This is a genomic window from Nonomuraea sp. NPDC049695 (assembly GCF_040674955.1).
GTDB classification, from domain to species: domain Bacteria; phylum Actinomycetota; class Actinomycetes; order Streptosporangiales; family Streptosporangiaceae; genus Nonomuraea; species Nonomuraea helvata.
Map to the genome: position 1 here is coordinate 114,441 of NZ_JBFANV010000008.1, position 54,158 is coordinate 168,598.

Below are 54,158 nucleotides of genomic sequence, written 5' to 3' on the forward strand. Positions count from 1 at the left end.
CGGCGATGGCGAGGTGGTGTTCGAGGATGACATCGCGGAGGCTCGCGAGCATCGGGGTGTTCACGAAACCCGGACACGCCGCATTCAGCGTGACGCCGGATGCGGAGCAGGCGGGTGCGAGCGAACGTACCAATCCGACGATGGCGTGCTTGCTGGCCGAATAGACAGGGTCGAACGGATTGGGCGAGATGCCCGCAAGGCTGGAGGTGACGACGATCGCACCGCCCCCCGACGAGGTCAGCGCCGGCAGAGCGGCGCGGATGCCGAACATGGTGCCGTCGATGTTCACCGCGATGACGCGCCGGTAACGATCGATGTCGAAGTCGTCCCCCGCGCCACCGGCGCCGCCGACACCGGCGTTGAGATGCACGATGTCGAGCCCGCCGAATGCCGACACGGCGGCCTCCACCATGGAGTGGTTGTCCTGCTCCCGGCTCACGTCGGCCGGCACGAACAGGCCGCCGATCTCGGCGGCGACGGCCCGGCCCGCGCTCTCGTCCACATCCGCGATCGCCACCCGGGCGCCGGCTCGGGCGAACCGCCTTGCCACCGCGGCGCCGATGCCGCCGGCCCCGCCGGTGACCAACACACCCGTCATTTCGAAGTCTCCTGTTCCGGCTCGGTCTCCATGTCGACCAGTGCGCCCTTGCGGCGCAGGTAGACCTGGCTGCTCACCTCAAGGGCGGCGAACACCACGACATACTGCAGACCACTGATCAGCGGCACCTTGTCGATCGGCAGCGAGTACGCCAGCACGAACCGTACTCCGGCGTCCAGCACCAGGCCGACGCCCCAGATGGCGGTCGCCACCCGCAGCATGTGCCGGAAGGCCGGCGACTCACGCCACGCGGTCTCGGCGCGGTCCCGCGTGGCACCGCCGGTGAAGGCGCGGATGGCCTGGAAGTAGAACGGCGTCCTCGGCAAGGTGGCGAGAATCCAGATCCCGCCGACGGCGGTCATCCATCCGTCCTTGGCCAGGAGAAATCTCGCGCTGCCCGACAGGAACGACGCGGCGACGCTGAGCACAAGGATGGTCAGCGTGAACAGGGCGAGCGCGTCGATCCGCCGCCGCACGGCCACCGTCAGCACCGCCCGGATGCCCGGCGGCAGCACGGCCAGCGTCAACGCCAGCCACTGATTGACGCCGGCCGCGCGCAGGCCGTAGAAAACGGCGAGCGGGGCCACCACATTGACGCCGAGGTTGAGGATGACCTCGCGTCGTGGATCGGCGGTTCTGCTCTTCCTCGGCGGTTCAGGTCCGACCGCCGCTCCTGGTGCGTTCATCAGCGCCCCTTCGAGCCGTACGAATATCCGGAAGCCACGCCGAGGTCGTCACCTTCGCCCCCGTGGCGGTTGCGCCAGATCGCGAGCAGATAGCCGGCCGTGACGAGGGCGAGGACGAGAATGGCCAGCCAGGCGATCCAGCTTCCCTGTGCGACGAGTTCGTCCGTGTCGCGTGCCAGCGCGGGGTTGATCACCCGCGCCTGCCAGAACAGCCAGGCGAGCGGGACGGTGGCGGCAAGCGTGAGCACGGTGCCGGCGATCGCGGTGATGAGGTGCCGGCGACGCGTGCGCAGATTCACGACTCTGATCACGATGGCCAGCGCGATCACGGCAAGGAAACAGGGGATCCATAGATCCCAGAGCGCGGGGTTGACGATCGGCACGGGCACGCCTGCGGCAGTGGACACAGGCGAGATCACCCGCTGCGCGAACAGCGCCGCGACCAGCACCCCGGCCGTGACGAGCTCGCCGATCACGTCGCTCCACCTGGCCGGTCGAGGATCGCTGAGCACGGTCAGCCGGTCGGGCGTCCACGCGTCGGTGCTCTCGGCCGCCTCGGGGCGGGTACTCGACAGGCGGTCGGCAATGGCGAACAGCACGGTCACGCCGACAACGAGGTACATCGCCACGGTCAGCGTGATCCCGATCGGACGGAAGACCGCCGACCACGCGCTTTCCCTGTGGGCGCGCAGCGCCAGGGCCAGCACGACATAGACGATCGGCAGCACGGTGCAGCACGACACGAGGAGTGCGTGGACATAGCCGGGATAGGTTTCGGGACCGATGAGCGCGACGGCGCGGTGTCCGTAGCCGGCGGCCAGGCGCGCGGGGTCACCAAGCTCATCCAGCACGGCGTACTCTGCCTTTTCCCGCGGATCGCCAAGTGCGACGCGGGCATCGACGCCGTCGGCGATCGCCGCGCGCAACTCCCGCTCGATCTCACGACGGTGCTTGGCGGGCGAACGCCGTGCGACGGCTAAGACATACCGGTCGGTCAACGTGGCGGCCACAGGTGCTGTCCTTCCGCGTCGGGGTCCAGGGCCGCGACACCCGCGTCGGAGTCCAGGCGCGTGAGTGTCGCGTCCGGGTCCAGTCGCGTGACGGCCGCGTCGATCGCCCGCCACTCCCGCCACAGGGCCCGCGCGAGACGCATGCCGTCATGGCTCGTGCGGTAGAACTTGCGCGGACGAGCCTCGCTGGTGTCCCACTCGCTCGTCAGCAGGCCCTGGCTCTCCAGCCGACGCAGCAGCGGGTAGAGGGTGTTGCCCGCGACCGGCATACCCGCGCGCTCGAGCTCTTCCAGCAAGCCGTAGCCATATCCCGGCTTCTGGAGCGCCAGCAGACTCGCGAGCACCACAGAGCCACGACGCAGTTCCTGCCGATGCGCATCTAGCAGTTCGGATTCGCTCACGTGTCGCACTATAGTGTGTGACACACATCGTCGTTCAATGCCATCATTGTGCGAAGCGTCAAAAGGATGCCGAGTGCGCCGGGGACCGGCCAAGTAGACGTGGCGGTGCATCGGTCCAGTCGCCGAACCATGGCCGGGTCCTGCCCCCGGGTCGTCGAGCACGGGCCCTCGCCCTGGGGCTTGAAGGGGGGTGCCGCAGATGCCGTGACCGCCCTCAGGGAGGGTCAGCCGAGAACTTGTCGGTCGATTTCGACAATGGGGCGCCGGTCAGGACACTGATGGCGCACGGTGGTCAGAGCCGGCTGATCGCCTCCTTGATCGTGGCCAGATCGCCGAGGACGACCTCGGTGCGGTCGCGATCCGTGTGGAGGCGCCAGTGGGTCTCGGCCACCGCTTCCGGGGAAGCCGGAGAGCCGGGGGCGACAGCGGCGGATATGGGCACATGGCCGACGTGGATGCCCTTGCCGGCGAGCGCCTCGGACAGGGACAGGGCGTAGTTGCGCAGGGCCGAGGCCGCCAGCCCCACGTTGCCCAGGAACGGCAGCGGGTGGACGGCCGAGATGCCCGAGGTGAAGAGCAGGGTGCCGGAGCCGCGCGCCAGCATGGGTGGCAGGACCGCGCGGACCGCCGTCACCGCGCCCAGAACCCCGCCGTCAAAGGCGTCCTGGGCGCTCTCTCTGGTGATCTCCAGCACCGGCGTGAGGGCTTTGACCGCGCCCACGCCGTTGTAGAGCAGGACGTCCACCGGGCCGATGCCGGCCAGGGCGGCGGCCAGCGAGGTCTCGTCCGTCATGTCGGCCTCATGCGTGGAGACCCGGACGTCGTCCAGTTGTGCGGCAAGCGCCGCGAGGTTGGCCTGGCTCCGGGACACGAGCGAGACCTCGAAGCCCTCCTTGCCGAAGCGGCGGGCGACCGCGAGGCCGATGCCGGGGCCCGCGCCGATGATCGCGATCTTCATATGGCACTCCTTAAGTCGAGGGTGGCCCTCACGTTAACACAAGCGGAGACACACCCTCGACTTCACTAGAATGGATGCATGATCCGCCGTGATGCGCAGCGCAACCGTGACGCTCTCGTGGCGGCGGCGCGGGCGGTCCTGGCCGAGCGGGGTGTCGGTGCGCCCCTGGAGGCCGTGGCCAAGCGGGCCGGGGTCGCGATCGGCACGCTCTACCGGCACTTTCCCGAGCGGGGCGAGCTCATCGACGCGATCCTCGATGAGCAGCTGGCCGGCTGGGCCGAGCTGGCCAGGCAGGCGGTGGCAGCCGCCGACGCCTGGGAGGGGCTCGTGGGGTTCCTCGAGCGCACCTGCGAGCTGCAGGCCAGGGACAGGGCCTTCACCGAGCTGGTGTGCCAGGAGCACCAGAGCGACCGGTCCGAGGTCAACCGGCTGATCGGCCAGCTGATCGAGCGGGCCCAGCGGGCCGGTGCGCTGCGGCTGGACGTCGGGCCGATCGATCTGGCGTTCTTCATGATGGCCTGCTCCCGGGTGGCCGAGCAGGATCCGGAGCGCTGGCGCCGCCACTTCACCCTCATGCTCGACGCGCTGCGGACGGGATGACGCCCCGCTGACTGTCCGGGCACGGCACGGGTCGCCGCTCGCTCATGATGCTGCGGGCGCTCGTGGCGGTGCGGGCCTCATGCGGCCGCGGGCATCGTGGCGGTGCAGCGGTCGCGGCGGTGCCAGCGGTGAGAGCAGTGCGCCGGCGGTCGCAGCAGTATCAGCGGGCTCCGTCGCGCGGGTGCTCGTCGCGGTGCGGGCATGGTCCACGCGGCAGGGGTACGGTGTGGAATGACACCAACACCCGAAAACCGGTGGCCACGCGGGTGCAGAACGTGAAACGGTCGCTTCCCATGATCCATTGGACCGAGGCGGGGCAGGAACGGTCGGCGGTCTGGCGTTCCGCGCTGGGCGCGCCGCCACCGAGGCGCGTGATCACGGCCGACGACCGGATGACGGCCGACGCCGCGTACCGGCTGGCCTGTGAGGGCACCGCGCTGCTGTGGCAGGGCGACTTCCAGAACGCCCGCCAGCTGCTGGCGGCCATGGGACGCCGGTGCAAGCCCGCCGCCCCCGGCGCCGACTTCCACCGCTACCGCCAGGCCCGGTCACAGCGCGCCCGCACGCTGGGCATGCTGCTCATCCCGTTCGCCGAGGACCACGTGGTGCCGCTGCGCAGGGCGCCCGACGTGCGGGCGGCGTGCGCCGAGGTGTACGGCCCCGAGGCGCCTCCCGCCGTGGGCCAGCTACGCGAGCTGCTCGGCCTGATCGGGGCCCACGAGTGGCGGCGCAAAGGCGTGTACGTCCCCGCGCTCGGCGCCCGCATCCACCCGCACCACGGCGTGTTCTCGCCGATCAGAGGCGAGTACATCGACCTCGTCGCACAGGCGCCGCTGCCGGACGACCGGCTGGCGTTCGACATCGGCACGGGCACGGGGGTGCTGGCCGCCGTTCTGGCCAGGCGGGGCGTACGGCACGTCGTGGCCACCGACATGGACCAGCGGGCCGTGGACTGCGCCGGCGAGAACGTCGCCCGCCTGGGCCTGGCCGACCGGGTGGAGATCGTACGCGCCGACCTGTTCCCGCCCGGGGAGGCGCCGCTGATCGTGTGCAATCCGCCGTGGCTTCCCGGCAAGCCGGTCTCGCCCCTCGACCAGGCGGTCTACGACCCTGAAGGGCGGATGCTGCGCGGCTTCCTCGACGGCCTCGCCGCGCATCTGGAGCCGGGTGGCGAGGGCTGGCTCATCCTGTCGGACCTCGCCGAACACCTCGGCCTGCGTACCCGGGCCGACCTGCTGGCCGCGTTCGAGCGGGCGGGGCTGCGCGTGGCCGGACGCCTGGACGCGCGGCCCCAGCACAACCGGCCGCAGGACGAGCAGGACGCGCTGCACGCCGCCCGCGCCGCCGAGGTGACCTCACTCTGGAGGCTCGCACGCCGCTGAACTCTGGAGGCTCGCACGCCGCTGGGCCGATGGCATGACTCTGACGGCTCGCGCACCGGGGGCCGATGGCTCTGAGGGCCCCGCACACCGCTGAGCCGACGGCCTCGGCCGACGGCTCTGGAGGCTCGCGCGCCGGGGGCCGATGTTAGCCGCGGCCTCTCAGCGGCAGGAGAGATGCATGCACATCTCGGGAGTACAGTGTGTTCTGCCTGATCACCGCTACACGCAGGCGGAGATCACCGAAGCGTTCTCCCGGCTGACCGATTGCGACGAGGACCTGCTGAGACGCTTCCACACGGCCACCGGTGTGGAAGGCCGCAACCTCGCACTCCCGCTGGCCGACTACGCCAAGCTCGACTCCTTCGAGCGCGCGAACGACATGTACCTCGAGGTCGCCCTCGATCTCGCCGAGCAGGCTCTGAGAGGCGCGCTGCGCAAGGCGGGCATCCGCCCCGAGAAGGTCGACCACCTGCTGTTCTGCTCCACCACCGGCATCGCGACGCCCTCGCTGGACGCCAGGCTGGCCCAGCGGGTGGGGCTGCGGCCGGACGTCAAGCGGGTGCCGGTGTTCGGCCTGGGCTGCGCGGCGGGCGCGTCGGGGCTGTCGCGCCTGCACGACTACCTGCGCGGCTGGCCCGACCACGTCGCGGTGCTGGTGTGCGTGGAGCTGTGTTCGATGACGATCCAGCGGGACGACACCTCGATCGCGAACCTGGTGGCCAGCGGCCTGTTCGGGGACGGCGCGGCGGCCGTCGTCGCGACCGGGCGCGGCGAGGGCCCCGAGGTCGTCGCCACCCGCAGCAGGCTCTATCCCGGCACCGAGCATCTCATGGGCTGGGAGGTCGGTCAGCACGGCTTCCGCATCGTGCTGGACCCGGACCTGACCGGGTTCGTGGAGCAGGCGCTGGGCGGTGACATCAAGACGTTCCTGTCGGACTACGGCCTCACCCCCGACCAGGTCGCCACCTGGATCTGCCATCCCGGCGGCCCCAAGGTCATCGAGAAGATCGCGGAAAGCCTCGGACTGCCGCAGAAGGCGCTCGAGGTGACCTGGCGGTCGCTGCGCGAGCACGGCAACCTGTCCTCGGTCTCGGTGCTCCACGTGCTCCAGGAGACCCGGGGCCGGCCGGGCGCGCCCGCCGTGCTCCTCGCCCTGGGGCCGGGCTTCTCCGCCGAGTTGCTCATCCTGCACTGGTGAGCGCGTATCTCGTCCTCATCGGCCTGGTCGTCCTTGAGCGGCTGGCCGAGCTGACGGTGGCCCGCCGCAACCTGGCCTGGGCCAGGGCCAGGGGCGGCGTCGAGTACGGCAGGCGGCACTACCCCTGGATCGTCGTGGCCCACGCCGCGCTCCTGGCGGCGGCGCCGGCCGAGGTGTGGCTGACGGGCCGCCCCTTCGTCCCGCTGCTCGGCTGGCCGATGCTGGCGGTGGCCGTTCTCGCCCAGGGGCTGCGCTGGTGGTGCATCGGCACGCTGGGCAGGCAGTGGAACACCCGCGTCGTGGTGGTCCCGGACATGCCGCTCGTGCGCGGCGGCCCGTACCGGTGGCTGCGGCACCCCAACTACGTGGCCGTCGTCGCCGAGGGCCTCGCGCTGCCCCTGGTGCACACCGCCTGGCTCACGGCGCTGTGCTTCACCGCCGCCAACGCCATGCTGCTCACCGTACGCATAAGCGTCGAGAACGCGGCGCTCAGCGGGCGGCGGGATCCCGCCGGGAAACCGTGATCTCCTCGGGCTGCGCACAGCGCCCGTGTCTGCCTCACCGGCCCCACCCGTCACAAGCGATCACGCCTCGGTCGCGGTTTGCGCTCGCTTACGTCACCGGCTCGGCCAGCGGCAGATCAAGTTTCGTCGTACGGCTTGGAGGTGGTTGCCATGAAGATTCGCCCCTTAGCGGCGGGTGCCGGGCTCGTCGCGCTGTTGGCCCTGTCCGCGTGCGGCGGCTCCGGTGGCTCGACGAGCGGTGAGCGGGCGCCCAAGCCTGCCAACGCCAATCAGCAACCCGTACGCCCGTCCCAATCCCCCACCCAGCAGGAGAAAGCCGAGCAGGACACGACGGCGGCCCAGATCTCCACGTTCGCCCTGGACGTGGACACCGCCTCGTACGGCTACGCCCGCCGTACCCTCCAGGAGGGCCGCTGGCCCGCGCCCGCCGAGATCCGCCCCGAGGAGTGGGTAAACGCGTTCCGGCAGGACTACGCGCAGCCGCAGGACGACGGGTTCGCCGTGCACGTGGACGGCGCGAAGCTGCCGTCGCGCGACGAGGCGGTCCTGCGCGTCGGCCTGCAGACGCGCGCGTCGGACGCGGCCGGGCGGCGGCCCGCCAACCTCACGTTCGTCGTGGACGTCTCCGGCTCGATGGCCGAGACCGGCCGCCTGGACCTCGTCAAGTCGGCCCTGCTCAAGCTGCTCGACCAGCTCGCGCCCGGCGACCAGGTCTCGATCGTGTCGTTCAGCGACGAGGCCCAGGTGCTGGCGTCGATGACCCCGCTGACCGCCAGGGGCGAGCTGCGCGAGGCGGTGGACGAGCTGACCGTCAACGGCGGCACGAACCTCGAGGCCGGGCTGGTCACCGGCTACCAGGAGGCGTCCAAGGCGTTCCGCCCCGCCGCCACGAACCGGGTCATCCTGCTCTCCGACGGCCTGGCCAACCAGGGCAGCACCGAGTGGCAGGCCATCCTCGACCGGGTCAAGGAGTACGCCGGCAGGCAGGTCACGCTGCTCACCGTCGGCGTCGGCCGCGACTACGGCGACGAGCTGATGGAGCAGCTCGCCGACAACGGCGACGGCATGGCCGTGTACGTCAGCAGCCAGGAGGAGGCCGACAAGATCTTCGCCACGCAGCTCCCCGCGAACATCGAGCTGCGGGCGCGCGACGCCAAGGCGCAGGTCGTCTTCAACCCGTCGGTGGTGGAGACCTACCAGCTCATCGGGTACGACAACCGCGCGCTGGCCACCGAGGAGTTCCGCGACGACAGCCGCGACGGCGGGGAGATCGGCCCCGGCCACTCGGTCACCGCGCTCTACTCGCTGCACCTCAAGCCGGGCGCCAAGGGGCAGCTCGCCCAGGCCACCGTACGCTGGCAGGACCCCGACACCAGGAACGCCTCGGAGGCGAGCAAGGCGCTGCAGGCCGACGAGCTGGCCCCGTCGGTGTGGGACAAGGCTCCGGTCCGGCTCCAGGTGGACGTGGCGGTCGCCGCGTTCGCGGTCTACCTGCGCGACCGCAAGGCGTTCGGCATGGACCTGCCCGAGCTGGGGAAGCAGGCCACGCGGCTGGCGGCGGCGTCGGAGGACCCGATGGTGTCGGAGCTGGTCACGCTCATCGGCAGGGCCGGCGCCGTGGGCTGAGCTAGTCGTCGCCGAGTATGGGGGCGGCAGTGGCGGAACGGTAGTAGTAGTCGTACATCGCCTGGGCGAACCCGGCCTTCGACACGTGCGCGACCTTCTTGCCGCGCAGCCGTTCGTACGACTCCCGTGACGCCTCTGCCGCCACGTCGTACGCCGCCCACAGGCGCAGGTACTCGGCCCGGTCGAGCCGCTCGTCCCCGTCGGCGTCGAGCGCGTCCCAGAGGGCGTCGGTGATCGGCCAGACCACGTTGGCCACGAACTCCGTCCGGTCGCGCTCGGGGGCCAGCGCGTACTCGATGTAGGACTCCCTGCTGATGCGGCCGTGGGAGTCGGTGCCGATGTGGCGGACGGCATAACGCCAGACCCGCTCGTACGCGTTCCTGACCAGCCGGCTGCCCTCCTCGGAGAGCCCCAGCCGCTCGCAGAGGGCGGTGGCGACCACGGTCATGTCCCGGTGATCGAGGTAGCCGTCGTGGTCCATGTCGCTGGTGTCGAACGCATGTCCAGCATTTCGGGCACGTTCATCCATGACGGCCACCCTTGGTAACTGTGTATCTACCGAACGTTACTTAAATACTGACCAGACCTGACGGCCTGTGTCAACGCGGTGGACACGAATCCCTGTGTGGGACCCGGATCGACCGGCAGCACGCCCGCGTACAGCAGGTCGACCATCGGCATCGGCCGGGGGTAGCAGAACACCGACGAGCCCGTGCCGAGGATCGACGGTGTGTCGATGACGAGGGGCAGCTCGGCCAGCAGGAAGGGCAGCGCCTGCTCGGCCTGCTCGCGCGAGAGCTCCGGCACCCCGACGATGGGCCGTACCGCGTCCAGGCAGTGCTCCGCGAAGGCCGGATGGGTCGCGACAAGGCGCTCCAGGCCTGTTCGCGCCGCGCTGTAGGCCCGGTTCGAAGCCAGCTCGTTCCAGTCGGACACCGTGGCGTTCGACGGGTCGAGGGCGTCGAGCGCGCGGATCACCCGGTTGCGCGTGTTGTTGGCGGCCGACCGTGCCTTGGCCCCCGCCTTGGCGGCCGGGCACCCCCTCGCGACCAGCGTCCCGGCCAGCTCGACGCCGGGCACGAGGACGTGGACCCGCGCGAACGTCCGGGTCGCCCAGTCGAGCAGGTGCCTGATGGTCCGAGGGGTGAAGTAGCCGTTCAGGGCGCTGACGCCGACGACGGCATGCTCCCGCCCGTCGAGGATCTGGGCGCAGCGCGAGGTCAGGGGTACTGGGTCGAAGCCGATCACGGCACGGACAGTAGCAAGTTTTTACTCTCCGTATGCGAGCCTTTTAAGGTGTGCTTCGGGGGTCACGGAATCGGCTACACTCGTACACGCAGCAAGGGGCTATAGCGCAGTTGGTAGCGCGCCTCCATGGCATGGAGGAGGTCTGGGGTTCGAATCCCCATAGCTCCACCCACACGAAGCCCGGGCTCAGCGCCCGGGCTTTCTGCTTTCCGTCGGCGGCATAGGACAAATGTCATGCCGAGATCAGGATCGACGGCACCTGTCACGGCGGGGAAAGCGCCGGAAGATCGAGCCATGAGACGAATCCTCCCGGCTCTGGGGCTCGCCCTGCTCGCCCCGCTGATCGCCGAGTTCCTGCTCGGCGACTTCCCCTGACGTACCTGTACTTCCTGGTCCTGCTCGCCCCCACGTACGGCGGCGCCACGGTGGTGATCCGCGAGGTGGCCAGGAGGAAAGGGCTCACATGGCCGAGCATCGTGCTGATGGCCCTGGCCTACGGCGTGTTCGAGGAGGGCATCATGACGATGTCGCTCTTCAACCCCGACTACGCCGGACAGCGGCTGCTCGACCCCGGCTACCTCCCCGCGCTCGGCATCGGGGTGCCGTGGACGCTGTTCGTGCTGGCCCTGCACACGGTGTGGAGCGTGAGCGTGCCCATCGCGGTGATGGAGGAGATCACCGGTGAGCGGCGGACCACCCCGTGGCTCGGCAAGGTGGGCCTGGGCGTGGCGGGCACGGTGGCCGTGCTGGGGGCCGCGTCCACGACGCTCTTCTCCTACGGCAACGGGCACTTCCTGGCGTCCGTGCCGCAGCTCGTGTCGATCGTGGTGATCGTGGTCCTGCTCGTGGTCGCGGCGTTCCGGCTGCCGCGGCACAGGAGCGCCGCCGGGCGGGCGCCCTCGCCCTGCGCTGGTGCTCGGAGCGACGCTGGTGGCCGGAGCGGTGTTCGAGCTGCAGACCGTGATCGACGGGCTGCCGGTCTGGGCGACCATCGTCTTGCTCGTCGCGGCCGAGGCGGGTATGGCCTGGCTGGCGCTCACCTGGTCGGCGCGCGAGGGATGGGACGGCAGGCACCGGATGGCCCTGGCCGGTGGGGCGCTGCTGACCTACACCTGGCACGCGTTCCTGTCGAACCCGGTGGTGCCGTCCTCCCCCGTGCTCGACCTCGTGAGCCACGTCGTGTTCGGGCTGGCGGCGCTGGCTCTCCTGCTGGTGGCGGTTCAGAGGGTGAAGTCGAAGGTGTAGGAGTGGCCTCCGTCGGGTCCGATGACGATGTTCATCTCGCCCCTGAGTCCCCGCAGGTCCCCGGTGCCGGAGTCCGGGACGACCGAGACGGTCAGCGACTGCTTCCCGCGGTCGCTGACCGCGTTGTGCTGCACGACGAAGGCCCCCGAGCGGCCGTCCAGAGTGCCCTCGATGCGCTCCAGTGCCACGTACGACTTCGAGTCCTCCACCTCCGTCGCGGCCACCAGCAGATGCACGACGCTGGTGCCGGTCAGGTCCCCGTGGAAGGTCTTGGACATGGTCACGAGCCCGAGTGAGACGCCGTCACGCTCCTCGAAGGGCGGCTTGGCGTCCCAGTCGGCGGTGTCGAAGGCTCCTTTGGCGAACATGTGCTTCATCATGCCGGGCGTACCTGTCAGATCCCGTCAGGTACCGGTGAGCCGCTCCACCACCGGGGCGAACTCGTCCAGGTATTGGGCGTTCACCGACACGTACGAGATGCCGAGCCTGTCCCTGCGCCGGCGGAGCGTGTCCACCATCTCGTCCGCCGTACCCAACAGGACCCCCGTGCCGCCCGCCGGGACGGACAGCCAGGAGGGCGGCTCGGCGCCGGCGGCCGCGAGGTTCATGCTGAGCTCGAGGTCGTGGAAGCGGTCGCCGGCCAGCTCGTACAGCTCGTCCAGCTTCGCGGCCACCTGGTCCTCCGTGTAGTGCTGCGGCACGCCGAGCGCCACCGTGTCGGCCTTCTGCGCGGCCAGCCCGAGCAGCCTGGTCCCGGCGGCGGCGACGAGCACGCGCACGTCCTTGACGGCGTCGATGGTCTGGGAGAGCCGCTCGATGCGCTCGCCCGGTGTCCCGAACCTCACGCCGAGCGCCGCGGCGTCCTGCTCCGCGTGCGCTCGGCCGGCGCCCAGGCCCAGCTCGAAGCGGTCACCGGTGAGCGTGCGCAGGGTTGAGGTCTCCCAGGCCACGGCCTCGGGGGTGCGGTTGGCGACGCTCAGCACGAACGTGCCCACGCGCAGGGTCGTCGTGGCCGTCGCGGCGACGGCGGCGGCGATGAAGGGCGACAGCGTGCGGAGCGTGTCGGGCACCAGCAGCGTCGAGTAGCCGAGGCTCTCCGCCCGGCGGGCCAGGCCGGTCCACGCGTCGGCGTCGGTGGCTTGTCCGGCGACCGCGCCGAACCTGAACGGGTGAGTGGTCATGCCACCAACGATCTCCGACGCGCGGGCCTGGCACATCGTCCGCCGGGCCGGTGGCTCACTACACCCGGGGGCGCAAGCCCGCGCGGGAGGCTACTCCCCCAGCAGTATCCGCGTGAAGTCGTTGGCGAACTTGCCCTGCGGGTCGAGCCGCCGGGCCAGGGAGCGGAAGCGGTCGGGGCAGGCGGGCCACCGGGTGAACAGCTTGCCCCAGTGCGGCCGTGGCTCGAACGGCGCCAGCGTCTCCTCCACCAGCTTCAGCACCGGCAGCACCCCGGCCACGTCCCTCACCCAGGTGAAGTGGATGCCCACGCTGTCGCGGCTGTGGAACGGGCTGAGCCACAGGTCGTCGGCCGCGATCGAGCGCACTTCCGAGATGTGCAGGACGGGCCGGATCCGGTCGCCGATCGCGTACAGCTCGCGCAGCGCCTTGACCGCATGCTCCCTGGGCAGGATGAGCTCCGACTGCAACTCGTCGCCCGCGCCGCTCGGCTCGGCGTCGTGCCGGAAGTGCGGCAGCCGCTCGTGCCACGGACCCGGCACGCCGAGCTGGACCGTGCAGCTCTCGGCGGGCATGCCCGGCAGCGGGTGGCGGGGGCCGTCGGCCGGGGTGGTGCCGTACCAGTCGGAGCTGGTCAGCTCCTCCGTGCGCTTCAGCCAGACGCGGGTGTCGCGCCAGTCGGTGAAGAGGCTGACGCTGTAGCCGGCGGCCATGATCTCGTCGAAGTCGGCCAGCGCGTCCTGGGACAGGCCCTCGCGTACGTACTGGCGCACCTCGAAGGCGGGCACCAGGTCGAGGGTCACCGAGGTGACGATGCCGAGCGCGCCGAGTGCCACCACCGCGCCGGGGAAGTCGGCGTCGCCGCGGGAGAGCGTCAGCACCGAGCCGTCGGCGGTGACGAGGTCGAGCGAGGACACGGCGGCGGCCAGGCTGGGCACGGCGTCACCGGAGCCGTGCGTGCCCGTCGCGACCGAGCCCGCCACGGAGATGTGCGGCAGCGAGGCCAGGTTCGCCAGCGCGAAGCCGGCCTGGTGCACCAGCGGGGCGAGCCGCGCGTACGTCATGCGCGCGGGCACCCGCACCGTGGCCGCCGCGCTGTCGATCTCCACCGCGTCCGGCATCCGGTCGAGCACCACGAGGTCGCCGGTGGTGTCCGCGACGTCGTTGAACGAGTGACCGCTGCCCAGCGCCCGCACGCGGGAACCGGCCGCGACGAGCCGCTGGAGCTCGTCGAGCGAGCTCGGATGGTGGACATTTTGCGCCCGGAATGCGGTGTTTCCCGCCCAGTTGGTCAGCATCACGGCCATACCTTCCCATAGCGCACCTTGTCAGCCTCGCCCGGGTGCCGCTAGGTTCGAGTGCCGCTGACGGAGGTGCGCCGTGCTCTACCTGTCCGAGGCCATCAGCCTCGTCACGCTCGTGCTCTGGCTCTACTGCCTCTTCGACGTGATCACCACGCCCGACGTGCTCTGCAGGAACCTGCCGAAGATCGCCTGGGTGGTCATCGTGCTGATCTTCCCGCTGATCGGCTCCGTCGTCTGGCTGGTGGCCGGGCGCCCGGAGCGGTCGCAGTCGGTCACGCGGCCGAGCGCGTTCCCCGAGTACGACCGCCCCGGCCGCTTCGCCGCCACCAACCCCGATGACGACGAGGAGTTCCTGCGCCGCTGCCGCGAGCGCGCCGAGGAGCAGCGCAGGAACGCCCCCAAGAAGCCCTCAGAGGACCAGCAGGACTAGAAGCCCTGGGCCAGGCGGTAGTACGCCTGGTTCCAGCGCAGCTCCTTGGCGAAGCGCTCGGTCGTCGTGTCGGCGTCGATGACCACCAGCTCCACGCCGAGCATGTCGGCCAGGTCGGTCAGCTCCTCGCGGCCGACCGCCGTGGACAGCACCGTGTGGTGCGGCGCGCCCGCCGTGAGCCACGACTCCGTGGACGTGCGGAAGTTGGGCCGGGGAGTCCAGACCGCACGGGCGACCGGCAGCTTGGGCAGCGGCTGGGGCGGCGCCACGAGGTCGATCTCGTTGGCCACCAGCCGGAACCTGTCACCCATGTCGGCCAGGCCCACCACGATGCCGGGGCCGGGCTCGGCGTCGAACACCAGCCGGACCGGGTCCTCCCTGTTGCCGATGCCCAGTGGGTGGATCTCGCACGACGGCGTGCCGGAGGCGATCGAGGGGCAGACCTCGAGCATGTGCGCGCCCAGGATGAGCTCCTGGCCGGGCGTCAGGTCGTAGGTGTAGTCCTCCATGAAGGACGTGCCGCCCGGCGTCATGGCCTTGAGCGTGCGCAGCAGCACCGAGGTCTTCCAGTCGCCCTCGCCGCCGAAGCCGTACCCGTCGGCCATGAGCCGCTGCACGGCCAGGCCGGGGAGCTGGCGCAGGCCGCCGAGGTCCTCGAAGTTCGTGGTGAACGCCTTGAAGCCGCCCGCCTCGAGGAAGCCGCGCAGGCCCAGCTCGATCCTGGCCGCGTAGCGCAGCGACTCGTTGCGCTCGCCGAGCAGCTCGGGGGCGACGGTGTACTGCTCCGCGTACTCCTTGACCAGCGCCGTCACGTCCGCGTCGGACGCCGCGTCCACGGCCTCGACCAGGTCGTTCACGCCGTACGTGTTCACCGAGACACCGAAGCGGAGCTGCGCCTCGACCTTGTCGCCCTCGGTGACCGCCACGTCGCGCATGTTGTCGCCGAAGCGGGCCAGCTTCAGCGTGCGCACCTCGGCCAGGCCCTTGGCCGCGCGCTCCCAGGCCAGGATCCGCTCGCCCACCGCCGGGTCCGAGACGTGCCCGGCCACGGTCTTGCGCGGCACGCCCAGGCGGGTCTGCACGAACCCGAACTCGCGGTCGCCGTGCGCGGCCTGGTTGAGGTTCATGAAGTCCATGTCGATGGAGCTCCACGGGAGCTCCACGTTGGCCTGCGTGTGCAGGTGCAGCAGCGGCTTGCGCAGCGCGTCGAGCCCCGCGATCCACATCTTGGCCGGGGAGAACGTGTGCATCCACGCGATCACGCCGGCGCACTCGTCGTCGGCGTTGGCCTCCAGCATCACCCGCCTGATCGCCGCGGCGTCGGTGAGCACCGGCTTCCACTCCACGGCCACGGGGAGCTGCTCGGCGATCCGCTGGGACTGCTCGGCCACCTGGCGCAACGTGTCCTCGCCGTACAGCCCCTGGCTGCCGGTCAGAAACCAGATCTTCAACGCGAGCTCCTCTGTCCGTAGACGTTCTGATAGCGGTCGTACAGGCGGTCGATGTCGTCCTGCGGGATGGGCAGCGGCTCACCGAGCTGCCTGGCCACGTGGACGGTACGGGCCACGTCCTCGCACATCACGGCGGCCTTCACCGCCGACTTCGCGTCCTTGCCGATGCTGAACACGCCGTGGTTCTGCATGAGGACGGCCTTGGAGCGGTGGCCCTTGAGCGTCTCGACGATGCCCTGGCCGATCGAGTCGTCGCCGATCAGCGCGAACGGGCCGACCGGGATCTCGCCGCCGAACTCGTCCGCCATGGCGGTCAGCACGCACGGGATGGCCTCACCGCGCGCGGCCCAGGCCGAGGCGTAGGTGGAGTGGGTGTGCACGACGCCGCCGACGTCGGGCATGTTGCGGTAGACGTACGCGTGCGCGGCGGTGTCGCTGGACGGCGAGTGCTCGCCCTCCACGAGGTTGCCGTCGAGGTCGCAGACCACCATGTTCTCCGGCGTCAGCTCGTCGTAGGAGACGCCGGACGGCTTGATGACGAACAGGTCCTCGCCCGGGATCCGCCCCGAGACGTTGCCCGCCGTCCAGACGACCAGGTTGTAACGGACCAGCTCGGCATGGAGGTCGGCGACGATCTTCCTTACGCTCATGCCTGGGCCTCGTTCCTGATCGCGCGGAGGGTGTGCAGCATCTTTCCGTCTCCGAAGAAGTCGTGGAGCCTGCGGTACTCGGCGTAGAGCCGGTCGTAGGCGTCGGCCGCGGCCTCGTCGGGCACGTACGCGGCCTCGGTGCGCTTGCCCATCGCCGCCGCGGCCTCCTCGATGCCCGGGTAGGCGCCGGCGGCGACGGCCGCGTGGATGGCCGAGCCGAGCGCGGGCCCCTGGTCGGAGCCGATGACCGACAGCGGGCGGCGCAGCACGTCGGCGTAGACCTGCATGAGGAAGCGGTTCTTCAGCAGGCCGCCGGCGACCACGAACTCCTCGACCGGCACGCCCGACTGCTCGAACGTCTCCACGATCATCCGGGCGCCGAACGCCGTGGACTCGATGAGCGCCCGATAGACGTCCTCGGGCTTGGTGGCCAGGGTCTGGCCGATGATCACGCCGGAGAGGTTGTGGTCCACGAGCACCGAGCGGTTGCCGCCGAACCAGTCGAGCGCGACCAGGCCGTGCTCGCCGACGGCCTGCTTCTCGGCCAGCGCGGTCAGGCGCTCGTGGTCCAGGTCGCCACCGAAGTTGTCGACGAACCAGGCGAAGATGTCGCCGACCGCCGACTGGCCGGCCTCGTAGCCCCACAGGCCGGGCACGATGCCGTCGCGTACGACGCCGCACATCCCGGGCACCTCGGCGAGCCGGTCGCTGGGCATGATGTGGCAGGTGGAGGTGCCCATGATGGCCACCATCTGGCCGGGCCTGACGGCGTCGGCGGCGGCCGCGGTGACGTGGGCGTCCACGTTGCCAACGGCCACGGCGGCGCCCTCGGGGATGCCGGTCCACTCGGACGCCTGCGCGGTCACGCGGCCGGCGAGGCCGCCGAGCGGGGCCAGCGTCGTGCCGTTGACCTGCTCGCCGACCTGTCCGGTGGCGAGCTTGCTCGCGAAGCCGGCGAAGCCGGGGTTGAGCTCGGCGAGGTACTCCTCGGACGGGTAGCCGCCGTCCTGGAAGATCCCCTTGTAGCCGACCGTGCAGATGTTGCGGCTCTCCACGCCGGTGAGCTGCCAGATGATCCAGTCGGCCGCCTCGATCCAGCGCTCGGCCCTGGCGTACACCTCGGGGGCCTCCTCCAGGACCTGCAGGCCCTTGGCGAACTCCCACTCCGAGGAGATCTTGCCGCCGTAGCGCGGCAGCCAGCTCTCCCCCCGGCGCGCGGCCAGCTCGTTGATCCGGTCGGCGTGCGGCTGCGCGGCGTGGTGCTTCCACAGCTTCGGCCAGGCGTGCGGCTCGTCGGGCGTCTCGAAGCAGAGCGGCGTGCCATCGGCCGTGGTGGGCAGCACGGTGCAGGCGGTGAAGTCGGTGCCGACGCCGATGACGTCCTCGGGCGCGACTCCCGCGGCGGCGATCGCCTGGGGCACGGCGATCTTCAGCACGTCGATCCAGTCCTGCGGCGACTGCAGCGCCCAGTCCGGTCCCAGCCTCTTGCCGGAGCCGGGCAGGCTGTGCTCGATCACGCGGTGGGCGTACTCGTGCACCGCGCTGCCGAGCTCCGCGCCATCGCTGACGCGGACGACGACGGCACGCCCTGAGAGCGTGCCGAAGTCGACTCCGACCACGTAACTGTTAGCGTTCACATTTCACTCCCGGGGGTTACTTCCATGCCCATCATCGCCTAGCCAATCATCACCTACGAGCCGCCGCCGTGCTCGACCGCACGACGAAGCTGGGCGGCACGACCAGGCGCTCGTACGCGGTCGGGCCCACGTCGATCTGCCGCAGCAGCACCTCGATGCAGTGCCTGCCCACCACGTCGAAGTCCTGCCTGACCGTGGTGAGCGGCGGCGAGAAGAACTCCGACTCGGGGATGTCGTCGAAGCCCACCACGCTGATCTGGTCGGGCACCCGCACGCCCGCCTCGCTGAGCGCCCGCAGCACGCCGAGCGCCATCTGGTCGTTGCCCGCGAACACGGCCGTGACGCCCTCCATCGCGGCCAGGCTCTTGCCCGCCTCGTAGCCCGCGCGGGGGCTCCAGTCGCCGGCCAGCGGCTCGGGCACCGGGCGGCCCGCCTCCCTGAGGGCGGCGCGCCAGCCCTCCATCCGGCCCTCGGTCTCCAGCCAGTCGGGCGGGCCGCTGACGTGCCACACGGTCTCGTGGCCCAGCTCCAGCAAGTGGCGGGTGGCGAGTCTGGCGCCCTGGACCTGGTCGATGCAGACCACCGACACGTCGGCGCTGTGCGTGCCCTCGACCGCCACCGCCGGCATGCCCGGCGGCAGGTTCTCCAGTGCGCGCCCGGCCGAACGCTGCGGCGCGACCACCACGACCCCGTCCACGCCCTGCTCGGCCAGGTATTCGATGGCGTCGCGCACGTTCGCCGCGTCGATCGACTTCAGGCTGACGATGCTGACGAAGTAGCCCGCGGTCCTGGCCGCCTGCTCGATGCCGTAGATCGTGCTGGCCGGGCCGTACAGCGTGGTGTCGAAACTCACCACGCCGAGCGTCCGCGACCGCTTGGTGACCAGGGCGCGGGCGACCAGGTTACGTCGGTAGCCCAGCCGGGTGATCGCCTCCTCCACCCGGGCCCGGGTGTCGGGCCGGACGTTCGGATGATCGTTCAGCACCCGGGAGACCGTCTGGTGCGACACGCCCGCCTCCTTGGCCACGTCGGCCATGACCGGCAGGCGGCGCTTGGGGGTCGTCACGGTCTCTCCTTTCGCTGGGCTCAGGGGATCTTACTAACGCGCGGCACCTGCCCTACGCTTTGTCCACACATCGAACGCGACCGCCGCCAGGAGCACGGCGCCCTTGACGAGCATGACCCGCTCGCTCGGGGAGCCGATCAGGGACATGCCGTTGTTGATGACCGCCATGATCAGGCCGCCGGTGATCGCGCCGACCACCTTGCCGACGCCGCCCTGGACGGCCGCGCCGCCGATGAAGGCCGCCGCGATGGCGTCCAGCTCGAAGCTGTTGCCCGCGGTGGGACCCGCCTGGTTGAGCCGGCCGGCGAAGATGATGCCGGCGATGGCCGACAGCACGCCCATGTTCACGAAGATCCAGAAGACCACCGACTTGACCTTCACGCCGGACATGACGGCCGCCTGGAGGTTGCCGCCGATGGCGTAGATCTGCCGGCCGAAGACCGTGCGGTTGGCCATCAGCGAGTACGCCAGCACCAGGATGGCCAGCAGCACCAGCACCCACGGGAGGTTCTTGAAGCGGGCGAGCTGCACGACCAGGAAGAGGATCAGCGCGGCTCCGGCCGCCAGCTTCAGCACGAACAGCGCCATCGGCTCGACCGCCTGGCCGTAACCGCGGCGGGCGTTGCGGGTGCGCCACTGGCTGGCTGCCATGCCGGCGATGGCCACGATGCCGATCAGCAGGCTGAACAGGTCGGCGCCGCCGAGCGGGCCGAGACCGATGTTGCCGAGATAGCCGTTGGTGAAGCCGTTGGCCAGCGTGCGGACCTGGTCGGGGAACGGGCCGATGCCCTGGTTGCCCAGCACGGTCAGGGTCAGAGCCCGGAACAGCAGCATGCCCGCCAGCGTCACGATGAACGCCGGGATGCCGAAGTACGCGATCCAGTACCCCTGCCAGGCCCCGATCACCGCCCCGGCGACCAGCGTGACCAGCAGGGCCAGCGGCCACGGCCAGTGCATGTTCACCATGAGCACCGCGGCCAGCGCTCCCGTGACCGCCACCACCGAGCCGACCGACAGGTCGATGTGCCCGGCGATGATGATCAGGATCATCCCGATCGCGAGGATCAGGACGTAGGAGTTCTGGACGATGATGTTGGAGATGTTCTGCGGCTCCAGCATCGCGCCGTCGGTCAGCACCGTGAACAGCGCGATGATCAGCGCGAAGGCGATGTAGATGCCGCTGGATCGCAGGTTGAGCGACAGACCGCCGAGCGACACCCTGCCCGGCTGCCGTGGCGCTCCCCCGTCGCCCTGGGCGCCGACCTCCACATTGGTGGGCGTGATGCTACTCATTATTTCTGTCCCTTGGTCATCAAGTACATAAGGTGTTCCTGGGTGGCCTCCTGGCGCGGCACCTCACCGGTGATGCGGCCCTCGGAAAGGGTGTAGATGCGGTCGCACAGGCCGAGCAGCTCGGGCAGCTCAGAGGAGATCACGAGGACGGCCTTGCCCTGGTCGGCCAGGCGGTTGATGATCGTGTAGATCTCGTACTTCGCCCCGACGTCGATGCCTCTGGTGGGCTCGTCGAGGATGAGCACGTCAGGCTCGGTCAGGATCCACTTGGAGAGCACGACCTTCTGCTGGTTGCCGCCGCTGAGCTTGCCGACGACGCTGTTGACGCTGGGCGCCTTGATGTTCATGCTCTTGTGGAACTGCTCCGCGACCTTGTACTCCTCGTTCTCGTTGACCCAGCCGTTCTTGGACAGTCCGGCGAGGCCGGCTGCCGAGATGTTGCGCTTGATGTCCTCGATGAGGTTGAGGCCGTACCTCTTGCGATCCTCGGTGGCGTAGGCGATGCCGTGCTTGATCGCGTCCTGCACGTTGCGGATCTCGATCGGCTTGCCGTCCTTGAAGATCTTGCCCGAGATGTGCACCCCGTACGTGCGGCCGAACAGGCTCATCGCCAGCTCGGTGCGCCCGGCGCCCATCAGGCCCGCGAGGCCGACGATCTCACCGCGCCGCAGGGAGAGTGCGGCGCCGTCGACCACCTTCCTGCCGGGCTGGCTGGGGCTGTAGACCGTCCAGTCCTCGACGCGCAGCGCCTCGTCGCCGATCGTCGGCTCGTGCGGCGGGAAGCGGTTGTCCAGCGCGCGGCCGACCATGCCGGAGATGATGCGGTCCTCGGTGACGTTGTCGGTCGCCATGTCCAGCGTCTCGATCGTCTGCCCGTCGCGGATGATCGTGACGGAGTCGGCGATCGCGGTGACCTCGTTCAGCTTGTGGGAGATGATCACGCAGGTGATGCCCTCGTCCCGCAGGCCCCGCAGCAGGTCGAGCAGGTGGGCCGAGTCGTCGTCGTTGAGCGCGGCGGTCGGCTCGTCGAGGATGAGCAGCCGCACCTCCTTCGACAGCGCCTTGGCGATCTCGACGAGCTGCTGCTTGCCCACGCCGATGTCGGCGATCGGCGTCGTCGGGTTCTCGCGCAGGCCGACCCGCTTCATCAGCTCGCCGGCCTCGTAGTTGGTACGGTTCCAGTCGATGAAGCCACGCTTGGCGCGCTCGTTGCCGAGGAAGATGTTCTCCGCGATCGACAGCTGCGGGCTGAGCGCAAGCTCCTGGTGGATGATGACGATGCCGGCGTGCTCGCTGTCGCGGATGCCGCCGAACTCGACCGTCCTGCCCTCGAAGGTGATCTCGCCCTCGTACTCGCCGTGCGGGTAGACCCCGGAGAGCACCTTCATCAGCGTCGACTTGCCGGCGCCGTTCTCTCCGCAGATGGCGTGGATCTCGCCCCGCCGGACGGACAGGTTGACGTTCTCCAGCGCCTTGACACCGGGGAATGTCTTGGTGATGCCGCTCATCCGCAAGATGTGCTCGGTCATATACCCCTCGCTCAGGGAGGAAGCCCCGGGGACTCGGCTGGAGTCCCCGGGGCTCGGCCCTTACTTGAGCTGGTCCTCGGTGTAGTAGTTGCTGCCGATGATGACTTCCTTGTAGTTGCTCTTGTCCACGATCACCGGGTCGAGCAGGTACGACGGGACGACCTTGTTGCCGTTGTCGTAGTCCTTCTCGTTGTTGACCTCGGGCTTCTGGCCCTTGAGCACGGAGTCGGCCATCTTCACGGTCTGCTCGGCGAGCTTGCGGGTGTCCTTGAAGATGGTGGAGTACTGCTCGTCAGCGATGATCGACTTCACCGACTGGAGCTCGGCGTCCTGGCCGGTCACGATCGGGTACGGCTTGCTGTAGCCGGAGCTCTTCAGCGCCGAGAGGATGCCGATGGACAGACCGTCGTACGGGGAGAGCACGCCGTCGACCTTCTTGCCGCCGGTGTAGGTCTTGGTGAGGATGTCCTCCATGCGCTTCTGCGCCGTGGCGGGGTCCCACCGCAGGATGGCGGCCTGCTTGAAGTCGGTCTGGCCGCTCGCGACCTTGAGGGTGCCGTCGTCGATCTTCGGCTTGAGCACCGACATGGCGCCGTTCCAGAAGAACGTGGCGTTGTTGTCGTCGGGCGAGCCGGCGAACAGCTCGACGTTGAACGGGCCCTTCTTGCCGTCCTCGACGCCGAGGCCCTTGAGCAGCGAGGTCGCCTGCTGCACGCCGACCTTGAAGTTGTCGAACGTGGCGTAGTAGTCGACGTTCGGGCTGTTGCGGATCAGGCGGTCATAGGCGATGACCGGGATCTTGTTGTCGGCGGCCTGCTGCAGCTGCGAGGTGATGGCGGTGCCGTCGATCGAGGCGATGATGAGGAGCTTGGCGCCCTTGGTGATCTGGTTCTCGATCTGGTTGGCCTGCGTCGGGATGTCGTTCTCCGCGTACTGCAGGTCGACCTTGTAGCCCAGCTTCTCCAGTTGCTGCTTGACGTTGTCGCCGTCGTGGATCCAGCGCTCCGACGACTTCGTCGGCATGGTGACGCCGATCATGGCGCCCGCGTTACCGGCGGCGGCCGAGGAGGAGGCCTTCGCGTCGACGGTCTTGGTGCTCGAGCCGCAGGCCGTCATCGTCGCGGCGAGCGCGATGACGGACACCACGCCCCCGATTCGTCCCAACCTCATGTCATCTCCTTGCGATGGGGGTCGCGGCAGCGCTGGACGCGGCAGCTGCCGGTAGAGCGAGCGATTCAATCACAGAGCGTGACGAATCAGAACAAAATTCTCATTCGCTATCCGCCGATTGTTATCGCTAACAACGCTCATGTCAACGGGCGCGCATAACCTACCGGAAACTTTCGGGTAACTTTCACCGCAGGTCAGCGCCGGGATCGGGCGGAGAACAAGCGCTGCAGCAAGATGAAGACGAAAAGCAACATTCCGATGAAGATCTTGGTCCACCATGACGACAGAGTGCCCTCGAAACTGATGATCGTCTGGATCAGGCCGAGCACGAGCACCCCGAGCACGGTGCCGAGCAGGAAGCCGCTACCGCCGGTGAGCAGCGTACCGCCGATGACGACCGCCGCGATGGCGTCCAGCTCCATGCCCACGGCGTGCAGCCCGTAGCCGGAGAGCATGTAGAACGACAGCAGCACGCCGCCGAGCGCCGAGCAGAACCCGCTGATCGTGTAGACCGCGATCTTCGTCCGCCCCACGGGCAGCCCCATCAGCAGCGCCGACTGCTCGCTCCCGCCGGTCGCGTACACCGCGCGGCCGAGACGGGTGTAGTGCAGCACGTACGCCGCCACCAGCACGACCACCACGGCGACGATCACGCTCGGTGAGATCCACAGGTCGGCGAACAGGTCGATCCGCGCCTGCGCGAACGCCGTGAACGTGGGGTCCTCGATCGGGATCGAGTCCGTGCCGATCGTGTAACACAGCCCCCTGGCCAGGAACATCCCCGCCAGCGTCACGATGAACGGCTGGATGTCGAAGGCGTGCACGATGTACCCCATGACCAGCCCCAGCCCTGCCCCGATGACCAGCACCAGCGGGATCACCAGGTACGGCGGCCACCCGGGCCCCTTCATGAGGCTGGCCGAGATCATCGTGGACAGCGCCACCACCGACCCCACCGACAGGTCGATGCCGCCGGTCAGGATCACGAACGTCATCCCGACCGCCACCACCAGCAGGAAGGCGTTGTCGATGAAGACGTTGAGTATCACCTGGCCGCTGGCGAACCCCTCGTAGCGGATCCCCCCTGCCACGAACATGGCCAGGAACAGGCACCCGGTCACCAGGACCGGCAGGTACTTGGCGGGCACGCTCGCCCGCCCGATCGTCAGCGTGGTCATCGTGCTCATTGCCTCACTCCGTGAGGCGGCTCGGTCGCTGGGGAGCCGCCGCCTTCCCTCGTCGCTCTGGTCGCTTCGCTCCCTGCGCTCCTCAGTCCAGGCGGCGGCGCTCCCTCGCGCATGCGCACTTTCTCCTCGGCCGCAGGACTGGAAGGCGCCGTCCGGCCGCGTCTGCGGAAGACCTTCTCGCGGAAGGACGGGGACTGGATGAGGCAGACCGCCGTCACGACCAGCGCCTTGAACAGCAGCGTGGTCTCCGGCGGGACGCCGATCGAGTAGATCGTGGTGGTCAGCGTCTGGATGATCAACGCACCCAGCACGGTACCGCCGAGCGAGAACCGGCCGCCCGACAGCGACGTGCCGCCGATCACGACGGCCAGGATGGCGTCCAGCTCGATCCAGAGCCCGGCGTTGTTGCCGTCGGCGCTGGAGACGTTCGAGCTGATCATCAGTCCGGCCACGCCCGCGCACAGGGCGGCGAAGGCGTACACCATGATGATGATCCCGCGCGCCCTGATGCCCGCCAGCCTGCTCGCCTCGGCGTTGCCGCCGACCGACTCGATCAGCATGCCGAGCGCCAGCCGCCGGGTGAGGAACGCGGTGATCGCCAGCACGGCGATCACGATGAGGATGCCGAACGGCACAGTCAGCCAGTAGCCGCCGCCGATCAGCTTGTACGCCGGGCTGTTGACGGTGATGATCTGCCCGTCGGTGATGAGCTGGGCCAGGCCGCGCCCGCCCACCATGAGGATGAGCGTGGCGATGATCGGCTGAATCCCGACACTCGCGACCAGGAACCCGTTCCAGGCCCCCAGCACCAGGCAGAGCCCGAGGGCCGCCGCCACGGCGGTGAACACGCTCGCGTCCTCGCTGATCTGCAGGCACGCCAGCGCTCCCGAGATCGCGACCACCGAGCCCACCGACAGGTCGATGCCGCCGGTGGCGATGACCAGCGTCATGCCGAGCGAGACCAGGATCAGCGGCGCGCCGAACCTGAGGATGTCGATCAGGCTGCCGTACAGGTGGCCGTCCCTGACCTGGATCGAGAAGAAGCCATGCGTGAAGAACACGTTCAGGACCAGCAGCAGCGCGAGCACCACCACCGGCCAGAGCAGCCGTCTCATGAGGCCCGGCCTCCGCTCGCGATCGTTTCCATGAGCACGTCCGTCGTCAGGGAGTCGTCGTTGGGCAGCTCGGCCACCAGCCGCCGGTCGCGCAGCACCTCGACCTTGTGGCTGAGCCGCAGCACCTCCTCCAGCTCGGCGGAGATGAACAGCACCGCCATGCCGCCGTCGGAGAGCTCGGCCACCAGCCGCTGGATCTCGGTCTTGGCCCCCACGTCGATGCCCCGGGTGGGCTCGTCCAGGATGAGCAGCCTGGGCTCCAGGATGAGCCACCTGGCCAGCACGACCTTCTGCTGGTTGCCGCCGCTGAGGTTCCGTACGAGGTGCTCCGGGTTGGGCGGGCTGATCTTCAGCGCCTTGATGTACCTGCCGACCAGCTCGTCCTGCTGCTCACGCGGCACCGGCCTGGTCCAGCCCCTGGTGGCCTGGAGGGCGAGGATGATGTTCTCGCGCACGGTGAGGTCGGGGATGAGCCCGTCGGCCTTGCGGTTCTCGGAGCAGAACGCGATCTTGTGGTTCATGGCCGCGCGCGGCGTGCGTAACGACACCGGTGACCCGCCGACCGCGATCTCGCCCGTGCCCGCGTGGTCGGCGCCGAACAGCAGCCGCGCGATCTCCGTACGGCCGGAGCCGAGCAGCCCCGCCAGGCCCACGACCTCGCCCTCGTGGATCGTGAGCGTGAACGGCTCGATCGCGCCAGGCCTGCCCAGCTCCCGCGCCTCGACCAGCGGCCGGTCGAAGACCTTGGCCTCGCCGTGCATCCGCTCCAGCGCGGCCAGCTCCTGGCCGATCATCTTGGCGACCAGTTCGACCTGCGGGAGCTGCCTGGTGAGGTACTCGCCGACGAGCCTGCCGTTCCTGAGGATCGTCATGCGGTCCGAGATCTCGTAGATCTGGTCGAGGAAGTGGGAGACGAAGAGGATGGCGATGCCCTCCTCCTTCAGCCTCCTCATCACCCGGAAGAGCTGCTCGACCTCGTCGGCGTCCAGGCTGGAGGTCGGCTCGTCCAGGATCAGCACTCTCGCCTCGATGTCGATCGCCCGCGCGATGGCCACCATCTGCTGGATGGCCAGCGAGTACGCCGACAGCGGCGCGGACACGTCGAGGCTCAGCTCCAGCCGGGCCAGCAGCTCGCCGGCCCTGGCCCGCATCCGTTTCCAGTCGATGCGGCCTGCGCGGCGGGGCTCGCGGCCGATGAAGATGTTCTCGGCCACCGAGAGGTTCGTGCAGAGGTTGACCTCCTGGTAGACCGTGCTGATGCCGGCCTGCCGCGCCTCCAGCGGGCTGCCGAACGCCACGGGGGTGCCGCCCAGCTCGATGGTGCCCGCGTCGGCGGGATGGACGCCGGTGAGCACCTTGATCAGGGTGGACTTGCCCGCGCCGTTCTCTCCCATGAGCGCGTGCACCTCGCCGGGCAGCAGTCTGAGGTCGACGCCGTCCAGGGCTTTCACGCCAGGGAACTGCTTGCCGATCCCGCTCATCGTCAGGACCGGCGCGGGTGTGGCCATGTCGCCCCTTTCCGTGTTACTCGGGGTCCGCGCCCCGCACTCCGGCCCCGAAAGACGCCGGCCGAAGTACGGGGAGCGACGCCCCCGACAAGGCGGTCAGTACTGACGGGAGGAGAGCACCTGCTTGGCCTGCTCCTGCGTGAACGTGGTCTCCTGGGTCACCACGCGAGCGGGCACCTGCTCACCCTTGACGACCTTCTTGGCCAGGTCCATGAGCTGCGGGCCGAGCAGCGGGGAGCACTCGACAATGAAGTTGATCTTCCCGTCGGACAGGGCCTGCATGCCGTCCTTGACCGCGTCCACGGTGACGATCTTGATGTCCTTGCCGGGCACCTTGCCCGCGCCCTCGATGGCCTCGATCGCGCCCAGGCCCATGTCGTCGTTGTGCGCGTACAGCACGTCGATGTCCGGGTTGGACTTCAGGAAGGCCTCCATGACCTCCTTGCCCTTGGCCCTGGTGAAGTCACCGGTCTGCGAGGCGATGATCTTGAACTTCGGATCGGCCTTGATGACGTCCTGGAACCCGGACTTGCGGTCGTTGGCCGGCGCCGAACCCGTCGTGCCCTGCAGCTCGACGATGTTCACCGGGTCCTTGCTGTCCTTGTACTCGTTGACCAGCCACTGGCCGGCCTTCTTGCCCTCCTCCACGAAGTCGGAGCCGAGGAAGGTCTTGTACAGGGAGGTGTCCTTGGAGTCGACGGCGCGGTCGGTCAGGATGACCGGGATCTTCGCGTCCTTGGCCTCCTTGAGCACCGTGTCCCAGCCCGACTCCACCACCGGCGAGAAGGCGATGATGTCCACCTTCTGCTGGATGTAGGAGCGGATGGCCTTGATCTGGTTCTCCTGCTTCTGCTGAGCGTCGGAGAACTTGAGCGTGATGCCCGCGTTCTTGGCCGAGTCCTGCACCGACTTGGTGTTCGCGGTCCGCCACCCGCTCTCCGCGCCCACCTGGGAGAAGCCCATGGTGATCGAGCCACCACCGCCACCACTGCCGCCGCACGAGGTCACCGTCATCGCGGTGAGCCCGGCGAGCACCAGCGCCGAGATCCTCTTTAACACGTTGGGGGGTTCCCTTCTCATGTGAGCGCTAACATGCCGAGCGACACGCCGGCGCTCCCTTTCCTTCCTGTACGGCCCGCACCCCGGCCGGACCGGGCCGCCTGGTGTCGAAGCTGATCACTCCTGGAGTACGCGCACGACGAGGTGACGGCGGTAGCCGCGCCTGCCGATCGCTTCGAGACCCCGCGTAACGGGGTCGCTCTGCCGACTGTGAACGCTAACAACAGGCCAGTCAAGAGTCCCGCGGATTACGGTCGGGTCACACGGACAGGGGCGGACCCGCCGTGGGGCCGCCCCCTTTCTCACTGGACGACGCGGTAGTGGGTGGTCACCCGGCCCCCCTCGTCGAGGACGTGGAAGGCGACCGACGGCGGAAGATCGAAGTCCACGCAGTTGTCGAACGACGTGCCGCCCTCCCACGGCAGCCTCAGCGTGGAGACGACGCCCGGGGCCGCCAGCAGCGGACGCCCGGCGAAGGTCGTGGCGGCGGGCGTGTGGGCGTGGCCGACCAGCACGGCGGGCACGTTCGGGTGCCGTCCGAGCAGTTCGGCCAGCGGCTCGGGCGCGTGCAGCCGGATGCCGTCCACGGGCGGGCTGTGCAGGACGGCGGGCGGGTGGTGGAAGGCCACGAAGACCGGCAGGTCAGCGCCGCCGACCACGCCCTCCAGCCAGGCGATCGTCTCCTCGTCCAGACGGCCCGCGTCCTCGCCGGGAATGGAAGAGTCGCACATGGCGTAAACGGCCCTGGAGGTGCGGAGCACCTGGTTGATCGGCCCGTCGTCCTCCGGCCGCCGCTCGCCGAGCAGGACGCGCCGGAACTGTTCACGTACGTCGTGGTTGCCCGGACCGATCACGACCGGGTGGCGTGAGGTGAGCAGCTTGCGTGCCTCCTCGTACTCCTCGGCGAGCCCGTGGTCGGCGATGTCGCCGGTGACCAGCACGGCGTCGAGGTCGTAGGAGAGCGCGTCGAGGTAACGCATGACGGAGGCGGCACGGCCGATGCTCTCGGGGGTCGCGCCGATGTGGATGTCGCTCAGGTGAGCGATCACGATCATGTGATGTGGTCCTTCCGGATATGGCCAGCTCACCCACCGTAAGCCGAGATACCGGACCATCCGTAAGATCCGGTTCTGTGCGGAAAAGTTGGGCCGGTTTCGGCGTGGACCTGCATCTGGAGGTCTCCACCGCCGGCGGCCGGCGGCGCGGGCTGGAGGAGGCGCTGCGGCAGGCGGTCAGGGACGGCCGGCTGCCGCGCGGCACGCGGCTGCCCTCGACGCGCGCGCTGGCGGCCGAGCTGGGGCTCTCGCGCGGCACGGTGAGCGCGGCGTACGACCAGCTCGTCGCCGAGGGCTACCTGACCGCCCGCCCCGGCTCCGCCACCGAGGTCGCCGGCGTGACCCGGACCGCGCCGCCCCTTCCCGAGCCGTCCGGGCACTCCCCGGCGCCGCCGCACGATCTGCGGCCCGGTCAGCCGGACGTGTCGGCCTTTCCCGCGCGTGCCTGGTTGCGGGCCACCCGGCACGTGCTCTCCACCGCGCCCGCCGAGATCTTCGGCCCGTGCGACCCGCGCGGCCGGAGCGAGCTGCGGGCGGCCCTGGCCGGCTATCTCGGCAGGACGCGCGGAGTGATCACCACGCCGGACCTGATCGTGGTGACGACGGGGTTCGTCCAGGCGCTCAACCTGCTCGCCCGCGTGATCGACGGGCCCTTCGCCATGGAGGAGCCAGGGCACGACTTCTACCGCGAGGTGATGCGCCGGGCCGGGCGCGACACCGTGCCGCTGCCCGTGGACGAGCTCGGCGCGCAGGTGGACACGCTCACCCCGGCCACCGCGGCGGCGGTCGTCACGCCCGCCCACCAGTACCCCTTGGGCGTCCCCCTGCACCCGTCCCGCCGCCGCGCGCTCCGCGAATGGGGCAGGCCGGTCGTCGAGGACGACTATGACGGGGAGTTCCGCTACGACCGGCAGCCGGTCGGCGCCTTCCAGGGCACCGCGCCCGAGCAGGTCGTGTACGTCGGCACCACCTCCGAGTCCCTCTCCCCCGCCCTCCGCCTGGCCTGGATGGCGGTGCCGCCCTCGCTGATCGGCCCGGTGAGCGAGGCCAAGCTGTACGCCGACGCCCACACCGAGGTGCTCGGCCAGCTCGTCCTGGCCAGGATGATCGAGACCCACGACTACGAACGCCACATCCGCGCCGCCCGCCTCCGTTACCGCCGCCGCCGCGAACTCCTGCTCGCCCGGCTCGGCCCAGGGCCGGACCAGCCACTCCCCGGCGCCGTCCTGCCGGGGGTGGCCGCGGGGCTACGTGCTCTCCTCCTGCTCCCCGAGTCCGGCCCCACGGAGTCGGAGATCCTCGCCGCCTGCGAGCGGCGGGGCATCGCCCTGCGCGGCGCCTCCCGTCTCTGGCGGGGCGCCGGCCGCGAGGGCCTGCTCATCGGGTACGCCGCCCCGTCGGAACGCGCCTACCCGCACGCCCTCGAAGCCCTGGCGCAGGTGCTCGCCGGAACCAGCCGGACGCGCCGGTCGTTGTCAAGGTGAGAGAAGGAGGAACATGGGCTGGCACTACCGAAAGACCATCAAAGTAGGACCGTTCCGGATCAACCTATCTCGACAGGGCGTGGGCCACAGCTTCGGCAACCGGCGCTTCCACGTCACCACCGGTCCAGACGGCCGTCGTCACGTCTCCGTGCGCCTGCCCGGCGGCTTCCACGTCGGCAAGTCGTTCGGCGGTCGGCGCCACCGGAGATATTAGGGGCGGTCAGGCGCGGTAACGCTCGACGAGCTCGGACCCGATCCTGGCCAGCTGCGCCCGGACGTCGTCCGGCTCCACGACCTCCACCCGCGAGCCCCACCCGGCCAGCTGCTCGGCGATCGTCAACGCCATCGGCGCCGCCACCCGCACTCTGACCCGCCCGTCGTCCTCGGCCCCCACGACCTCGCAGTGGCGTCCGAACTGGGAGCGCAGCACCGGCAGGAACCTCTCGGCGATGAGCACGGTCGCGGAGAGCAGCGAGCGCCGCCGCTCCATCTCGTTCACGACCTTCCCCCACGCCTGCGACAGCTCGAACCCCTCAGGCCGCTCGAAGGTCAGGTCCGTCACGGCGGCCCCGACGATCCGGTCCACGCGGAACGTGCGCTGCCCGGCCTCGGTGCCGGCCACCAGGTACCAGACGTCGTCCTTGTCGACCAGGCCCCAGGGGTCGACCAGGCGGTGGGTCTGTTCGCGGGAGCGGCCCTCGTACACGAGCCTGACCTTGCGGCGCCGTACGGTGGCGCTCTGGAGGGTCTCCACCAGCTCTGGACGCTCGCGGTCGCGTTCGCCCCAGGGGGCGGGGTCGACCACCACGGCGTCGGCGGCCGCCTCGGCGTCGGCCCGGAACGTCTGGGGCAGGGCCCGCAGCAGCTTGCGCAGCGCGGACTTGACCTCGGGCGCGGCGGACGCGGCCGGCCCCGCCATCAGGAAGAGCGCCTGGGCCTCGTTCGCGGTGAGCCCGGACAGGTCGGTCCTCGCGCCGCCCAGCAGCGACCAGCCGCCCCCGCGCCCGGCCTGCGGATAGACGGGGATGCCCGCCGCGGACAGCGCTTCGAGGTCGCGCCGCGCGGTGGCCACGGACACCTCCAGCTCCACGGCCAGCTCGGCCGCGGTCACCCGGCCGCGGGCCTGCATGAGCAGCAGGGCGGCGACAAGTCGATCGGCTCGCATGGTCGGAAATTCTCCCCTGAAAAGTGCTCATTCGGTGAGCACTTTGTCCGGAAGGATTGGGCTCATCACCGGGAAGAAAGGACCAGACACATGCTCCGCGGACTCGCCACCCTCAACTTCTACGCAGCCGACCTCGAGGCGGCCAAGGCCTGGTACACCGAGCTGCTCGGGTTCGAGCCGTACTACGAGGTTCCGGGCGGCTACATCGAGTGGCGCGTCGGCGACTACCAGCACGAGCTGGGCATCATCGACAGCCGCCACGCCCCGGCGGGCGCGGCCGACCGGCCCGGGAACGCGATCATGCACTGGCACGTGGACGACGTGCAGGCCGTCTTCGACCGGCTGCTCACCCTAGGAGCCAAGGAGTACGAGCCGATCACGAAGCGCGGGGACGGGTTCGTCACCGCGTCCGTGATCGATCCGTTCGGCAACGTCCTCGGCATCATGTACAACCAGCACTACCTGGACGTGCTCGGGAAGTGACGGGTCCCGGTCCGCCTCAGGAGCTCTGCACCGGCAGCCCGAAGGCGGACAGCCCCTGCTCGTGATGCTCGATCAGGCCCATGCGCCGGTAGAAGGCATGGTTGGCGACCCCTTCAGGGGTGGATTCGTGATCGGTGGTCAGCATGAAGTACCGGCAGTGCGCGTACCGCTCGGCCAGGTGCTCCATCAGCCGCCGACCGATCCCCCGGCCGTGGTACCTCTCGTTGACCAGCACTTCCTGCACGTAGCAGATGATCTCGTCATCGGACACCGTGCGTGCCACGCCCAGCAGTCGCCCGGCTTCGTCTCTTGCGGTGATGACGAGGTGTGAGTTCGCCAGGGCACGGCGCACCTTGGCGATGTCCTGCGTCCAGGGCTTCCAGCCCACGGAGTCGTACAGCTCGTACAGCTCGGCCTCGTCGAACGACGTCTCCTGAGAAATGACCACCAATTATGGGCTCTCCTCGATCCAGGGTGATGCGTCCGAGCCTATGGGGCCGTGCTCTGGGCCGGAGTCACTGAGGCGAGTGCTGTCGTGCCCGTTGTTCGGCCGTGTCGAGTGCGGGCGCGAGCGGTGCGAGTGCGGCGCGGAGCAGGTCGGGTAGCGAGCCGGATGGCACGACGAGCCCGCTGGTCGTGGGAAACGCGGTCCTCGGCTGCACCCATTGGCGGAGTGCGACCCGAATCGCGGCGGCCACGCTCGCCGCGAGCACACGGGGGGTGTACGGGTCGGTGTCGCGGAGGCGTTGGGCGATCACATCGGCGAGGGAGTGTTCGATCGCGCCGGCGGTGTCGACGAACGCGTCGCGCAGCGCGGGGCGGGTGGTGATCAGCAGCAGCGCGTCGCGCTGGTGCTCTCCCGGATCGGTGTACTGCTCCACGATCGCCTCGACGACGGCGCCGGCGAGGCCGACGGCAGGTCGGGCAGCGACCGCCGCCGCGACCCGTGCTTCTCGTTCGGCGGTGACGGCGGCGACGATCGCCTGTTCGCGGCTGGAGAAGTAGTTGTTGTAGGTCCTCGGCGAGACTCCGGCCGCCTCGGCGATGTCGTCGACGCGCACGTTCTCCGGCCCATGCTCCAGGGCCAGCCGCAGGGCCGCCTCGCGCAACGCCTGCCTGGTGGCCTGCTTCTTCTGCTCGCGCAGCCCCGTCCGTCGTGTTGTCACCGTCCAAGCATCCCAGCCAAAGTGCGTATACGCAAACTTGCGTGTACGCACTTTTCTGTCCTACTGTCGGGCCGTCGGATCCCCACAGGAAGGACCAAACCCATGCGTGCCAAAGGCATCGCGTACGACACCGGCTTTGTTCGTGACGGCGCGATCTCTCGTGAGCGCTTCGATGTCGACCTGGTCAGGCGGGAGCTGACCATCATCCGGGATGACCTGCACTGCAATGCCGTCCACATCGTCGGCGGCGATCCGGAGCGGCTGGAACTGGCTGCCCGCTGCGCCGGCGAGCTCGGGCTGGAGGTCTGGTTCTCGCCCTATCCGCTGGAACTGACGGCCACGGAGATCCTGTCGCTGTTCGCCGACTGCGCGCAGCGGGCGGAGCGGGTCCGGAAGGCGGGAGCCGACGTCGTGTTCGTCGCCGGTGTCGAGCTGAGCATCATGAACCGGGGGTTCTTTCCCGGCGACAACCTGGAAGAGCGACTCGGTCTGCTGTTGGGCCGGCCCGATGGCCGGGCCGAGCGGCTCGCCGAGGTGAGTGCCCGCCTCAACGACTTCCTCGGCGAGGCCGTCACGGCGGTACGCGAGTGTTTCCAGGGGAAGATCACCTACGCCGGCATACCGTTCGAGCGCGTGGACTGGACGCTCTTCGACATCATGTCGGTCGAACTCATCCGGTCTGCCGAGGTGGCCGACCGGTTCCAGGAGGGCGTGCACAACCTTGTCGCGCAGGGAAAGCCGGTCGCGATCACCGGGTTCGGCACGGCCACCTGGCGGGGCGCCGGCGACGTCGCACCGCGCAGTATGGAGATCGTCGAGTACGCCCAGACCGGTCGCCCGGTCGGGCTGAATGGCGACTACGTCCGCGACGAGGCCGGCCAGGCCACCTACCTGCGCGAGTTGCTGGAGATCTTCGAGGCCGAAGGCGTTGACGGCGCCTTTGTGTATCTCTTCGCGCTCGACAGCTTCCCGCACCGGCCCGACGACCCTCGCCACGACCTCGACCTGGCCAGTCCCGGCATCGTCAAGGTTCTCGAAGACCGCAACGGCGACACCTATCCGGACATGCCGTGGGAACCCAAGGCCGCCTTCACCGCGCTGGCCGACTACTACCGCGGCTGACCAGACACAGAAACGGCGGCGCCCCGAAGGACACCGCCGCTGAACGAAACACCTATCACTTGGGTGGAGCTATGGGGATTCGAACCCCAGACCTCCTCCATGCCATGGAGGCGCGCTACCAACTGCGCCATAGCCCCTTGCGATCACCAAGTGTATCGGAGTTCCGGAGCCCCTGTGTCACGCCGAGAGCCTGTGGTACGTCTATGGGTTTATGCCGACCTTTGAGGATCAGCGAAGCCTGCTGATCGGCGTCGCGTACCGGATCCTGGGCAGCGTCGCCGACGCCGAGGACGTCGTGCAGGAGGCGTGGTTGCGCTGGTCAGGGGTGGATGAGGCGACCGTTGAGGATCCGAAGGCGTACCTGATCAGGGTGACCTCGCGGCTGGCCATCGACCGGCTGCGATGGGCGAAGTCGCGGCGGGAGTCGTACGTGGGGCCGTGGCTGCCCGAGCCGATCAGCACCGAGCCCGACGTGGCGGAGCACGCGGAGCTGGCCGAGTCGGTCGAGCTGGCGCTGCTCCTGGTGCTGGAGACGCTGTCGCCGCTCGAACGTGCCGTGTTCGTGCTGCGGGAGGCGTTCGACCTGCCGTTCTCCGAGATCGCGGAGATCATCGGGCGGGCCGAACCGGCGACCAGGCAGCTCGCGCGCCGGGCGCGGGAGCACGTGCGGGAGAGGCGGCCGCGGTTCGACGTGGACAGGGACGAGCGGAGGCGGATCACCGAGCGGTTCGTCAACGCCTCCGTCGACGGCGACATCGACGGGCTGATCGAGCTGTTCGCGAGCGAGGTCACCATGGTCAGCGACGGCGGCGGCAAGGCGCGGGCCGCGCTGCGGGCCATCACCGGCGCCGACAACGTCAGCCGCTGGCTGGTGTCGGTCAGCTCCCCTGCCGGCATCGCGAGCTTCATGGCCTCGATCGGCATGGCGGGCATCTCCGACCTGTCTGTCGGGGTGGCGACGATCAACAATGCCCCCGCGATGGTCGTCTCCGCGGGTGGACGGGTGATCACGGTCGTCTCGCTGCTGATCTCGGACGGCGAGATCGACACGGTCTACCTCATCGCGAATCCCGAGAAGATCGCTCATCTGGAGCCCGTCTGAGGCGGTTCACGCGGTTCGCCTGGCGGGGATGCGGGCTTCGCGTACCAGCGCGGCGAGGTCCACCCCGGCGTCCCTGAGGATGGCGGCGGCACCGTTCTTGTGGTCGGCGAGCAGGCCCCACAGCAGGCTCTCCCCTGCGACGGGCCCGGGACGCCACATGGCCACCTCCATCGCCTTCCTGGCATGCATGGCCAGCGGGATCTCGCCCAGCGGCCCGTACAGGGTCACCCGCAAGGGCCGCAGCCGTGACCGCCGCAGGTGCCACAGCCCGGGGGCGTCCAGGCCCGTCCTGGTCCGGCGGTGCACGGCGTCGAGGTCGATCCCGAACGTGGCCAGCAGTGACCGCCTGTCGCCCACGTCGACCCGCGCCCGCACGTCGGCCGCGGAGGCGGTGAACGACGACAGTGAGAACGGCCGCACCTCGGCCACCCCCAGCAGCAGCAGATCCGCGTCGAGCGCGGGCCGCCCGGCGTCGAGCGCGAGTATCCCCGCCCTGACCACGGCCCTGCGGGCCCCCTCGGTGAATCTGGCGAACACGCGACTACCTCCCCGTCCTGCGAGCATGCTTGCGATGAGCCGATTGCCGCCGAACCCCCAGCGCGTCGGCGATCTGCTCCCACGACCAGCCCTGGGCGCGGGCGTTCGACACGTGCGTCGCCTCCAGCTCCTCCAGCAGGGTCCTGAGCGCGGCCACGGCCGCCAGCCCCACTCCCGGGTCGTGATCGGCGGCCGCCTCGGCCAGCTCGGTGACTTCCATGGTGTCAGCATGTGCTGACAAGCACCCGCTTGTCAACACATGCTGACGGGAATGATCAGAGGCGCTCGGCGAGGATGGGCAGCGCGGCCGCTCGCTAGCCGGGCAGGCCGCAGGTGACGCGCATGGTCAGGGTCGCCTCCTCGAGCGTGAGCTCGACCTCGACCCGGCCCAGCTCGGCCGTGCTCCTGACGTGGGTGCCGCCGCACGCCATGGAGGCCTCGCCGTCCGGCAGCGAGCAGTGCCACGTACGGCGATCCGTCAGCTCCGGCCCCGGGATGTCCAACCAGACCGGCGCGTCGGCGGCCACCCATGCCGCGAACTGCTCGTTGGCCTGCTGGGCGACCTTCTCGAAGTCCACCCCCTCGGCGGAGAACCCCTTCTTGCGCAGCGACTTGCCCAGGCGGTAGACGTCCACGCTCCCGTGCGGGAGGATCCGCGACGAGACGATCGCCGCGTGGTCGAAGTCGGGGCGGCCGAGCGGGTCGGGTGCCGTCTCCTTGCGCCAGCGGTCGGCCAGGGCGGCGTTCAGGGCGAGGGCGGCCAGGTGACAGACGGTGTGGCCGGCCGAGACCGCCGCGCGGAAATCGGCGTCCGCCTCGAGCTCCACCTCCGTCCCCACGGGCAGCGGCTCCTCGGTGACGTGGACGACCAGCCACTCCCAGCCCTCGGTGCCCCGCCGCACCGGGATGGCGTCGCCGACGAGGATCTCGCCGGTGCTCGACTGGGCCCCTGTCACGCAGTCGAGGACCGGCAGGCCCCCGATCGTGCCCCGGTCCGCGGGCTGGTCCGGCCAGGCATGGTTGAGGGGGTGGAACGGCGTCTCGGTGACGACGAGACCGTGCCGGTCCCCCACCGGCACGGCCCCGACGATCTGGGAACGGCCGCTGGTCCGGCCGTCGGGGAAGGTGACGAGGGTGGTCTTCACCCGGTCATTTTCGCAGGTGCCGCGTACTCGTCCTCCAGGTAGCGGTTGCGGCCCGCGTACAGGCCGGTGAAGAGCTGGGCGAGGAGCACCATGAGGAGCAGCGTGAACGGCAGCGCCCAGCCGCCGGTCACCTCGTGCAGCACGCCGACGAGGAGGGGACCGGCGCCGGCGATGAGGTATCCCGCGCTCTGCGCGAACGCCGACAGCGCGGCCGTGGCCTCGGGCGTACGGGTGCGCAGGGCCAGCATCGTCAGCGCCAGCGGGAACGACCCCATGCCCACGGAGATGAGCACCACCCAGACCAGCGCCAGGTCGGCGGGCCCGAGCCAGAGCCCGAGGAACCCGGCCGCGTAGAAGGCGACCAGCCCGACCACGACCGGACGCTGGTCACGGAAGCGGGCGGCGACCATCGGGACGAAGATCGAGACGGGGATGTTCAGCGCGGTGAAGACGCCGAGGATCACCCCCGCCTGCGAGGTGCTGAACCCGCTGTCGGTCAGGATGGTGGCGAGCCAGCCGAACATGACGTACGCGATCATCGACTGGGTGCCGAAGTAGATCGCGACCATCCAGGCCAGCCTGCTTCTGAGGAGGCCGCGGATGCCCGCGTCCCGGCTGCCGGTGTCCCGCTCCGGCTCACTGCGCAGCAGCGCAAGCCACGGAATGGCGGCGACGGCGGCCAGGGCCGCCCACACGCCGAGCGCGATGTGCCAGTCGCCTGACGCGCGCTCGATGGGCACGGTCGCGGCGGCGGCCAGCATGGTGCCCGCAGCCAGGGCCGTGGTGTAGACGGTGGTCATGATCCCGGTACGGGCCGGGAAGTGACGCTTGATCAGCGTGGGGATGAGCACGTTGCCGACCGCGCCACCGGAGAGCGCGACGGCGCTGCTCACGAGGAAGACCGGGGCCGACCCGACCAGCGACCTGACCAGCATGCCGACACCCAGGGTGACGAGGGCGAGCAGGAGCAGCCGGTGCTCGCCGACGCGCCTGGCCAGGGTGGGCGTGATCGCGCCCACGCTGGCGAACGCGAGCACGGGGAGCGTGGTGAGCAGTCCGGTGCCGACGCTCGTCATGCCGAGCGCGCCTGCCAGTTGGTCGAGGAGAGGGCCCACGCTGGTCACTGCGGTGCGGAGATTGAGGGCGGCGAGCACGATCCCCAGCACGAGGAGCCAGGCGAGGGGTCCGGTCGTGGTGCGGCGGGCTTCCGGGGCGAGCACGCTCATGCTGGGCGAGTCCTCCACTCATCAAGTCATGGGACGAATCGCCATCTTAACGGGACCGAAACCTCCCTTTATTCCTGACCGTCTCGCCTCATGGGATGCGATGGTGTCGCAGGGGGGTGATCACGAGCATTACCCGGGCTACAGGGGCACGCCACAGAGGTGCGGTACCGGGGGGAACACGGCGCGGGCCGCCTGGGAGGGTGGCGCCGTCAGAGGGCGCGCGACAGGGGCGGCAAGGCGCGGCGCGACCGGCTGGCGTCACCGTGCGGGAAAGACACGGCGCAACCGGATGACCCAGCCGTGCGGGGAAAGACCTGGCGCGACCGAGAGGGCGCGCTCCGTGGGGAATGACACTGCACCATCGCGAGGCGTGGCGCGGAGGGGTGGTGGGTGGCGCGGCCGGGCGGCGGGGTGCCGGCCCGGCCGACCGCCGATTCAGGTCACAGGACCGGGTCGGGACCCGCCGGGGGCGGGGTGCGGGGCGGGACCGGTCCGGGCGGCGGGAGAGTGCCGCCGGGCCGGGTGTCCCCGCCGCCCACGGTGCCGGGCGGTACGAGCGGATCCCCGCCCACCGGCCCCGGTGGCGTGGGCTGGGTCGAGTCGTCGTACGTCGAGCCGCGCTGGTGAGGCCCCGGCACGTCGCCGCGCCAGCCGCCGGTCTCGCTTCCGCGCGACTCGATGAACGCCTTGAAGCGGTCCAGGTCGTTGACCACGCGCAGGCGGACGAGCTGCAGCCAGTCCCCCGCCGTCTCCAAGAAGCCCTCCGGGTCGTACTCCATCTGGAGCGTGACCCGGGTCCTCGAGTCGTCGAGCCGATGGAAGGTCACCACGCCCGCGTGGCGCGGCTTGTCGAGGGAGCGCCATGCGACGCGCTCATCGGGATGCTGTTCGGTGATCTCGGCCTCGAACTCGCGCCTGACCCCGGCGATCTCCGCCACCCAGGCCGTACGCGTGTCGCCGATCTGCTTGACCGACTCCACGCCCTCCATGAATTCGGGGAAGCTCTCGAACTGCGTCCACTGGTTGTAGGCCACCCTGACGGGGACCTCTACGTCCACTGAGTGTTCGATCGTGCTCATAGCAGGTTGCACTGCCCGAGCGCCCCGCGAGCTAACGCCTGCGCCGCAGAACCCAGTACAGACCCACCACGGGCAGCACGAGCGGGATGAAGACGTAGCCCTTGCCGTACACCGACCAGACGGTCTCGTCGGGGAAGGCGGCCGGGTCGAGGAGGCTCAGCGTGCCGATGACCAGCACGCCTGCCAGCTCGATGACCAGCCCCGCCAGCGCGAAGGTGCGGGCCCCGCGCCAGAGCGCGACGGTGAGCGCGATGTAGACGACGGCCGCCAACGCCGACAGCGAGTACGCCAGGGGCGCCTCGTCGAACTTGGTCAGGATCTGGACCGCCGCGCGGGCCCCGGCGGCCAGCGAGAACAGCCCGTAGACCGCGATCAGGGCACGGCCAGGACCGGTGCTGATGGAGGTGGTCACGCGCCCCCCTGCCAGATCTGCAGCATCCGGCCGGTCATCACCGCGATCGCGAACCCGGCCACGACCAGGATCGCCGACCCCCACCGGCTCCGCTCGGCCAGCGCCAGGAACACCCCGGCGGGCGGGATCACCACCTGCCCGGCGACGTAGCCGAACAGCGTGACCTTCTCATCGGGCCCCTCGCCTCCGGCCACCGCCGCGATCACGAAGCCCGCCTGGACGAGTATCGCCACCTCAAGCACGGCGAACCCGACCAGCAGGACCATGCCCATCGGCCGGTTGCGGATCGCGACGATCAGGCTCGCCAGCATGAGCAGCAGCGAGGCGACGATGACGATCGTGGAGACGACGGTGTTCATCGGGGCCAAGGCTATCCCCAGGGGCGGTCGGTCTACCTTCCGGGGAGCGCCCGCTCGATGCCGTCGAGCACCCAGTTGAGGCCGCGTTCGAAGTTGTCGTCCGCGCCGCGTACCCCCTGCTCGATCATCGGCGCGAGCCGCGGGAACTCGCCGCTGCGGACCAGCTCCTTGATGTACGGCTCCGCCACGGCCGCCCGTTCGGCATCGTTGATCCCCTCGGACCTGGGCGCCCCGCGCTCCAGCGACTCCCGCACCACGAATCCGGTCATGTAGTCGTTGAACACCGCCAGGAACCGCCAGCACGTCAGCCGGTCGAGCCCGAGCCCGTCGAAGGCGGACAGCTTCTGCTCGACGTGCCGCAGCCCGTTGGGCCCGATCTCCACCCGCTGCGAGATCAGCTCCACCCGCCAGGGGTGGCGCAGCACCAGCTCGCGCTCCCGCCGCGCCAGCAGCAGCAGCGCCTCGCGCCACGAGGCCGGCAGCGGCTCCTCGACGAGTACCTCCGCGCTCACCTCGTCGAGCATCAGCGCGAGCAGGTCCTCCTTGCGCTCGATGTACGAGTACAGCGTCATCGCCCGCGCGTCCAGCTCGGCGGCCACGCGCCGGATCGAGACCGCGGCCAGCCCCTCGGCGTCGGCGACGGCGACGGCAGCGGCCACGATCGCCTCCCTGGTCAGCACCGGGCGGCGGGGCGGCGAAGGACGGGACCAGATCGAACTCACCGTCCGATTTTAGACACTGTACGAAACTGCTACGGTGTACGACATGCGATACGCCGTACGAAATCCACTCCGGACCACGGGCCTGGTCGTCCTCCTGGGCGTCGTCATGACGATGCTCGACACCACGATCGTCAACGTCGCCCTCAGCACCCTGGCCCGCGACTTCCACTCGACGCTCGCCACCATGCAGTGGGCGGTGACCGGCTATCTGCTGGCCCTGTCGATGACGGTCCCGGTCACCGGCTGGGCGGTGGGCAGGTTCGGCAGCAGGAACGTCTGGCTGGTCTCGCTCGTGCTGTTCGTGGCGGGCTCCGCGCTGACCGCCACCGCCTGGTCGGTCGGCAGCCTGGTCGCCTTCCGGGCGGTGCAGGGGCTGGGCGGGGGCCTGCTGCTGCCGGTCGGCCAGATGATGCTGGCGCAGGCGGCGGGCAAGGAGCGGATGGGCCGCGCGATGGCCACGATCTCGGTCCCCGCCATGCTGGTGCCCGTGCTCGGGCCGCCGCTGGGCGGGGTGATCGTGGAGGGACTCGGCTGGCGGTGGCTGTTCCTGATCAACGTGCCGGTCTGCGCGGTGGCGCTGCTTACCGCGTTCCTGCTGCTGCCGCGCGAGCCGGGCGCGAACCCGCAGGGCCTCGACGTGCTGGGCCTGGCGGTGCTGTCACCGGGCCTGGCCGCGCTGGTCTACGGGCTGTCCGAGATCGGCAACGGGGCCTCACCCCTGCACCCCGCGCTGTGGATCGGCGTGGCGCTGGTCGTCGCGTTCGCGGTGCGGGCGCTGAGGAGGACAGGGACGCTGCTGGACCTGCGGCTCTTCGGGAACAGGACGTTCGCCTCCGCGGTGACCGCGCTCGTGTGCTACTCGGCCGCGATGTTCGGCTTCACCGTGCTCGTCCCCCTCTACAGCCAGCTCGCGCAGGGCGCGAGCGCGCTGGACGCGGGCCTGCTGATGGCCCCGATGGGGATCGGCGCGGCGATCACGATGCCGATCGGCGGCAGGCTGAGCGACGCCAGGGGGCCGCGCGGCGTCGGGGCGGCGGGCGTGGTCGTGGCGGTGGCGGGCATCGCGGGTTTCGCCGCCTTCGGCGGGCCCGTGCCGATGTTCGTGCTCGGGCTCGGGCACGGGCTGGTGTCGACGTCGGTGATGGCGGCGGCGTTCAAGACGCTGGAGCCGGTCGCCATTCCCGCCGCGACCACGTTGAGCACGATCGTGGTACGGCTCGCCTCGCCGTTCGGCGTCGCGGTGCTCGCGGTGCTGCTGCAGGTGTTCACCAGGACCGGCGTGGAGCGGCCCTTCGGGTACGCGTTCGGCGTCGCGATCGCGCTGGCCGCCGTCTCCCTGGTGCCGATCGCGCTCATAGGATCGAAGACATGGAGAAAGTCCTCGTCAGCGCCTGCCTGATGGGCCGCCGGGTGCGCTACGACGGCCGCGCCAAGACCAGCGCGGACGCCCGCCTGGCGGCGTGGCGCGAGGAGGGCCGGCTGGTGCCCCACTGCCCGGAGGTCGCGGGCGGGCTGCCGATCCCGCGCCCGGCCGCCGAGATCGAGGGCGGGGCGGGCGGGGCGGCCGTCCTGTCCGGTGCCGCCCGTGTGCTGGCGAGCGACGGGTCCGACGTCACGGCCGAGTTCCTGGCGGGCGCCCGGTCGGCGCTCGCGGCGGCGCGGGCGTCCGGCATCCGGCTGGCGGTGCTGAAGGAGGGCAGCCCGTCCTGTGGCGCGCTGTCGATCTACGACGGCACGTTCACGGGCCACCGCACCCCGGGACAGGGCGTCACGACGGCCCTGCTGGAGCAGAACGGCATCCGCGTCTTCGGCGAGGACCAGATCGACGAGGCCGCCGACTACCTGCGCACCCTGGAGACGTAGAAGGCTCCCGTGAGCCCGGCGGCGAGCGCGACCGCCATCACGCTGTGATACCAGCCGAGCGGCGCGCTCGCCGGGCCCGGCCCGAGCGCCAGCGACAGGATCCCCAGCAGCACCCCGGCCAGCGCGGCCGCGTGGCTGTAGATCAGCCCGTCCCAGGCCCAGGCCCGCCCGGCCAGCACGCCGTACGCCCCGGTGAGCATGGCCGCGGCGCAGAGCGTCTCCGCGATCGCGGCCGGCACGATCACGGGCTCGCCCACCGGCCCGAACGCGATCCCCGCGTGCATCAGCGCGAAAAAGATGAAGATCAGCGCGTAGAGCAGCGACAACCGGCCCAGAGCCGTGCGGAGTGCGTCCATGGGCTCCACGTTCGCACCTGCCGGCGGCCGCGTAATCGTCCTGGTGGAGGCGGTGCGGATACCACGTGCGTGGTAGGCCGCCGCATCGGGAAATCCGACCGGCCGTATTCAGGGAAACTTTCTCGCGCTCTTAGGAGTCGTACGAATTGGGGCGCGTCGGGGGATTCGCGAAGAACGTTCCTCGTGCGGCGCGCAGGGGGCCCGATTTCACATCGAAACGGGGAAAGGGACTCGGCAATGCCTGTCGACCTGAACAACGCACAACCCCTGGCCTGGGACTCGGCCACGCTCGACGCGGACACGAAGGCGATGCTCGACAATCTCCAGCCGAACATCCTGCGCGCGCACGTGCGCGAGCACCTGTCCGTGCTGTTCGTCAGGTTCAACGACGTCAAGGCAGGGAGGGCGTTCCTGCGGCACGTCGCGACCACCAAGATGAAGTCGGCGCGCAAGCACCTGGAGGAGGTGCGCGACTTCGCCACCAAGGGCCGTCGCGGCACGCCGTACGTGGGCGTCGGCATCAGCAAGGCCGGATACCGCGACCTCGGCCACTCGGTCGAGGACCTGCGCAAGTTCGGGGACAAGGTGTTCCGCGACGGCATGAAGCGGCGCATCGCGGAGGTCAACGACCCGCCGGTGGAGATGTGGGAGCGCACGTACCAGCGGGAGATCCACGCCGTCATCATGATCGGCGACGCGGAGCCGGAGCGGGTGGCGGCGCTGCGCGAGGAGATCCTCGGCGAGCTGCCGGAGAGCGCGCGACTGCTCGGCGAGGAGACCGGGCAGGGCATGCGCAACCCCGCCGGTGACGGCATCGAGCACTTCGGGTACGTGGACGGCCGCAGCCAGCCGCTGTTCGTGAAGGACGAGGTGGACAAGGAGCCGAAGAAGCACTGGAACCCGGCGTTCCCGCTGAGCAACGTCCTCGTGCCCGACCCCTTCGCGCCGAACCCCGTCCGTCACCACGGCAGCTACCTGGTGTTCAGGAAGCTCGAGCAGAACGTGCGGGCGTTCAAGGAGATCGAGCGGGACCTGGCCGACAACCTCGGCCTGGCCGGCGGCGACCGCGACCGGGCGGGTGCCATGATCGTCGGCCGGTTCAAGGACGGCACTCCCCTGACCAGCAAGGCGAAGGCCGGCGGCGGGCCCGTCAGCAACGACTTCACCTTCGACGACGACGGCGAGGGCGCCAAGTGCCCGTTCAGCGGGCACATCAGGAAGACCAACCCGCGCTCGTTCGGGCGCGAGGTGCTCATGGCCCGGCGCGGGCAGACCTACGGGGAGCGCACCGACCAGCCGTGGGACGACTCGCCGCCGGAGACGCGGCCGAGCGGCGAGGTGGGGCTGCTGTTCATGGCATTCAACGGGAGCCTGGTGAGCCAGTTCGAGTTCACGCAGCAGTCGTGGGCGAACAACCCCGACTTCCTCAACCCGGCCACCGGCCACGATCCGGTGATCGGGCAGGGCGCGCGGGACATCAAGGTGACGTTCCCCAAGGTCTGGGGGAAGCCGGAGATGTCCACCCCGCAGGCTCAGGTGGCTCAGACGGTGACGATGAGGGGCGGCGAGTACTTCTTCGCGCCGTCCCTGGCGTACCTGCGCACTCTGTAACACCGCACACGTAAAAGGCCGGGCCTCGGGGGGCCCGGCCTTTTCGGTGAGTGCCTAGTGCTGGATCAGGCGGCCGTGTGCCGCCCGGCTGGCGGGAACCGCGATCAGGCTGAGCACCACCGTGATGACGCCCACGACCCAGGACGTCCAGGACGCGCCGCGCTCCTGGGTGTAGGTCATGACCCAGGGGGCGACGAACAGGAGCACGCCCCACAGCGTGTTCAGCCACTCGGTCGCGACCAGGCCCGGCCTGGCGAGCGACGCGAGGGAGGTGAGCGCGATGAGGATACCCAGCACGATCAGGGACGGCGCGGCGCCCGAGGCGCTCGCGACCCAGATCGGGGAGAGTAGCGCGTAGATGCCGGCGACCAGGGTCACCCAGTCCTGCCAGCGCGACCATGCCTTCATGAGAACCTCCGCCAACGGCGTTTGCGAGGCTGGCCTGTTTGGTCAGTCGATCTTATATAACCCCGAATGACCTGCGAAGATTCCCGTTCTCCCGGCGCCGGGGTGCGAAGAAGTGTGTACGCCGGGTTCAGCCCGCCGGAGGAGGCGGGGCCCCGGTCCGCGGCAGCATGATCTTGGCATGACGATCGGACTGCTGCTCACCCTCGCCGCCCTCGCGCTCGTCGACAGCACCAGCTTCGGCACCCTCGGCATCCCCGTCTACCTGCTGCTGGCTTCGGAACGGCCGCGGCTGTCGATCTACCTGGCCACGCTGGCGGCGTTCTACTTCCTGGTGGGAGTCGCGCTCATGCTGGGGCTGTCCACGGCCATGGAGCGCTTCGGCGACGTGCTGCGCAGCGGACCGGCGTACTGGGTGCAGCTCGCGCTGGGCGTCGGGCTGTTCGCGCTGAGCTTCCGGTTCGATCCCAAGCGGCGCGCGAAGCTCGGCAAGCCCGAGCGGCGCTTCGAGCCCCGGGTGGGCGGTCCCCGGGTGATGGTGCTGCTGGGGCTGAGCGCCGGAGCCCTGGAGGTGGCCACGATGGTGCCGTACCTCGCCGCGATCGGCATCATGACCACGTCGGAGCTGCCGGCCGGGCAGTGGGTGCCCGTGCTGGCCGCGTACGTGCTCGTCATGATGCTGCCGCCGCTGGCGCTCATGGCGCTGCGCGGCCTGGCGGGAGCCTGGGTGGAACCGAAGCTGGAGCGCCTGCGAGCCTGGATGAGCAGGCACGCGGCGTCGGCCGTGAGCTGGGGGCTGGCCATCGTCGGTTTCCTGCTGGCCCGGGATGCGGCGTTTTATCTGTTCTTCCGGACACCATAGGATCGGATGCCTCCGCTGGATCTTCGGGGGGAGATCTGAGATGTTGCGGGCGTTCCTGCGGACCGAGGCAGGCAGCACGAGCGTGCTGCTGGTCGCCACGGCTCTCGCCCTGCTCTGGGCCAACTCGCCGTGGGGCGGCACCTACGACGCGTTCTGGCACACGCGGATGGGGATCTCCTTCGGTGACGCCGCGTTCTCGCTGGACCTGAGGCACTGGGTCAACGACGGCCTCATGACCGTCTTCTTCTTCCTCATCGGGCTCGAGGTCTCGTACGAGGTACGGCTCGGGCAGCTCAGGGACCGGCGGCTCGTCGCCGTCCCCGCGGTCGCGGCGTTCGGCGGGATGCTGGTCCCGGCCGGCGTCTACCTCCTGCTCAACGCCGGCGGCCCCGGCGCGGGCGGGTGGGGCGTGCCGATCGCCACCGACACCGCGTTCGTGCTGGGTGTGCTGGCCGTCGTCGGCGCCCGGTGCCCCGATCCGCTCCGGGCGTTCCTGCTGACGCTGGCCATCGTGGACGACGTGCTGGCCATCATGATCATCGCGATCTTCTACACGGCCGCCATCGACGTCCCCGCGCTCATCGCCGCCGCCCTGCTGCTCGCGGCCATCGTGACCCTGCGGTGGCTGCGGATCTGGCGGGCGCCCGCCTACATCGTGCTGGGGTTCGCGCTCTGGGTGGCCACCCTCGAAAGCGGGATCCACCCGACCCTGATCGGCATCGCCCTCGGCATCCTGGTCTTCGTCTACGCGCCCACCGACCACAAGCTGCTGCTCGCGGGCGAGGCCGTGCAGGAGTTCACCAGCGAGCCGAGCGCGGCGGCCGCCAGGGAGGCCACCCGGCGGGTCCAGCGCGCCGTCTCCGTGAACGAGCGGCTGCAGCTGCGGCTGCATCCGTGGAGCAGCTATGTGATCGTGCCGGTCTTCGCACTGGCCAACGCCGGAGTGCCGCTCGACGGTGAGAGCCTGCGCTCCGCCCTCACCTCGCCCGTCTCCATCGGTGTCGCGCTCGGCCTGGTGCTGGGCAAGTTCGTCGGGATCTCACTCGGCACGTGGCTGCCGCTGCGGTTCGGCTGGGGCGTCCTGCCGGGGAACCTGGTGTGGGGGCAGTTGCTGGGCGGAGCGGCCGTCTCCGGGATCGGGTTCACGGTGGCACTGTTCATCGTGGACCTGGCCTTCGCCGACAATCCGGCCATCCACACCCAGGCGAAGATCGGCATTCTGGCGGGCTCGCTGCTGTCCGCCGCGATGGGATGGGTGATCTTCCGGATGGCGTGGGATCGGGGCGGGGTGTGCGCTCCGCCCGAGGCCGAGCCCGCCGAGGAGCTGCCCGACAGGCTCACCGTGCCGGTCGGGCCCCGGGACCATGTGCGGGGGCCGGAGAACGCCGCGGTGACGATCGTGGAGTACGGGGACTTCGAGTGCCCGTACTGCGGGCGGCTCCACCCGATCCTGGATGAACTTCTGGAGAAGAATCCCGATATACGGCTGGTCTTCCGGCATTTCCCGCTGCCGACGCTGCACCCGCGGGCCACGGCCGCCGCGATCGTGTCCGAGGCGGCGGCCGACCAGGGCAGGTTCTGGGAGATGCACGACATCCTCTTCGACAACCAGCGCTTCCTCACCGACGCCGACCTGGAGCACTACGCCGCCGAGCTGGACGTCGACCCCTGGGCCGACGTGCCGGGCCACGCCGCGCGGATCACCCTCCACGAGGAGTCGGGCCGGGACGGCGGTGTGCGCGGCACCCCCACGCTCTTCCTGAACGGCGTGCGCTACCAGGGCCCTCTCACCCTGAATTCGATCAGCCGGGCAGTGGAAGACCTCCGCGAATCCCCGTAACGTCATCGAGTCCGGTTTCTCACCCCCGATCGGAGTCCCCTTATGGAGGAAGGACCCACGATGACCGCATCCACTATCACCTCCGTCATCAGCGTTCTCGTGATGGGCATCGTGCTGCTCGTCGGCGTTGTCCTGACCGCGAGAGCGAGGCGTGACCACGGCTCCGCCGCCATGATCGGCTTGGCGGGCTGCATCGTGCTCCTGCTGGGAGTGCTGTTCAACATCCTTCGCTCCTGGGTCCTGATCCCGATGATGGCCGATTCGTTCGGCATGAGCATTGACGCGGTCTTCAGCATCACGACCCCGATCGCCATGATCTTCGACGCGGGTGGCACGGGGCTGCTGATCTGGGCCGTGGTCGCCCGCCGGAAGCCGAGCCGGCCCACCCAGCCGCCGCACGGGCCCCAGGGTCCCGGCTGGCAGCAGCCCCCCGCACCCCCCGCGAACTGGCAGCAGCAGCCGCCCTACGGCGGGAATCAGGGCTGACGAGTGACGGGACGGTTTCGCTGGGCAAGTGTGACAATGACCCAATAAATCCCCGTAACTCCGGCAGCGACCCCCTGGGGTGATCATGACTCGAGTGCAGCCTGACCCCGAGGGACAGGATCCCCTCGAAACGATCAGGCACCGCTACCCCCGTCCGAACCAGCCTCCCCGCCGGCACACCCCTCCGAGCCAAAGGCAGGAGCCGCCGGCCACGCAGCGGCTCCCGTACACACCCGACATGCTTCCCGACGTGCCGCTCTACGAGTCCAAGCCGCCGAGGTCCGCCTGGTGGTGGGTGATCGTGGCGGGCTCGCTCGTCCTGCTGATCGCGGCCGTCGCGGTGGCGGCGGTCCTGTGGGGGCGTGCCAGCGCCGACACCGCCCCGCGCGCGCTCCAGGCGGGGACCGAGCTCACTCCCGGCTGAAGTCCATCGTCCAGTTCGTCTCCCACGTCTGCCCGTCGTCCGCCGAGAACGCCTGCTCCCACCGGGCCGCGTCCGGGCCGTTCACCGTCCAGATGAACCGGCACCGCACCGGCCGGCCCTCATGGGTCTCCTCACCGTAGAACTCGCCCCGGTCCCCCTCGAACGTGCCCACCATGGGCCTAGTGTCGAGCACGCCCGTCCTGCTGTTGGCCCAGTAGATCGACCACTGCCGCGTCTCGTGGTTGAACACGCGCACGGTCATCCCGATGAAGCCCTTGGTCGGGAACGTGATCTCGTCCACGCTGGCTCCCCCGTCGAAGTGCCGGGTGGCCACCGAGTGGCCGGGGAACTCCTCCCATATGTCGCTGCCGGCGAGCACCTTCACGAGCTTGCGGTTGGCGACCGTCCAGCGGCCGGCGAAGAAATCGAAATCGTTCATGCCGCCGAACCTAAGGCGCTGTCACTGACAGGTAGTGTCAGTGAATGTGCGTGCTTCCCGCCTGGTGTCGATCCTGCTGCTCCTGCAGACGCGCGGCCGGATGACCGCGCAGGACCTGGCCGACCGGCTGGAGGTGTCCGTACGCACGATCTACCGCGACGTCGAGTCGCTCCACACCGCCGGCATCCCCCTCTACGGCGACGCCGGCCCGAAGGGCGGCTACCAGCTGCTCGACGGCTACCGCACCAAACTCACCGGGCTGACGGCCGACGAGGCCGAGTCCCTGTTCCTGGCCGGCCTGCCGGGGCCGGCAGCCGAGCTGGGGCTGGGCGCGGTGGTGACGGCCGCGCAGCTCAAGCTGATGGCCGCGCTGCCCGTCGAGCTCCGCGACCGCGCGGGCCGCATCCAGGAGCGCTTCCACCTGGACGCGCCCACCTGGTACCGCGACCGCGAGCCGGTGACCTACCTGTCCGCCGTGGCCGACGCCGTCTGGAACGAGCGCCGCCTCCAGGTCAGGTACCGCCGCTGGAAGGCGCCCCAGGAGGTGGAGCGGCGGCTCGACCCGTACGGGCTGGTCGTCAAGGCCGGGCGGTGGTACCTCGTCGCGCGGGCGGGCGAGGACGTGCGTACCTACCGCGTCTCGCAGATCCTCGACCTGCACCCGCTCCCTGAGGGCTTCACCCGGCCCGACGGCTTCGACCTCGCGGCCTACTGGCAGGCGTACCTGGCCGAGTTCGAGGCCCGGCTGCGGTGGGGCGAGGCGGTGGTGCGGCTGTCGCCGCGCGGCCTGGAGCGCCTGCCCGACCTGATGACCCCCGGCGTGGTGGCGGCGGCCAGGGAGAGCGCGGAACCGCCCGACGAGGACGGGTGGACGCGGGTCACGGTGCCGATCGAGTCGATCGAGCACGCGCTCGGCGAGTTCCTCAGGCTCGGCATGGATGCCGAGGTGCTGGCCCCCGCCGAGCTGCGCGACCGCATGGGGGCCGCCGCCGCCGAGATCGCGGCCCGCTACCGCCCCGCCTGAGCGACCTCCGCCTCGGCCTGCCAGCAGTGGGTCCAGCGGCCCTCCCCCAGCTCGGTACGCCCGGGGACCTCCTTAGAGCACACCGGCAGCGCCACCGGGCAGCGCGGATGGAACCGGCACCCGCCCGGCGGGTCGATGAGGCTGGGCGGCTCGCCGTGCCGCGTGCCCTCGCGGGGTGTCACCCTGTCGGGGTCCGGCGCCGACTCCAGCAGCAGCCGCGTGTACGGGTGCCGCGCCGACTGCGTGAGCTCCTCGCTGGGCCCGCTCTCGATCAACCGCCCGGCGTACATCACCGTGATGTCCTGCGCAAAGTACCGGGCACTGGCGATGTCGTGCGTGATGTACAGCAGCGCCAGCCCGCTCTCCTCGGCCAGCCCCTCCAGCAGGCGCAGCACGCCGAGCCTGATCGACACGTCCAGCATCGACACCGGCTCGTCGGCGATCAGCGCGACGGGCCGCACCGCCAGCGCCCGCGCGATGGCCACCCGCTGCCGCTGCCCGCCGGACAGCTCGTGCGGCAGCTTGTCCATGAACTGCTCGACCGGTGTGAGGCTGACGCGTTCGAGCAGCTCGGCGACCTGTTCCTGTTCATGCGCGTCCGAGCGGACGTGTCCGTGGATGCGCAGCGGCCTGGCCAGGTGGTAGCGCACCCGGTGGAAGGGGTTCAGCGAGGCGAAGGGGTCCTGGAAGATGAGCTGCACCTGCCGCCGGTAGTCCCTGAAGGCCGCTCCACGATGGGCGCGTACCGGCTCGCCGCGCAGCAGCACCTCGCCCGAGGTGGCCGGATAGACCTGCGCGAGCAGCCGCGCCACCGTGCTCTTGCCGCAGCCGCTCTCCCCGACCAGCGCCGACACCGTCCCGGCACGCAGCGCGATCGACACGTCCTCCACGGCCCGCACCGGCGGCCGCCTGCCGAGGCGGCCGCGTGGGCCGTGGGCGGCGGTGAAGTGCTTGGTGAGATTGCGACCCTCCAGAACGATCATGATGCGTCCTCCAGACCACTGCCGCCGTTCAGCAGGCACGCCACATCGCCCTCGAACGCGGGCAGGACCGACGAGCACTCCGCTCTTGCGTGCCCGCAACGCGGATGGAACGCGCATCCCGGCGGCAGCGACCTCAGGTCGGGTGGGCTGCCGGGGATGCCCAGGAGCTCTTCGCGGGGCCCGTGCAGGCGCGGGAACGAGCGGAGCAGGCCCAGCGTGTACGGATGGTGCGGCGACCTGTGGATGGCCTCGGCGGTGCCGGTCTCCACGACCCGGCCCGCGTACATGATGGCGATCCTGTCGGAGATCTCCATGAGCAGCGACAGGTCGTGCGTGATGAACACCACCGCGAAGCCGTACTCCTCCCTGAGCGCCCTGATCTCGTGGAGGATGTCGCGCTGGACCACCACGTCGAGCGCGGTGGTCGGCTCGTCCATGATGATGATCTCGGGATTGAGCGCGAGCGCGATGGCGATGGCCGCGCGCTGCCGCATGCCGCCGGAGAGCTCGTGGGGATACGAGCGCCGCCTGTCGGCGCTGATGCCGACGCGCTGCAGCAGCTCGACGGCGCGCTCTGCACGGTCCTTGCGGGACATGCCGGGCACGTGGACGCGCAGGACGTCGTCGATCTGGGCGCCGACCGTGCTGACCGGGTTGAGCGAGTTCATGGCGCTCTGGAAGACGACGGCCAGCTCTTTCCAGCGGAAGGCCCGCAGCTCCTTCCTGCCGAGCTCGAGCACGTCCACGGACGAGCCGTCCTGGCGGCGGTGGACGACCGAGCCCGAGGTGATCGCGGCGGGCGGCCGCAGCAGCCGGGCCACGGCGTTGGCCAGCGTGGACTTGCCGCTGCCGCTCTCCCCCGCCAGGCCGAGGATCTCGCCCCGCCGCAGGTCGAGCGAGACGCCGGCGACGGCGTGCACGGCGCCACCGGCGGACAGGTAGTCGACGCTGAGGTCGCGGATCTCCAGGACGTTCATGTGTGAGCCTTGACCTTGACCGTTCGCAGGCGGGGGTTGGCGATCTCGTCGATACCGAAGTTCACGAGCGCGAGCCCGGTGCCGATGAGCGCGATGCAGAGGCCGGGCGGGATGAACCACCACCACGCCCCGATGAGCAGCGCCTGCCCGTTCTGTGCGAAATAGAGCATGCTGCCCCAGCTCACGGTGGACAGGTCGGCCAGGCCGAGGAACGACAGCCCGGCCTCGGCCAGGATCGCCGCGACCACGGTGGCCAGGAAGCTGGTGGCGATGACGGGCAGCAGCACGGGCAGGATCTCGAAGAAGATGATCCGCAACGGCCCCTCCCCGCTCGCCCGCGCGGCCTGGACGAAGTCGCGGCGCCGTACGGACAGGGTCTGGGCCCGCAGCACCCGCGCGCCCCAGGCCCAGCCGGTGACCGCGATCACCACGGCCACGGAGGCGACGCCGCGCTGCGGCAGGTAGCCGGCGAGCACGATGATCAGGGGCAGGGCGGGCAGCACCAGGAAGATGTTGGTGAGCACGGACAGCACCTCGTCCACGGCGCCGCCGAAGTAGCCGCCGACCAGGCCGACCGCGACCGCGACCGCGTTGGCGATGACCGCCGACAGCACGCCGACGCCCATCGAGACGCGGGCGCCGTACACGATCTGGGTGAGGATGTCCTGGCCGGTCTGCGTGGTGCCGAGCCAGTGCGCGGCCGACGGGCCCTGGAGGCCGTCGTCGCTGGTCGCGGCGGGGTCGGCGCCGATGAGCAGCGGCCCGAGCACGGCCGTCAGCGTGAAGAAGGCGAGGATCCCGATCCCGATCTTGATCTTCATTCGGACTCCTGCCTGGTACGCGGGTCGAGCACCACGTACGCCAGGTCGGCCAGGAAGTTGGCGACGAGCACGGCCAGCGAGATGACGAGGAAGATGCCCTGCATGAGTGGGAAGTCCTCGTTCTCGACGGCTTTGAGGAGCATCGACCCGATCCCGGGGTACGAGAAGACGATCTCGGTCAGGACCGAGCCGCCTACCACGAAGCCGAGCGACAGGGCGAAGCTGGTGATGTTGGGCAGGATCGCGTTGCGGGCCGCGTACGCCCACATGACCCTCCTGGAGGTCAGCCCCTTGGCCTCGGCCATCACCACGTAGTCCTCGCCCAGCGTGGTCACCATGACGTTGCGCATGCCGAGGATCCGGTCGGCCATCGACGCGACCACGATCGTCACGGCCGGCAGCGCCGCGTGGTAGACCACGCTGCCGGCGAACTCGCCGGTCAAGCCGGGCATCACGTCCAGCCCGTACGCCCTGGACACGGGGAACCACTGCAGCGTCACCCCGAAGACGAACACGAGCGCGAGCGCCACCCAGAAGTACGGCACCGCGTGCATGAACGTGGCGGCGGGCAGCACGCCGTCGAGCCAGGTGCCCCGCTTCCACGCCATGAGGACGCCCAGCGAGGTGCCCATCAGATAGCTGATCAGCGTGGCGACGCCGACGAGCCCGACCGTCCACGGCAGGCTGTCGGCGATGACCGTGGACACTTCGGCGGGAAAGAAGGTGATCGAGCGGCCCAGCTCCCCTTGTGCGAGATTGCCCAGGTAGTCCAGATACTGCTGCCACAGGCTCGCGTCGCTGATGCCGAAGGCCCGCCGCATCGCGTCGATGGCGGCCGGGTTGACATTGCCCTTCATGCGGGCCACCAGCAGCTCCACCGGGTCCCCCGGCATGAGCCGGGGGATCAGGAAGTTGAGCGTGATGGCGGCCCAGGCGGTCAGCAGGTAGAAGCCGAG

At 70.0% G+C, this 54,158-nt stretch carries 62 protein-coding genes and 2 tRNA genes (2 of these 64 cut by a window edge); 22 read left to right on the forward strand and 42 right to left on the reverse strand.

Annotated elements, in window-relative coordinates; all coding sequences use genetic code 11:
* The 5 genes from AB0J64_RS10175 to AB0J64_RS10195 form a co-directional block, all read right to left on the reverse strand.
* On the reverse strand, positions 1-598 hold the 5' portion of the coding sequence (locus AB0J64_RS10175; protein ID WP_364023604.1) for an SDR family NAD(P)-dependent oxidoreductase. 134 nt of this gene lie to the left of the window's left edge; the window shows 598 of its 732 coding nt (coding positions 1-598); the start codon lies at positions 596-598; the stop codon falls past the left edge of the window.
* Entirely contained in the window at positions 595-1,284 is a 690-nt protein-coding gene (locus AB0J64_RS10180; RefSeq protein ID WP_364023607.1) for a VC0807 family protein, read from the reverse strand. Before AB0J64_RS10180 ends, AB0J64_RS10175 begins: the two co-directional genes overlap by 4 nt.
* Positions 1,284-2,294, reverse strand: a complete 1,011-nt coding sequence (locus AB0J64_RS10185) for a permease prefix domain 1-containing protein (RefSeq protein WP_364023610.1) — start codon at positions 2,292-2,294, stop codon at positions 1,284-1,286. Before AB0J64_RS10185 ends, AB0J64_RS10180 begins: the two co-directional genes overlap by 1 nt.
* A complete protein-coding gene (locus AB0J64_RS10190) occupies positions 2,279-2,695 on the reverse strand; it encodes a PadR family transcriptional regulator (protein ID WP_364023613.1) in 417 nt (138 codons plus the stop codon). The genes AB0J64_RS10185 and AB0J64_RS10190 overlap by 16 nt, the downstream gene beginning before the upstream one ends.
* A 292-nt stretch (positions 2,696-2,987) precedes the next feature.
* Complete coding sequence (locus AB0J64_RS10195) at positions 2,988-3,653, reverse strand: SDR family NAD(P)-dependent oxidoreductase (RefSeq protein ID WP_364023616.1); 666 nt, start codon at positions 3,651-3,653, stop codon at positions 2,988-2,990.
* Between the two features lie 78 nt (positions 3,654-3,731).
* Here AB0J64_RS10195 and AB0J64_RS10200 point away from each other — a divergent pair, with 78 nt between their 5' ends.
* The 5 genes from AB0J64_RS10200 (at position 3,732) to AB0J64_RS10220 (ending at position 8,983) form a co-directional block, all read left to right on the forward strand.
* Positions 3,732-4,253 (forward strand): helix-turn-helix domain-containing protein, encoded by a 522-nt coding sequence (locus AB0J64_RS10200; protein ID WP_364023619.1) that lies wholly within the window; start codon positions 3,732-3,734, stop codon positions 4,251-4,253.
* A gap of 293 nt (positions 4,254-4,546) precedes the next feature.
* On the forward strand, positions 4,547-5,635 hold the full coding sequence (locus AB0J64_RS10205) for a class I SAM-dependent methyltransferase (RefSeq protein ID WP_364023622.1): 1,089 nt from the start codon (positions 4,547-4,549) through the stop codon (positions 5,633-5,635).
* A gap of 178 nt (positions 5,636-5,813) precedes the next feature.
* Positions 5,814-6,833 (forward strand): 3-oxoacyl-[acyl-carrier-protein] synthase III C-terminal domain-containing protein, encoded by a 1,020-nt coding sequence (locus AB0J64_RS10210; RefSeq protein WP_364023625.1) that lies wholly within the window; start codon positions 5,814-5,816, stop codon positions 6,831-6,833.
* Positions 6,830-7,357, forward strand: a complete 528-nt coding sequence (locus AB0J64_RS10215; protein WP_364023628.1) for an isoprenylcysteine carboxyl methyltransferase family protein — start codon at positions 6,830-6,832, stop codon at positions 7,355-7,357. Before AB0J64_RS10210 ends, AB0J64_RS10215 begins: the two co-directional genes overlap by 4 nt.
* Positions 7,358-7,507: 150 nt before the next feature.
* Positions 7,508-8,983 carry a von Willebrand factor type A domain-containing protein gene (locus AB0J64_RS10220; RefSeq protein ID WP_364023631.1) on the forward strand — a complete coding sequence of 492 codons (1,476 nt, stop codon included), beginning with the start codon at positions 7,508-7,510 and terminating at the stop codon, positions 8,981-8,983.
* A 1-nt stretch (position 8,984) separates the two neighbouring features.
* Here the strand turns inward: AB0J64_RS10220 and AB0J64_RS10225 are convergent, their stop codons facing one another.
* On the reverse strand, positions 8,985-9,512 hold the full coding sequence (locus AB0J64_RS10225) for a hypothetical protein (protein WP_364023634.1): 528 nt from the start codon (positions 9,510-9,512) through the stop codon (positions 8,985-8,987).
* Between the two features lie 26 nt (positions 9,513-9,538).
* Positions 9,539-10,231: a tRNA-dependent cyclodipeptide synthase gene (locus AB0J64_RS10230; RefSeq protein ID WP_364023637.1), complete on the reverse strand. Its 693-nt coding sequence runs from the start codon at positions 10,229-10,231 to the stop codon at positions 9,539-9,541.
* A gap of 95 nt (positions 10,232-10,326) precedes the next feature.
* Between AB0J64_RS10230 and AB0J64_RS10235 the strand changes: the two genes are divergently transcribed.
* A tRNA-Ala gene (locus AB0J64_RS10235) sits at positions 10,327-10,399 on the forward strand.
* Positions 10,400-10,465: 66 nt separating this feature from the next.
* The gene (locus AB0J64_RS10240) at positions 10,466-10,606 is read left to right on the forward strand and encodes a hypothetical protein (RefSeq protein WP_364023639.1); all 141 of its coding nucleotides are present in this window, start codon (positions 10,466-10,468) and stop codon (positions 10,604-10,606) included.
* A 199-nt stretch (positions 10,607-10,805) separates the two neighbouring features.
* Here AB0J64_RS10240 and AB0J64_RS10245 read toward each other — a convergent pair whose 3' ends face one another.
* Complete coding sequence (locus AB0J64_RS10245; protein WP_364023642.1) at positions 10,806-10,994, reverse strand: hypothetical protein; 189 nt, start codon at positions 10,992-10,994, stop codon at positions 10,806-10,808.
* Positions 10,995-11,143: 149 nt separating this feature from the next.
* Between AB0J64_RS10245 and AB0J64_RS10250 the strand changes: the two genes are divergently transcribed.
* A complete protein-coding gene (locus AB0J64_RS10250) occupies positions 11,144-11,476 on the forward strand; it encodes a hypothetical protein (RefSeq protein WP_364023645.1) in 333 nt (110 codons plus the stop codon).
* On the opposite strand, the gene AB0J64_RS10255 is transcribed toward AB0J64_RS10250, so the two are convergent.
* From AB0J64_RS10255 to AB0J64_RS10265, 3 genes are all read right to left on the reverse strand, one after another.
* The gene (locus AB0J64_RS10255; RefSeq protein WP_364023648.1) at positions 11,452-11,844 is read right to left on the reverse strand and encodes a DUF3224 domain-containing protein; all 393 of its coding nucleotides are present in this window, start codon (positions 11,842-11,844) and stop codon (positions 11,452-11,454) included. The two genes, AB0J64_RS10250 and AB0J64_RS10255, sit on opposite strands and share 25 nt — an antisense overlap.
* A gap of 36 nt (positions 11,845-11,880) precedes the next feature.
* Complete coding sequence (locus tag AB0J64_RS10260; protein WP_364023651.1) at positions 11,881-12,657, reverse strand: LLM class flavin-dependent oxidoreductase; 777 nt, start codon at positions 12,655-12,657, stop codon at positions 11,881-11,883.
* Positions 12,658-12,747: 90 nt separating this feature from the next.
* The gene (locus AB0J64_RS10265) at positions 12,748-13,962 is read right to left on the reverse strand and encodes an FAD-binding protein (RefSeq protein WP_364023654.1); all 1,215 of its coding nucleotides are present in this window, start codon (positions 13,960-13,962) and stop codon (positions 12,748-12,750) included.
* 73 nt (positions 13,963-14,035) lie between these two features.
* Between AB0J64_RS10265 and AB0J64_RS10270 the strand changes: the two genes are divergently transcribed.
* Positions 14,036-14,389: a PLD nuclease N-terminal domain-containing protein gene (locus tag AB0J64_RS10270; protein ID WP_364023657.1), complete on the forward strand. Its 354-nt coding sequence runs from the start codon at positions 14,036-14,038 to the stop codon at positions 14,387-14,389.
* On the opposite strand, the gene araA is transcribed toward AB0J64_RS10270, so the two are convergent.
* The 12 genes from araA to AB0J64_RS10330 form a co-directional block, all read right to left on the reverse strand.
* Complete coding sequence (gene araA, locus AB0J64_RS10275) at positions 14,386-15,840, reverse strand: L-arabinose isomerase (RefSeq protein WP_364023660.1); 1,455 nt, start codon at positions 15,838-15,840, stop codon at positions 14,386-14,388. The genes AB0J64_RS10270 and araA overlap by 4 nt on opposite strands.
* Positions 15,837-16,490, reverse strand: coding sequence for an L-ribulose-5-phosphate 4-epimerase (locus tag AB0J64_RS10280; RefSeq protein ID WP_364023663.1), 654 nt, complete (start codon positions 16,488-16,490; stop codon positions 15,837-15,839). Before AB0J64_RS10280 ends, araA begins: the two co-directional genes overlap by 4 nt.
* Positions 16,487-18,109 (reverse strand): ribulokinase, encoded by a 1,623-nt coding sequence (gene araB, locus AB0J64_RS10285; RefSeq protein WP_364023851.1) that lies wholly within the window; start codon positions 18,107-18,109, stop codon positions 16,487-16,489. Before araB ends, AB0J64_RS10280 begins: the two co-directional genes overlap by 4 nt.
* A 67-nt stretch (positions 18,110-18,176) precedes the next feature.
* Positions 18,177-19,163 (reverse strand): LacI family DNA-binding transcriptional regulator, encoded by a 987-nt coding sequence (locus tag AB0J64_RS10290; protein ID WP_364023853.1) that lies wholly within the window; start codon positions 19,161-19,163, stop codon positions 18,177-18,179.
* A 63-nt stretch (positions 19,164-19,226) separates the two neighbouring features.
* A complete protein-coding gene (gene mmsB / locus AB0J64_RS10295; RefSeq protein ID WP_364023666.1) occupies positions 19,227-20,486 on the reverse strand; it encodes a multiple monosaccharide ABC transporter permease in 1,260 nt (419 codons plus the stop codon).
* A complete protein-coding gene (gene mmsA, locus AB0J64_RS10300; protein WP_364023669.1) occupies positions 20,486-22,015 on the reverse strand; it encodes a multiple monosaccharide ABC transporter ATP-binding protein in 1,530 nt (509 codons plus the stop codon). Before mmsA ends, mmsB begins: the two co-directional genes overlap by 1 nt.
* Positions 22,016-22,075: 60 nt before the next feature.
* Positions 22,076-23,185, reverse strand: a complete 1,110-nt coding sequence (gene chvE, locus AB0J64_RS10305; RefSeq protein WP_364023671.1) for a multiple monosaccharide ABC transporter substrate-binding protein — start codon at positions 23,183-23,185, stop codon at positions 22,076-22,078.
* 194 nt (positions 23,186-23,379) lie between these two features.
* Complete coding sequence (yjfF, locus tag AB0J64_RS10310) at positions 23,380-24,372, reverse strand: galactofuranose ABC transporter, permease protein YjfF (protein WP_364023674.1); 993 nt, start codon at positions 24,370-24,372, stop codon at positions 23,380-23,382.
* Positions 24,369-25,487 carry an ABC transporter permease gene (locus AB0J64_RS10315; RefSeq protein WP_364023677.1) on the reverse strand — a complete coding sequence of 373 codons (1,119 nt, stop codon included), beginning with the start codon at positions 25,485-25,487 and terminating at the stop codon, positions 24,369-24,371. The genes yjfF and AB0J64_RS10315 overlap by 4 nt, the downstream gene beginning before the upstream one ends.
* Complete coding sequence (locus AB0J64_RS10320; RefSeq protein ID WP_364023680.1) at positions 25,484-26,995, reverse strand: sugar ABC transporter ATP-binding protein; 1,512 nt, start codon at positions 26,993-26,995, stop codon at positions 25,484-25,486. Before AB0J64_RS10320 ends, AB0J64_RS10315 begins: the two co-directional genes overlap by 4 nt.
* A gap of 96 nt (positions 26,996-27,091) precedes the next feature.
* Entirely contained in the window at positions 27,092-28,054 is a 963-nt protein-coding gene (locus tag AB0J64_RS10325) for an ABC transporter substrate-binding protein (RefSeq protein ID WP_364023683.1), read from the reverse strand.
* Between the two features lie 302 nt (positions 28,055-28,356).
* Positions 28,357-29,109 (reverse strand): metallophosphoesterase, encoded by a 753-nt coding sequence (locus tag AB0J64_RS10330; protein ID WP_364023686.1) that lies wholly within the window; start codon positions 29,107-29,109, stop codon positions 28,357-28,359.
* A 77-nt stretch (positions 29,110-29,186) separates the two neighbouring features.
* Between AB0J64_RS10330 and AB0J64_RS10335 the strand changes: the two genes are divergently transcribed.
* Complete coding sequence (locus tag AB0J64_RS10335) at positions 29,187-30,593, forward strand: PLP-dependent aminotransferase family protein (protein ID WP_364023689.1); 1,407 nt, start codon at positions 29,187-29,189, stop codon at positions 30,591-30,593.
* Positions 30,594-30,606: 13 nt separating this feature from the next.
* The gene (locus AB0J64_RS10340; protein WP_364023692.1) at positions 30,607-30,807 is read left to right on the forward strand and encodes a DUF4236 domain-containing protein; all 201 of its coding nucleotides are present in this window, start codon (positions 30,607-30,609) and stop codon (positions 30,805-30,807) included.
* A gap of 6 nt (positions 30,808-30,813) precedes the next feature.
* On the opposite strand, the gene AB0J64_RS10345 is transcribed toward AB0J64_RS10340, so the two are convergent.
* Positions 30,814-31,758 carry a WYL domain-containing protein gene (locus tag AB0J64_RS10345; protein WP_364023695.1) on the reverse strand — a complete coding sequence of 315 codons (945 nt, stop codon included), beginning with the start codon at positions 31,756-31,758 and terminating at the stop codon, positions 30,814-30,816.
* Positions 31,759-31,848: 90 nt separating this feature from the next.
* Here AB0J64_RS10345 and AB0J64_RS10350 point away from each other — a divergent pair, with 90 nt between their 5' ends.
* Complete coding sequence (locus tag AB0J64_RS10350; protein ID WP_364023698.1) at positions 31,849-32,241, forward strand: VOC family protein; 393 nt, start codon at positions 31,849-31,851, stop codon at positions 32,239-32,241.
* A 16-nt stretch (positions 32,242-32,257) separates the two neighbouring features.
* Here AB0J64_RS10350 and AB0J64_RS10355 read toward each other — a convergent pair whose 3' ends face one another.
* A complete protein-coding gene (locus AB0J64_RS10355; RefSeq protein ID WP_364023856.1) occupies positions 32,258-32,689 on the reverse strand; it encodes a GNAT family N-acetyltransferase in 432 nt (143 codons plus the stop codon).
* A gap of 67 nt (positions 32,690-32,756) precedes the next feature.
* The gene (locus AB0J64_RS10360) at positions 32,757-33,407 is read right to left on the reverse strand and encodes a TetR/AcrR family transcriptional regulator (RefSeq protein ID WP_364023701.1); all 651 of its coding nucleotides are present in this window, start codon (positions 33,405-33,407) and stop codon (positions 32,757-32,759) included.
* 102 nt (positions 33,408-33,509) lie between these two features.
* Between AB0J64_RS10360 and AB0J64_RS10365 the strand changes: the two genes are divergently transcribed.
* On the forward strand, positions 33,510-34,529 hold the full coding sequence (locus AB0J64_RS10365) for a hypothetical protein (RefSeq protein WP_364023704.1): 1,020 nt from the start codon (positions 33,510-33,512) through the stop codon (positions 34,527-34,529).
* Between the two features lie 64 nt (positions 34,530-34,593).
* Here AB0J64_RS10365 and AB0J64_RS10370 read toward each other — a convergent pair.
* Positions 34,594-34,666: transfer RNA gene (locus tag AB0J64_RS10370), tRNA-Ala, on the reverse strand.
* 74 nt (positions 34,667-34,740) lie between these two features.
* Between AB0J64_RS10370 and AB0J64_RS10375 the strand changes: the two genes are divergently transcribed.
* A complete protein-coding gene (locus AB0J64_RS10375; RefSeq protein ID WP_364023707.1) occupies positions 34,741-35,631 on the forward strand; it encodes an RNA polymerase sigma-70 factor in 891 nt (296 codons plus the stop codon).
* A gap of 6 nt (positions 35,632-35,637) precedes the next feature.
* On the opposite strand, the gene AB0J64_RS10380 is transcribed toward AB0J64_RS10375, so the two are convergent.
* From AB0J64_RS10380 to AB0J64_RS10415, 8 genes are all read right to left on the reverse strand, one after another.
* Complete coding sequence (locus AB0J64_RS10380) at positions 35,638-36,168, reverse strand: Clp protease N-terminal domain-containing protein (protein ID WP_364023710.1); 531 nt, start codon at positions 36,166-36,168, stop codon at positions 35,638-35,640.
* Positions 36,169-36,172: 4 nt separating this feature from the next.
* Complete coding sequence (locus AB0J64_RS10385) at positions 36,173-36,388, reverse strand: helix-turn-helix domain-containing protein (RefSeq protein ID WP_364023712.1); 216 nt, start codon at positions 36,386-36,388, stop codon at positions 36,173-36,175.
* A 94-nt stretch (positions 36,389-36,482) separates the two neighbouring features.
* A complete protein-coding gene (locus tag AB0J64_RS10390; protein WP_364023715.1) occupies positions 36,483-37,313 on the reverse strand; it encodes a metal-dependent hydrolase in 831 nt (276 codons plus the stop codon).
* Entirely contained in the window at positions 37,310-38,539 is a 1,230-nt protein-coding gene (locus AB0J64_RS10395) for an MFS transporter (protein WP_364023718.1), read from the reverse strand. The genes AB0J64_RS10390 and AB0J64_RS10395 overlap by 4 nt, the downstream gene beginning before the upstream one ends.
* Positions 38,540-38,979: 440 nt before the next feature.
* Positions 38,980-39,618: an SRPBCC family protein gene (locus tag AB0J64_RS10400; RefSeq protein WP_364023721.1), complete on the reverse strand. Its 639-nt coding sequence runs from the start codon at positions 39,616-39,618 to the stop codon at positions 38,980-38,982.
* 31 nt (positions 39,619-39,649) lie between these two features.
* Positions 39,650-40,030 carry a hypothetical protein gene (locus AB0J64_RS10405; protein WP_364023724.1) on the reverse strand — a complete coding sequence of 127 codons (381 nt, stop codon included), beginning with the start codon at positions 40,028-40,030 and terminating at the stop codon, positions 39,650-39,652.
* Positions 40,027-40,389, reverse strand: a complete 363-nt coding sequence (locus tag AB0J64_RS10410) for a hypothetical protein (RefSeq protein ID WP_364023727.1) — start codon at positions 40,387-40,389, stop codon at positions 40,027-40,029. Before AB0J64_RS10410 ends, AB0J64_RS10405 begins: the two co-directional genes overlap by 4 nt.
* A 32-nt stretch (positions 40,390-40,421) precedes the next feature.
* Complete coding sequence (locus AB0J64_RS10415; RefSeq protein WP_364023730.1) at positions 40,422-41,111, reverse strand: TetR/AcrR family transcriptional regulator C-terminal domain-containing protein; 690 nt, start codon at positions 41,109-41,111, stop codon at positions 40,422-40,424.
* A 43-nt stretch (positions 41,112-41,154) separates the two neighbouring features.
* Between AB0J64_RS10415 and AB0J64_RS10420 the strand changes: the two genes are divergently transcribed.
* On the forward strand, positions 41,155-42,510 hold the full coding sequence (locus tag AB0J64_RS10420) for a DHA2 family efflux MFS transporter permease subunit (RefSeq protein ID WP_364023733.1): 1,356 nt from the start codon (positions 41,155-41,157) through the stop codon (positions 42,508-42,510).
* Positions 42,480-42,974: a DUF523 domain-containing protein gene (locus tag AB0J64_RS10425; protein WP_364023736.1), complete on the forward strand. Its 495-nt coding sequence runs from the start codon at positions 42,480-42,482 to the stop codon at positions 42,972-42,974. The genes AB0J64_RS10420 and AB0J64_RS10425 overlap by 31 nt, the downstream gene beginning before the upstream one ends.
* Here AB0J64_RS10425 and AB0J64_RS10430 read toward each other — a convergent pair.
* Complete coding sequence (locus tag AB0J64_RS10430; protein WP_364023739.1) at positions 42,950-43,330, reverse strand: hypothetical protein; 381 nt, start codon at positions 43,328-43,330, stop codon at positions 42,950-42,952. The genes AB0J64_RS10425 and AB0J64_RS10430 overlap by 25 nt on opposite strands.
* A 237-nt stretch (positions 43,331-43,567) precedes the next feature.
* On the opposite strand from AB0J64_RS10430, the gene AB0J64_RS10435 reads away from it, so the two are divergent.
* Positions 43,568-44,941, forward strand: a complete 1,374-nt coding sequence (locus AB0J64_RS10435; RefSeq protein WP_364023741.1) for a Dyp-type peroxidase — start codon at positions 43,568-43,570, stop codon at positions 44,939-44,941.
* A 54-nt stretch (positions 44,942-44,995) separates the two neighbouring features.
* On the opposite strand, the gene AB0J64_RS10440 is transcribed toward AB0J64_RS10435, so the two are convergent.
* A complete protein-coding gene (locus AB0J64_RS10440; protein ID WP_364023744.1) occupies positions 44,996-45,349 on the reverse strand; it encodes an SPW repeat protein in 354 nt (117 codons plus the stop codon).
* A 178-nt stretch (positions 45,350-45,527) separates the two neighbouring features.
* Here AB0J64_RS10440 and AB0J64_RS10445 point away from each other — a divergent pair, with 178 nt between their 5' ends.
* The 4 genes from AB0J64_RS10445 (at position 45,528) to AB0J64_RS10460 (ending at position 48,958) form a co-directional block, all read left to right on the forward strand.
* Positions 45,528-46,208, forward strand: coding sequence for a GAP family protein (locus AB0J64_RS10445; protein ID WP_364023746.1), 681 nt, complete (start codon positions 45,528-45,530; stop codon positions 46,206-46,208).
* A gap of 40 nt (positions 46,209-46,248) precedes the next feature.
* Positions 46,249-48,048, forward strand: a complete 1,800-nt coding sequence (gene nhaA, locus AB0J64_RS10450) for a Na+/H+ antiporter NhaA (protein WP_364023749.1) — start codon at positions 46,249-46,251, stop codon at positions 48,046-48,048.
* Between the two features lie 60 nt (positions 48,049-48,108).
* Complete coding sequence (locus tag AB0J64_RS10455; protein WP_364023752.1) at positions 48,109-48,534, forward strand: proline-rich domain-containing protein; 426 nt, start codon at positions 48,109-48,111, stop codon at positions 48,532-48,534.
* A gap of 238 nt (positions 48,535-48,772) precedes the next feature.
* Positions 48,773-48,958 carry a hypothetical protein gene (locus AB0J64_RS10460; protein WP_364023755.1) on the forward strand — a complete coding sequence of 62 codons (186 nt, stop codon included), beginning with the start codon at positions 48,773-48,775 and terminating at the stop codon, positions 48,956-48,958.
* Here the strand turns inward: AB0J64_RS10460 and AB0J64_RS10465 are convergent.
* Complete coding sequence (locus tag AB0J64_RS10465) at positions 48,945-49,397, reverse strand: hypothetical protein (RefSeq protein ID WP_364023757.1); 453 nt, start codon at positions 49,395-49,397, stop codon at positions 48,945-48,947. The genes AB0J64_RS10460 and AB0J64_RS10465 overlap by 14 nt on opposite strands.
* Positions 49,398-49,443: 46 nt before the next feature.
* On the opposite strand from AB0J64_RS10465, the gene AB0J64_RS10470 reads away from it, so the two are divergent.
* Positions 49,444-50,421 carry a YafY family protein gene (locus AB0J64_RS10470; RefSeq protein WP_364023760.1) on the forward strand — a complete coding sequence of 326 codons (978 nt, stop codon included), beginning with the start codon at positions 49,444-49,446 and terminating at the stop codon, positions 50,419-50,421.
* Here the strand turns inward: AB0J64_RS10470 and AB0J64_RS10475 are convergent.
* The 4 genes in view from AB0J64_RS10475 to AB0J64_RS10490 are tightly spaced (each overlapping or abutting the next) and all read right to left on the reverse strand, a layout consistent with a single transcriptional unit that may run on beyond the window.
* Complete coding sequence (locus tag AB0J64_RS10475) at positions 50,406-51,404, reverse strand: ABC transporter ATP-binding protein (RefSeq protein ID WP_364023763.1); 999 nt, start codon at positions 51,402-51,404, stop codon at positions 50,406-50,408. The two genes, AB0J64_RS10470 and AB0J64_RS10475, sit on opposite strands and share 16 nt — an antisense overlap.
* Complete coding sequence (locus tag AB0J64_RS10480) at positions 51,401-52,381, reverse strand: ABC transporter ATP-binding protein (protein WP_364023766.1); 981 nt, start codon at positions 52,379-52,381, stop codon at positions 51,401-51,403. The genes AB0J64_RS10475 and AB0J64_RS10480 overlap by 4 nt, the downstream gene beginning before the upstream one ends.
* The gene (locus AB0J64_RS10485) at positions 52,378-53,202 is read right to left on the reverse strand and encodes an ABC transporter permease (protein ID WP_364023769.1); all 825 of its coding nucleotides are present in this window, start codon (positions 53,200-53,202) and stop codon (positions 52,378-52,380) included. The genes AB0J64_RS10480 and AB0J64_RS10485 overlap by 4 nt, the downstream gene beginning before the upstream one ends.
* Positions 53,199-54,158, reverse strand: the 3' portion of a protein-coding gene (locus tag AB0J64_RS10490) for an ABC transporter permease (protein ID WP_364023772.1). It continues 21 nt past the right edge of the window; only the last 960 of its 981 coding nucleotides appear in the window; its start codon lies off the right edge, out of view; its stop codon occupies positions 53,199-53,201. The genes AB0J64_RS10485 and AB0J64_RS10490 overlap by 4 nt, the downstream gene beginning before the upstream one ends.

Coding starts and splice junctions, on each gene's coding strand:
- AB0J64_RS10455 (WP_364023752.1), top strand. CDS start 48,109: ATGACCGCATCCACTATCACCTCCGTCATCAGCGTTCTCGTGATGGGC.
- chvE (WP_364023671.1), bottom strand. CDS start 23,185: ATGAGGTTGGGACGAATCGGGGGCGTGGTGTCCGTCATCGCGCTCGCC.
- AB0J64_RS10395 (WP_364023718.1), bottom strand. CDS start 38,539: ATGAGCGTGCTCGCCCCGGAAGCCCGCCGCACCACGACCGGACCCCTC.
- AB0J64_RS10435 (WP_364023741.1), top strand. CDS start 43,568: ATGCCTGTCGACCTGAACAACGCACAACCCCTGGCCTGGGACTCGGCC.
- AB0J64_RS10365 (WP_364023704.1), top strand. CDS start 33,510: ATGCGTGCCAAAGGCATCGCGTACGACACCGGCTTTGTTCGTGACGGC.
- AB0J64_RS10465 (WP_364023757.1), bottom strand. CDS start 49,397: ATGAACGATTTCGATTTCTTCGCCGGCCGCTGGACGGTCGCCAACCGC.
- AB0J64_RS10480 (WP_364023766.1), bottom strand. CDS start 52,381: ATGAACGTCCTGGAGATCCGCGACCTCAGCGTCGACTACCTGTCCGCC.
- AB0J64_RS10220 (WP_364023631.1), top strand. CDS start 7,508: ATGAAGATTCGCCCCTTAGCGGCGGGTGCCGGGCTCGTCGCGCTGTTG.
- AB0J64_RS10290 (WP_364023853.1), bottom strand. CDS start 19,163: ATGGCCGACGTGGCCAAGGAGGCGGGCGTGTCGCACCAGACGGTCTCC.
- AB0J64_RS10225 (WP_364023634.1), bottom strand. CDS start 9,512: ATGGATGAACGTGCCCGAAATGCTGGACATGCGTTCGACACCAGCGAC.
- AB0J64_RS10260 (WP_364023651.1), bottom strand. CDS start 12,657: ATGACCACTCACCCGTTCAGGTTCGGCGCGGTCGCCGGACAAGCCACC.
- AB0J64_RS10210 (WP_364023625.1), top strand. CDS start 5,814: ATGCACATCTCGGGAGTACAGTGTGTTCTGCCTGATCACCGCTACACG.
- mmsB (WP_364023666.1), bottom strand. CDS start 20,486: ATGAGTAGCATCACGCCCACCAATGTGGAGGTCGGCGCCCAGGGCGAC.
- AB0J64_RS10475 (WP_364023763.1), bottom strand. CDS start 51,404: ATGATCGTTCTGGAGGGTCGCAATCTCACCAAGCACTTCACCGCCGCC.
- AB0J64_RS10460 (WP_364023755.1), top strand. CDS start 48,773: ATGCTTCCCGACGTGCCGCTCTACGAGTCCAAGCCGCCGAGGTCCGCC.
- AB0J64_RS10340 (WP_364023692.1), top strand. CDS start 30,607: ATGGGCTGGCACTACCGAAAGACCATCAAAGTAGGACCGTTCCGGATC.
- AB0J64_RS10280 (WP_364023663.1), bottom strand. CDS start 16,490: ATGAGCGTAAGGAAGATCGTCGCCGACCTCCATGCCGAGCTGGTCCGT.
- AB0J64_RS10375 (WP_364023707.1), top strand. CDS start 34,741: ATGCCGACCTTTGAGGATCAGCGAAGCCTGCTGATCGGCGTCGCGTAC.
- AB0J64_RS10320 (WP_364023680.1), bottom strand. CDS start 26,995: ATGGCCACACCCGCGCCGGTCCTGACGATGAGCGGGATCGGCAAGCAG.
- AB0J64_RS10425 (WP_364023736.1), top strand. CDS start 42,480: ATGGAGAAAGTCCTCGTCAGCGCCTGCCTGATGGGCCGCCGGGTGCGC.
- nhaA (WP_364023749.1), top strand. CDS start 46,249: ATGTTGCGGGCGTTCCTGCGGACCGAGGCAGGCAGCACGAGCGTGCTG.
- AB0J64_RS10440 (WP_364023744.1), bottom strand. CDS start 45,349: ATGAAGGCATGGTCGCGCTGGCAGGACTGGGTGACCCTGGTCGCCGGC.
- mmsA (WP_364023669.1), bottom strand. CDS start 22,015: ATGACCGAGCACATCTTGCGGATGAGCGGCATCACCAAGACATTCCCC.
- yjfF (WP_364023674.1), bottom strand. CDS start 24,372: ATGAGCACGATGACCACGCTGACGATCGGGCGGGCGAGCGTGCCCGCC.
- AB0J64_RS10430 (WP_364023739.1), bottom strand. CDS start 43,330: ATGGACGCACTCCGCACGGCTCTGGGCCGGTTGTCGCTGCTCTACGCG.
- AB0J64_RS10420 (WP_364023733.1), top strand. CDS start 41,155: ATGCGATACGCCGTACGAAATCCACTCCGGACCACGGGCCTGGTCGTC.
- AB0J64_RS10265 (WP_364023654.1), bottom strand. CDS start 13,962: ATGGCCGTGATGCTGACCAACTGGGCGGGAAACACCGCATTCCGGGCG.
- AB0J64_RS10445 (WP_364023746.1), top strand. CDS start 45,528: ATGACGATCGGACTGCTGCTCACCCTCGCCGCCCTCGCGCTCGTCGAC.
- AB0J64_RS10200 (WP_364023619.1), top strand. CDS start 3,732: ATGATCCGCCGTGATGCGCAGCGCAACCGTGACGCTCTCGTGGCGGCG.
- AB0J64_RS10205 (WP_364023622.1), top strand. CDS start 4,547: ATGATCCATTGGACCGAGGCGGGGCAGGAACGGTCGGCGGTCTGGCGT.
- AB0J64_RS10400 (WP_364023721.1), bottom strand. CDS start 39,618: ATGAGCACGATCGAACACTCAGTGGACGTAGAGGTCCCCGTCAGGGTG.
- AB0J64_RS10385 (WP_364023712.1), bottom strand. CDS start 36,388: ATGGAAGTCACCGAGCTGGCCGAGGCGGCCGCCGATCACGACCCGGGA.
- AB0J64_RS10195 (WP_364023616.1), bottom strand. CDS start 3,653: ATGAAGATCGCGATCATCGGCGCGGGCCCCGGCATCGGCCTCGCGGTC.
- AB0J64_RS10315 (WP_364023677.1), bottom strand. CDS start 25,487: ATGAGACGGCTGCTCTGGCCGGTGGTGGTGCTCGCGCTGCTGCTGGTC.
- AB0J64_RS10350 (WP_364023698.1), top strand. CDS start 31,849: ATGCTCCGCGGACTCGCCACCCTCAACTTCTACGCAGCCGACCTCGAG.
- AB0J64_RS10485 (WP_364023769.1), bottom strand. CDS start 53,202: ATGAAGATCAAGATCGGGATCGGGATCCTCGCCTTCTTCACGCTGACG.
- AB0J64_RS10345 (WP_364023695.1), bottom strand. CDS start 31,758: ATGCGAGCCGATCGACTTGTCGCCGCCCTGCTGCTCATGCAGGCCCGC.
- AB0J64_RS10180 (WP_364023607.1), bottom strand. CDS start 1,284: ATGAACGCACCAGGAGCGGCGGTCGGACCTGAACCGCCGAGGAAGAGC.
- AB0J64_RS10410 (WP_364023727.1), bottom strand. CDS start 40,389: ATGAACACCGTCGTCTCCACGATCGTCATCGTCGCCTCGCTGCTGCTC.
- AB0J64_RS10240 (WP_364023639.1), top strand. CDS start 10,466: ATGCCGAGATCAGGATCGACGGCACCTGTCACGGCGGGGAAAGCGCCG.
- AB0J64_RS10330 (WP_364023686.1), bottom strand. CDS start 29,109: ATGATCGTGATCGCTCACCTGAGCGACATCCACATCGGCGCGACCCCC.
- AB0J64_RS10255 (WP_364023648.1), bottom strand. CDS start 11,844: ATGTTCGCCAAAGGAGCCTTCGACACCGCCGACTGGGACGCCAAGCCG.